The sequence below is a fragment of the Ferranicluibacter rubi genome, assembly GCF_011603255.1.
Taxonomy (GTDB): Bacteria; Pseudomonadota; Alphaproteobacteria; order Rhizobiales; family Rhizobiaceae; genus Ferranicluibacter; species Ferranicluibacter rubi.
The window spans coordinates 115,344-171,840 of record NZ_JAANCM010000003.1; the positions used below are offsets into that span (position 1 = coordinate 115,344).

Sequence of the window (56,497 nt, forward strand, 5' to 3'; positions counted from 1 at the left end):
GCTCGATGCTGGAGGCGGGTCTGCAATGCCTTCGCCGAGATAGTTCAGCGCCGATAGAAAGCCGCTCCGCGAGAAGGGCTTGGCGATGACGCCGTGGGCGCCGGAGAAGTCGTCGGGAATCTTCTTCGGGTTTGCAGTGACGAAGACGATGACAGCGGAAGGCCACCTGTCCTGGATCAGCTTCGACACGTCTAGGCCGTTCGTGCCCCGAGCAAGCTGCATATCGACCAGCGCGAGATCCGGCGCCGGCTCGGTTTCCATGGCCTCGACCTCGTAGAGGGAAGCAGCTTCGCCGACGACGCTGTGCCCGGCTTCTTCAACCATCATTTCCACATCCATGGCCAGCAGAGGTTCGTCCTCCACGATGAGAACCTGCAGGGCCTTGAAGGCTGGGGGGGAGGGGGTCATGATGTCTGCTCCATTTCCGGTATGCGCAACGTCACGCGGGTGCCCGTCGGCAAACGGTCCCACGCGACAGTCGTGCCGCTTTGCGGCGACAGGCGTTTGATCAGGGCGTGACCGAGGCCACTGGACGCGGGGTCCATGATCAGCCCGACCCCGTCGTCTTCGATCGAGAGTGTTGCTTCCTCGCCATCGCGGGTCGCGATGATCGAGACGGATCCCGCACGGTTTTCGCGCAGCCCATGCTTGATGGCGTTGGTCAGGACCTCGTTCAGGATCAGTCCGAGCGCCGATGCATGCTCGGAGCGCACCTCGATCGGCTCGATATCGCATTTCAGCCGGATATTGCTGCGTCCGCTGGCGCCGATCACATCCGAGGCAAGGTTCGCGGCGAAGGCCGCAACGTCGAAGCGCGTCACGTCGTCGGCCTGATAGAGCCGGCGGTGAACCGTCGCGAGCGCGTCGATCCGCTCCATCATCGTTTCGAGCTTTACCCGGATATCGGCATCGTCGATCGCGCGGACTTGCAGCCGCAAGAGGGCACCGATCATGGTGAGGTTGTTCTTGACCCGATGATCGACCTCGTGAAGCAGCAGTGTCTTGGCTTCCAGCGCTTTTTCCAGGTCTGCCGTGCGGCGCTTGACCTCGCTGTCGACGGCGGCCTTCTGTGCGGCAATCGTCTCCTGCGCCATCACGCGATCCGTCACGTCGAGCTGCGACGCGAAGAAGAATTGAACGTCTCCGCTCTCGCCGCGAACCGGGCTGAGGAACAGAGCGTTCCAGAAGGTCGAGCCATCCTTGCGGTAGTTCAGCAGGTCGATGTGAATGCTTTCTTCGGCCCGGATGGCAGCACGGATTTTCGCAATGCTGGCTTCATCCGTGTCAACGCCTTGCAGAAACCTGCAGTTACGGCCGACGATGTCTTCGCGATCGTAGCCGGTAAGGTGCTGGAATGCTTCGTTGCAGAACACGATCGGGTTGTCTGGCTGTGCAGGATCCGTGATGACCATCGCCATGCGAGTGGCACGCACGGCAGCAGCAAAGGGATCACCCCGGCCATGCTCGTAATCGAGAATTTCCGTCAGGTGCCAATCATCTTTCTGGCTCATGCGTACTCCAGGCGCCGAAAAGGATGCAATTACAACGGCCACTCATAATGCCACATAGCGCCGTTTGTTCCGGCCACCTGAGACTCTGCGGAAATCCGAGCGAACGTGACCGACTATGACAGACGATACGCGGCAGGCACCCGGCTGGATGTGGTGGGTCTCGGACGATAGCCTCTCTGCCGCTTCTGCCGTGCGACCTCCAGGAAGAGCATAACGGCCGCCGCCTCGTCCTCGAACAGATGTATCTTCTCGCGCCCCGTCGTCCCGATCCGCCCCCAGCGGCGGACGAGGGAGGTCTTGCCGAACAAGGAGGGCTCGATCGACAGGGCGTAGAACCGGGCCATGTTTTTCGCCGGCTGGGTGCGCTCGATGTAGAGGTAATAAGGGTGCTGGTTCATGGGGCGAGAATCGCCCGTGGCTGAGAAAGCGTCCAACCAAACTTATGAATCGATCAGCGCCGTCCGATTCACGCGGGTGATGCATCCGGAGCCGAAGGTACCTTCATGCGCAGTTCGATCGAGCGCAACAGGTTGGAACGTGCCGTCTTCAGGTGCTGGCGGCAGGCGCGGTCGATGGCCTTGAGGTCGCGGCGCAGCAGCGCCTCGATATAAGCAAGGTGCTCGGTCAACGCGGTGAAGGTGCGCTGTTTCTCGTCTTCCGCATCCCACTGGGCATTGTAGTGGAAGAGCATCGAGATGATGTCGTAGAAATCCTTGATGAACCGGTTATCGGCGGTCTCGTGGACGGTGCGGTGCAGGCGTTCGTCCAGATCCGGAAACAGACCGTAATCCGTGTCGATGCTTGCCAGCAGGGACCGGTGCTCCGCCTCGATCGTCCGCATGCGCCGCCACGATCCGGAATCGTCTGGCAGATCGATGAAGCTGCGCGCGGCACGCAGCTCGAACATTTCGCGGACCTCGTAGATCTCGTTTGCAAAGGCCGGCGTGACGCCCTTGAAGAGCCAGGCACTGTTTGGACGCCGCTCGATAAGGCCGAAATGCTGGAAATGCGGCAGGTGTTCGCGGATGATCGTGGTCGACGTGCCGAACTGTCGCGCAAGTTCCGTAGCCGTCAGCAGATGACCCGGCCCGATATGGCCGTCCAATATCCATTCCAAGAAGCGACGCTCGACGGTGGCGCTGGTCGACAGGGTCTGCGTGTCGGGAAAGGCATCGTCTGGCGCGGGGCGGCGAGACAGCCGGCGGGCGCCGCTTTCGCGACGGAGGATGCCAGCAGCTTCAAGCCCGGTCATGACCGTGCGGATGGTGGTGCGGCTGACGGCCAGCGACTGCGAAAGCTCGTTCTCGGAGGGCATTTCGGCGCCGAGCGGCAGGCTCCCGCAGATTGCGAGGCAGCCGTTGTAACTCCGCTTGTAGACCGCATTTCCCTTCATTCCAAACGCCTCCCCGCCGGTCCCGATGTCGGCAGCCTCCTGTTTATTGCATAAAATAAACAAAATAAAGCATTGCGTGGCAGTTTGTCTTTTGTATATAAAACGCAAGGGAGAACCTGAGGAGGATCTAACGCATGGGCAGATCGAACATCAGCAGAACAGCGTGCAGCGCCATGTTTGCCGTCTGTTACATGCCTTCAGGCTCTGCCACGTCAGAGCTTTGCGTATGAGCACGCGCATCATTCAGTTCGGAACCAGCCGCTTTCTTCAGGCGCATGTCGATCTCTTCGTTCACGAGGCGCGCGAAGCCGGTCAGGCGATCGGTCCGATCACCATCGTCCAGGTCTCGGGCTCCGCAGAACGCGCCGGCCGTGTGGCCGCCTTCGGACATCCGCAAGGCTATCCGATCATCATCCGCGGTATCGAGGCAGGCCGGCAGGTCGAGCGCCGGATCTCCGTCACATCGGTCGACGGCGGCATCTCCGCGCTGGCCGATTGGGCAAAGCTGAAGGCGCTGTTTGCAAACGACGCCGCTTTCATCGTCTCCAACACCGGCGATCGCGGTTACGAATTGTCTGCGGATGATCGCAGCGACACGCTTTTCTCAGGACGCATCCCCACATCGTTCGTGGGCAAGCTTGCGGTTCTGCTTTTCCACCGCTGGCAGGCGCAGGGCGGTCCGCTCACCGTGCTGCCGTGCGAGCTTTTGAACCGCAATGGCGACATTCTGCAGCAAGCCGTTCTATCGCTTGCTGCCGAGGCCGGTGCAGACGAGGCGTTCCTCCACTACGTGGAGACCGAGGTCATCTTCGCCAACACGCTCGTGGACCGCATCGTCTCCGAGCCGATCGAGCCGGTTGGTGCTGTCGCCGAGCCCTACGCGCTCTGGGCGATCGAGGCGAAGCCCGGACTGGCGCTCCCGTTCGACCATCCGTCCGTCGTTCTGACCGACGATCTCGAGCCCTATGAGCGGCTGAAGCTGCATATCCTCAATCTCGGCCACACGGTCCTCGCCGACATCTGGCTGCGCGAAGGTCGCGCACAGGACGAGACGGTTCGGGCGCTGTTGCAGGACGCGGCGATCCGCGAGCAGTTGCTTGCCGTCTACCGGCAGGAGGTCGTTCCGGGCTTTGCCGCGCATGGCATGGCCGACGCCGCGAAAGCCTATGTGGAGGTGACGCTGGAGCGGTTCGACAACCCGTTCCTCGATCACCGCGTCGCAGACATCGCCCAGAACCACGGCGTCAAGATCGAGCGGCGGATCGGCGCCTTCCTCGACTGGGTGGCGGAGACCGGGACGACGCCGGCAGCGCCGGTCCTTCGCGGCCTCATCGCCGGGCAGGCCGTGGCGACGCATGAAACGGAGAGGGCAAAGGCATGACCTATACGTTCGATTTCTCCGCGCTTCTGCCGTACTGGCCGGATTTCCTCTGGGGTGCGGTTCTGACCCTGCAGCTTTCTGCCGTCGCGACGGTCGCCGGCTTCATCGTGGGCACGCTCTGTGCCATCGGGCGGGCCGACGGATCGCCGGTCGTCAAGGCGATCGTGGCGGCCTATGTCGAGGTGATCCGCAACACGCCGCTGCTGGTGCAGGTGTTCATCATCTATTTTGGCATCGCCACACTCGGCATCCGCGTCTCCGCCAATCTCGCGGCCATGATCGCGCTCACCGTGAATGTCGGTGCCTATACCTGCGAGATCGTGCGGGCGGGCCTCCAGTCCATTCACCGCTCGCAGGTCGAAGCGGCGGAGTGTCTCGGGCTTTCGAAACCGCAGATCTACTGGCATGTCATCGTGCGCCCGGCGATCGAGCGGGTCTATCCCTCCCTGACCAGCCAATACGTGCTGCTGATGCTGGCGTCCTCCATCACCTCGCAGATTTCCGCCGAAGAGCTGACCGCCGTCGCCAACCGCATCCAGTCTGGCACCTTCCGCGCGTTCGAGACCTACATCGTCGTCGGCCTCATCTATCTCGTCCTGTCCTTCGTGATGCGCGGTGCCTTCACCGCCTTCGCCCAGGCAGCCTTTACCCGCCGGCGCAAGCTCGGCACGACATTGTGAGGCGGCCCCTGTGATGACGACCCCCACATTCAGCCTGCTCCACGTCGAATTTTTGGCATGGGCCGCTCTCTGGACGCTCGGCCTCTCAGCCATCGCCTTCATCGGCGGCGGTCTCCTCGGCTTCGGCGTCATGCTCGCCCGCATCGGACCGTCGAAACTTCTACGGCGGGCGGCCAGCACTTACATCCAGATCGTGCAGGGCACGCCCCTGCTGATCCTCCTGTTTCTCATCTATTACGGCATCGCCATCTTTGCCGGCCCCGGCTTTCCCGCCATCCTCGCAGCGGGTGCGGGTCTGACCATCTACGCCTCCGGCTTCCTCGCCGAAATCTGGCGCGGCTGTATCGAGGCCGTTCCGAAGACCCAGTGGGAGGCTGCCGAATGTCTGGCGCTGACACGCTGGCAGCGCATGATGCGGGTGATCCTGCCGCAGGCCCTGCGCATTGCGACGCCACCCACGGTCGGCTTTCTCGTGCAGATCGTGAAGAACACGTCGCTCGCGTCGGTCATAGGCTTCATCGAGCTGGCCCAGGCCGGCAAGCTCATCAACAACTCCATCTTCGAACCGTTCACCGTCTTCATGGTGGTGGCAGCGTTCTACTTTGCGATCTGCTTCCCGTTGTCCATGTGGAGCCGGACGCTTGAAAGGAAGCTCAATGTCGCCGGTCGTTAAGCTCAGAAACGTTCACAAGTATTTCGGGGCTCTCAAGGTTCTGGAAGGCGTATCCTTCGAGGTCGAGCGCGGCGGTGTGGCTGCGGTCATCGGCCAGTCCGGCTCGGGCAAGTCCACGGCGCTTCGCTGCATCAATGCGCTGGAGACCATTCAGGACGGCACGATCGAGGTCTGCGGCCATGCCGTCGGCGACCCGAAACTCGACCGCCGTGCGCTTCGCCAAGATGTCGGCATCGTGTTTCAAAGCTACAATCTCTTCCCTCACCTGACGGTGGAGCAGAACATCATGCTGGCGCCGACCTGCGTGAAATCGATCGGCAAGAGCGAAGCGCGCGACCTTGCGCGGGATGTGCTGGCACAGGTCGGATTGTCGGAAAAGGCACAGCAATATCCCGAGCAGCTCTCCGGCGGGCAGCAGCAACGCGTGGCGATCGCACGGTCGCTGGCCATGCAGCCGAAGCTGATGCTGTTCGACGAGGTTACGTCGGCCCTCGACCCGCAGCTGACGGGCGAGGTTCTGAAGGTCATGGAGGATCTGGCACGCGGCGGCATGACCATGATCCTCGTCACTCATGAAATGGCGTTCGCCCGCAAGGTCGCAAGCCAGGTCATCTACATGCACAAGGGCCAGGTCTGGGAGACCGGCCCCGGGTCCATGCTCGACGCCCCGAAGACGCCGGAACTGGCGAACTTCGTGGGCAGCGGCCTCTAAAGCGAACGACTTGCGTCAAAGCAAGAGGCCCGCAAACGCTTACAGTCATTCAACCGGGAGGAACGACCATGAACAGACGTAACCTGCTTTCCACCATCTCCGCGGCGGCCTTCGCCCTCGTCATCGGCCTGCCGGTGCTCGGCGGCTCGAACGCCATGGCCGATACGCTGGCCGACATCCAGCAGCGCGGCAAGATCCGCATCGCGGTCGATCTGGGCTCGCCACCCTTTGGCATGACGGACGCGCAGATGCAGCCCACGGGCTCGGACATCGAGAGCGCACGTCTGGTTGCCGAAGCGCTCGGCGTCGAACTGGAACTGGTGCAGGTCACCGGCCCGAACCGCGTTCCCGCCCTCCTCACCGGCCAGGCCGACATCGTCATGGCCTCGTTCAGCGTCAATGCCGAGCGCAAGAAGGTGATCGATTTCACCGATGCCTATGGCGTTATCCAGATCGTGGTTGCGGCCGGTTCGGCTGGCGCAAATGTGACCAAGCCGGAAGATCTCAACGGCGTACAGGTCGGCACGACGCGCGGCTCGACGAACGATCTCGAAGCGACGGCCAAGCTGCCGGGCGCGCAGCTGACGCGCTACGATGACGATGCGACGCTCGTCACGGCCCTGGTCTCCGGCCAGGTCGACGTCATGGCATCCTCGCTGCAGATCATGTCGGCGGTCAACCAGCGCCGCACGGCCGATCCGCTGACGCTCAAGATCGTGCTGAAGACCAACCCCTACGCGATCGGCCTGCGCAAGGGCGATGACACGCTGAAGGCCAAGCTGAACGAGGTCATCGCCGAAAACCTGAAGAACGGGAAGCTCAGCGAGATCTACAACCGCTACACGGGCGTGCCGCTGCCGGCGACCCTACCCAAGACCTGATCGCGCCGCTGACGGCGATACCGCGGGAGCCGGTCGCTCGGCTTCCGCACCATGACGAGACTGCGAACGATCTGCGAAGGTGATGCTATGAAAGCCCTGATCTGCAACGAGCCCGGCCGTCTTTCGGTCATCGACCGCCCCGTCCCCGTGCCGGCGCCGGGCGAGGTTCTGGTCCGCATCCGCCGCGTCGGCATCTGCGGCACGGATTACCATATCTTTCAGGGCAAGCACCCGTTCCTCGAATATCCCCGGGTCATGGGGCATGAACTGTCGGGCACGGTCGAGAGCGTGCCGCAAGGCAGCAAACTGAAGGCGGGGGAAGCGGTCTATATCGTGCCCTATCTCTCCTGTGGCACCTGCCACGCCTGCCGGAAGGGCGTGTCGAATGCCTGCCAGAGCATCGCCGTGCTCGGCGTGCACCGCGATGGCGGCATGGCGGAATATCTCTGCGTGCCGGAAGGCAACGTCGTGTCGGCCGGTAGCGCCTCGCTTGACGCCGCAGCCACGATCGAATTCCTGGCCATCGGCGCGCATGGCGTGAAGCGCGGCAGCGTGTCTGCTGCAGACCGCGTTCTCGTCGTCGGCTCCGGCCCCATCGGCATGTCGGCGATCATCTTCGCCAAGGCGCGCGGCGCGCATGTCACGGTCATGGATGTCCGCGAGGATCGTCTGGGCTTCACGCTCGACCGGCTGGGCGCCGATGCCATGATCATGGCGGACGCGTCGGCGGAAGCCGAGGCATCGCGGATGACCGGCGGAGACTTCTTCGACGTCGTCATCGACGCGACCGGCAATGCCGGAGCCATGCAGCGCGGCTTCGGTTTCATCGCCCATGCCGGGCGCTACGTGCTGGTCAGCGTCGTGCGTACCGACATCACCTTCTCCGACCCGGAGTTTCACAAGCGCGAGGCGACGCTGTTCGGCAGCCGCAACGCGCAGGCCGACGACTTTGCCGAAGTGGTGCGCCAGATGGCGGCCGGCCGCGTGCCCGTCGATGCGCTCATCACGCATCGCGGCGCGCTTGAGGATGGTCCTGAACTTTTCCCGCAGTGGCTGCGCCCGGAAACTGGTACCATCAAAGCCATTCTGGAGATTTGACCATGGCGACGCCCCGCATTCTGCGCCTCAACGATTCCGACAACGTGGTCATCGCCATCGACCGCGTTTCGAACGGCGACATTCTGCAGAACGGCGTGGCGGCGCGCAGTGCGGTGGGCAAGGGGCACAAGATCGCGCTCGTGCCGATCTCCGAGGGCGAACCGATCCGCAAGTTCGGCCAGATCATCGGCTTCGCATCCGTTCCGATCGCGCCAGGAGACTGGGTGCACGAGCACAATGTCGCGATCCACGACTTTTCCCGCGACTATGCCTTCGCCACGGAAGCGCGCCCGGACGGCGGGCTTCTGGCGGGCGAAGTGCCGGAGACCTTCCAGGGTTTCCGCCGCCCGGACGGGCGTGTCGGCACGCGCAACTATATCGGCATTCTGTCGTCGGTGAACTGTTCCGCCACCGTCGCCGGCTTCATTGCCGAGGCGGTCGAGCGGTCCGGCATTCTCAAGGATTACCCCGATATCGACGGCGTCATTCCCTTCACCCACGGCACCGGCTGCGGCATGGCGTCGAAAGGGGAGGGGTACGATATTCTGGCCCGCACCCAATGGGGTTACGCGACCCATCCCAACCTTGCCGCCGTGGTTCTCGTCGGCCTCGGCTGCGAGGTCTTCCAGATCCCGCGCCTGAAGCAGCAATATGGCATCGTCGAAGGCGATCATTTTCAGAGCCTGACGATCCAGGAAACCGGAGGAACACGCCGCTCGATCGAGGCCGGCGTCGAACGCATTCGCGATCTCCTGCCAATGGCCGCAAAGGCGCGCCGGGAAACGGTTTCCGCTTCCGAAATCACGCTGGCCCTGCAATGTGGCGGTTCCGACGGCTATTCCGGGCTCACGGCCAATCCTGCGCTCGGGGCGGCGGTGGACCAGCTCGTGCGGCAGGGCGGCACGGCCATCCTGTCGGAGACGCCCGAGATTTTCGGCGCCGAACACCTGTTGACCCGCCGGGCCGAGAGCGAAGCAGTCGGGCAGAAGATCGTCGATCTGATCGACTGGTGGACCGACTATGCCGCGCGCGCCGGCGGCGAGCTGAACAACAATCCGTCGCCCGGCAACAAGGCCGGCGGACTGACGACGATCCTCGAAAAATCGCTTGGCGCTGTCGCCAAGGGCGGCACCTCGACCCTGCGCGGGGTCTATGCCTATGCCGAGCGCATCGATCGCAAGGGCTTCGTCTATATGGACACGCCAGGCTACGATCCGGTTGCCGCAACGGGGCAGGTGGCCGGCGGCGCCAATGTGATCGCGTTTACCACAGGGCGTGGCTCGGCCTACGGCTGCAAGCCGACGCCGTCGATCAAGCTCGCCACCAATTCCGATCTCTATCGCCGCATGGAAGAGGATATGGACATCAATTGCGGCGACGTCCTCGAAGGCGTGAGCATCGAGGAGAAGGGCCGCGAGATCTTCCAGACGGTGCTGCGCGTCGCCTCCGGCGAGCGCTCGAAGTCGGAGGAGCTCGGCTATGGTGCGAACGAGTTCGTTCCGTGGCAGATCGGGGCGACGATGTGATGCCGGATGGCTGACATCAAGCCATGCCGCGACGGGTGAGAGGCTATCTCCCGACACCAGCCTGCAACGCGGGCGGCAGCACATGGGCATGATTGCCGTCGTTGCGAAGCTGCTCCGGAATGTCGTCCGCGTGCAGAATGAGGTTTCGGCCCGAGGCCTTGGCGATGTAGAGAGCCTTGTCCGCGGCGGCAAATAGCTGCGCGAAGCCTTGATAGTGGGCAAACTCGGCGACACCAGCGGAGACGGTCACCGCAGTTTGGACGCCACCGAGGTTGATGGGGTTGCGCGAAATACGCACGACGGCCTCGCCGGCAAGCACCATCCGCTCTGCCGCTTCCATGCCGACGATGAGAACCGCAAACTCCTCGCCGCCGATGCGCGCAAGAACATGCGGCGGCTGGAAATTGTCATTGAGGACGGAGGCGACAGAGACGATGGCGCGGTCGCCTGCCTCATGTCCGAAACTGTCGTTCAGTGCCTTGAAACGGTCGATGTCGAAAACGACGAGGGAGGCTTCGCCCTTGTGTTCGGCATAGGCTGCGAGAAAGGCACGGCGATTGAGAAGACCCGATAGCTGATCGGTGCGGCTCAACGCCTCGAAGCGAGCCCGCGAGATCGACAGATCGTGGATCGCAAGACCAATGATATACAGGATGGTGAAGATCAGCGGCGTGCCGAGCAGCGTCGTGATGAGCACGCCGACCGTCGCCGCCGGTACCAGCCGGTAGGGCAGCAGCCCGAACGCGTCCAGCACCAGATGGCCGATCACATTGAGGATATCGCCGACGAAGACGACGCCGAGGGCGGAGCGTAGGGCGACGAAGAAGACATCGCGGCGTGAAGCAAATGCATCCGTTGCGCAGAAAACAAGAATAGTGCGTTTCGCCCAGGCGATCATGAAGTCGGGTCTCCTTCATGCCGCAGTTTAAAGCGCATGATCTAACAGATTGCATACAAATTGGGCCGACCCTAATTTGAGGGTATCCGTCGAGGCTCGTTTCAAACGAAAAGCCGCCCGTATGCTTTACGAAGCCTTACCCTCTTTGCCCTCAGCCATCTCTTGCCATGCCGCTGATCGACGACGACAGAGGTCGAGAAAAGAACGCTTGACTGAGAGTGCACTCGAACCCGTAGCCTTTGAAGCGTCGTTGAAAGAGAAGAGGGCCTATGAAGATCGGTGAGCTTGCAAAACGCTCCGGACTATCGGCGCATACGATCCGCTACTATGAGCGTATCGGTCTGCTGCCCTATGCCGATCGCGATGGGTCGAGCCAACGCGATTATGATGCGGCCATCCTCATCTGGATCGCCTTCCTGCGCCGGCTGAAGGCGACGGGCATGCCGATCCGGGAGATGCTGCTCTACGCCGAACTTCGCAGCCGCGGTCCCGCAACGGAACCGGAGCGGCGTGTCCTTCTGGAGCAGCACCGGAATCGTGTCGGCGAACATATCGCCGATCTCCAGGCCAATCTTCTCGTCCTCGATGCCAAGATCTCCGGATATGCCGGGGCAGAAAAAGGGACAGACCATCATGACACAGGAACACCAAATGACGGGCGAAAGCCGACTGGAAAGAGGCAGGCGGGCACTCGCTGAAATCGACGGGCAGGCCGGGGAAAATGTCGTTGCCGCACTGGCGGATATCGCCCCGGATTTTGCGACATACCTCCTCGAATTCCCGTTCGGCGACATCTACAGCCGGCCGGGCCTTGACTTACGTGCCCGGGAGATCGCGACCATTGCGGCTTTGACAGCCATGGGCACCGCGGCGCCACAGCTGAAGGTTCATATCGAGGCGGGGCTGAATGTCGGGCTATCACGGGAGGAGATCACGGAAATCATGATGCAGATGGCGGTCTATGCGGGGTTTCCGTCGGCACTCAACGGTCTGTCTGCAGCAAAGGAGGTCTTTGGAAAACGCGATGTTCTCCCGCTGACGATGTAGACGATCAACGTTTCCCGCGATGATCCGGCGATGCTGGCGCTTCCACCGCCGTTGAGCTGGCTTGTTGCGGGCACGCGCGTCGCGATCTCAAAGGAGCTGTGGGTAGACAGCTCTTGCTCATTTTATAACCCCGTAAGCCGCTTGACACATTTTTAGGCCCCTCATAGAAATTGAACCAATCGGTAAAAATGGGGAACGCAAATGACGAAGCAATTCTTGATGTCGCGCCGTGCCGTTCTGGCATCGGGAATGGTTTTGGGCGCAAGCGCGTTTGCGCCCTCCCTTCGCGCCGCAACGCCGGTGATGGTGGCCGGCATTCACGGGTCTCCGGTCGAAAATGCTTGGAACTCGGTGCTGCACAAGGCGCTGCAGGACGCCGCAAAGGAAGGCGTTATTGAATACGTCTTCTCGGAAGGCGTCTCCGGCACGGACTATCCCCGCGCCATGCGGGAATATGCGGAGCAGGGGGCGAAGCTGATCATCGGCGAGACGTTCCCGGTCGAGAAGCAGGCGCGCGAGGTTGCGGCAGATTATCCCGACACGGCCTTCGTGATGGGCTCCAGCGGTAAGGAAGCTGGCAACAATTTCGGTGTCTTCGGCACATGGAACTTCGACGGCGCCTACCTCGCGGGCATGCTTGCCGGCAAGATGACCAAGTCGAACGTCGTTGGCTCGGTCGGCGCGATGCCGATCCCCGAGGTCAACATGCTGATCAACGCGTTTGCGGCCGGCGTGAAGGCTGTAAACCCCGATGCGAAGCATCTCGTCACCTTCATCGGCACGTTCTTCGACCCGCCGAAGGCGCGCGAAGCCGGTCTCGCACAGATCGATGCCGGCGCGGATATTCTCTTCGGCGAGCGCATCGGCACGGCCGACGCCGCCAAGGAGCGTGGCATCAAGTCCGTGGGATCGCTGGTCGATTACACGCCGCGTTATCCCGATACGGTCTTTGCGAACGCGCTGTGGAACTTCCGGCCGATCCTCGACGCCGCTCTGGCCGATATCGCCGCGGGCAAGCCGACCGGCCGCGACTACACCGCCTATGGCCTGATGAAAGAAGGCGGCAGCGATATCGTCTTCGTGAAGGGCGTCGCCCCGGCAGACGCCGAAGCCGCGATGGAAGCCAAGCGCGCCGAGATCAAGGCGGGCACGTTCGACGTTCCGAGAGTGGCGGACGAGCCGAAGTAGCCTGCGCGTGACCACGGATGCGACGGCTCTGGCGGAGGCGATCGCCAGCGGCCGCCTCACCAGCACACAGGCCATGCAGGCGTCGTTCGCTGCTGCCGAGACCGTTGCAGGCCTCGGCGCCATCACCTATCGCGACGAGGCGAGGGGCCTTGCCGCAGCGGCGGCGATCGACGCCCTCCCGCCAGGCTCGCCAGAGCGTGCCGCTATGCGGTTCGCCGGTGTGCCGACGCTTGCCAAGGACCTTGGCGGGCCGTTTGCGGGCTTTCCGGTCGCGGCAGGTTCCAACCTGCTGGCGCGCGGCAGCACGCATGCCGACAGCCCGGACTCCGATCTTGCCGAACGCTTCCGCGCGTCCGGCCTCTGCCTCTTCGGGCTGACCACCAGCCCGGAATTCGGACTGTCGCTCGCAAGCGAGCCGGCCATCGGTCCGATCTGCCGCAATCCGCTCGACCCAGGCCGGACGGCCGGCGGGTCCTCCGGTGGGGCCGCGGCCGCGGTTGCCGCCGGCATCGTCGCCATCGCCCATGCAACGGATGCGGGCGGTTCCATTCGCGTGCCCGCCGCCTGCTGCGGCCTCGTCGGCCTCAAGCCCAGCCGTGGGGCGATGCCGGCCGGCCCGAGCTTCGGCAACCACCTTGGCGGCATCGCGTCGGAACTTGCCGTCTGCCGCTCGGTCCGCGACACATCTGCGATTTTTTCAGCCCTGAGCGGGAATGCGCGCGGGCCGTTCCCACCTGTGAAAAACGCACAACGGACCTCCGCTCCGCTTCGCATCGGCATCCTGACCGACACCGGCGCGCTTTACCCGACAGACGCCGACCGGATGGCCATCGTCGAGGCAGCAGGACAGGCGCTTGAGGCTGATGGGCACCGGCTGGTACCAGTGCCGTTCACGGCAATCGAAGAAGCCTGCGCTTCAAGTCGCCGCGCCTTCGTCGATATCGTTTGCGCGAACCTCGCCGGCTCCGTCACTACATTCGGTCTCGATGCCGCGCGCGCGGAAACGCTGACGCAGGCAGTCATCGCGCGGGGCCTGTCGCTACCGGCCGTCGATCTCTGGAGAAGCCTGAACGCCATGGTTCTCGTCAGCCGCGATCTATGGCGTCTCTTCGATGGTATCGACGCTCTGCTCTGCCCGATCCTCTCAGGACCGCCACTCCCCATCGGTTCCTTCCCGAGCGATCACGCGGATCTCGACCTGCACTTCGGGCGCATGGCGGCATTCGCGCCGCTGGCCTCGCTGGCCAATGCCTCGGGATGTCCGGCCCTCACGCTTCCCTTCGGCACCGACACTCATGGCTTGCCGCTGCCGGTCCAGATCATGGCGCCGATGGGCGGCGAAGCACTGCTCCTACAGCTCGCGCACCGTCTGGAGCAGGAGCAGCGCTATACGCATCCGTTCCCCATCGCCGGATTGGCGTCATGACGAAACCAGTGCTGGAGATCGTCGGCGTCAGCAAGCGTTTCGGCACCAACCTTGCCAATGACGGCATCTCGCTTTCGCTTGCGAAGGGCGAGATCGTCGCGCTTCTCGGTGAGAACGGCGCCGGCAAGACAACGCTGATGAGCATTCTCTTCGGCCATTACGTGCCCGACAGCGGCAAGGTGCTGATCAACGGAACCGCATTGCCGCCGGGCAAGCCGCGCGCCGCCATTCGCGCCGGCATCGGCATGGTGCACCAGCACTTCTCGCTCGCCCCCAACCTCACGGCCCTTGAAAACGTGACGACGGGAACGGAAAGCCTCTGGTCGCTGTGCTCCCGCCGCGCCGAGGCGCGTGCCAAGCTGCTCGACATCGCACAGCGCTTCGGGCTGAGCGTCGATCCCGACGCCCGGCTCGGGGATCTGTCGGTAGGCGAGCAGCAGCGCGTGGAAATATTGAAAGCGCTCTACAACGACGCTCGCATTCTGGTGCTGGACGAGCCGACCGCGGTGCTGACGCAGGCCGAGGCCGAGACGCTGTTCGCGACGCTGAAGGTCATGGCGCGCCAGGGGCTTTCGCTCATCTTCATATCGCACAAGCTGGACGAGGTGATGGCGACCGCCGACCGCATCATCGTTCTGCGCGGCGGCCGGCATGTGGCGGACCGCAAGGCCTCGGAAACCACAAAAGCGGAGCTTGCCGAGCTCATGGTCGGGCGCAGCGTGTCGCGGCCCGTGCGTGTAGCAGCCACACCGGGCGAAACGGTTCTGGAAGCCGCCGCCGTCTCCGTGCGCCATCAAGGCGTGGATACGCTGAAGGCGGTGGATTTCCGCCTGCGGGCCGGCGAAGTGCTCGGCATCATCGGCGTGTCCGGAAACGGGCAGGGGGTGCTGGCGCAGCTTTTGTCCGGAACCATATCCCGCACCTCCGGCGACCTCCTCCTGTTCGGCAAGCCCGTCGATCATCTCTCCGTTGCGGATGTCGTGGCCGCCGGCATCGGGCGCATTCCGGAGGATCGCAACAAGGAGGGCGCGATCGGCGAGATGGCGATCTGGGAAAACGCCATTCTCGAACGGCTTCCGAACTATGCGAAGTACGGCCTCGTGGACCGTGCGGGCGGCATGCGGTTTGCCAGCGACATCATCGCGCAGTTCGACGTGCGCGGGGGAACGCCCGCCACGCGCACCCGGCTGCTGTCCGGCGGCAACATGCAGAAGCTCATTCTCGGCCGCAACCTCATCAACCGGCCGCGCATCCTGCTCGCCGCCCAGCCCGCGCGCGGTCTCGATGAAGGCGCCGTCGCTGCCGTTCACGAGCGCATCTTGGAAGCCCGCAAGGCCGGCACCGCCGTGCTGCTGATCTCCGAGGATCTGGACGAGGTGATGGCACTGGCCGACCGTATCCAGGCCATCGTTGGTGGCCGGCTGTCGCCGCCGATCCGCAACGAGGATGCCGACCGGCAAAGGCTCGGCCTGATGATGGCGGGCGAGTGGCACACAGAGCACACCGAGGTGACCCATGCGGTTTGAGCGGCGCGAACACAGGCCTCTCGCTCTGGTCATCGCCACGCCGATCCTGGCGATCGTGGTGGCGCTCGCCATATCCGGCGTGCTGATCGCCATTGCCGGCGCCCCGGTTCTGGAGGCCTATTGGCGCATCCTGAAGGGCGCGTTCGGCTCGCGCCTGTCCGTCACGGAAACGCTGACACGCGCCACGCCGCTGATGCTGACCGGCCTTGCCGCCGCCGTCGCCTTTCGGGCGCGGCTGTGGAACATCGGCGCCGAAGGCCAGCTCTATCTCGGCGCCATCGTCGTGGCCGCCACAAGCTCGCATCTCCTCGGCGGTCTTCCGCCCATCGTACAGATCCCCGCGCTGCTCGTTCTCGGCGCAATTGCCGGCATGGTTCTCCTGCTGGTGCCGCTCTGGCTGCGGCTTCGCTTCTCGGTCGATGAAGTGGTGACGACGCTGCTGCTCAACTTCGTCGCCGTCCTCTTCGTCTCCATGTTGATCGATACGGTCCTGAAAGACCCTGCAGCCTTCGGCTGGCCGCAATCGCAATCGGTGGCGGATGGCGCGATGTTGCCGAAGCTGCTGTCGCGCTCCCGCCTTCATCTCGGTCTCGCCATCGCGGTGGTCCTCGCTTTTCTCCTCCATTTCGTGCAATCGCGCACGGTCTTCGGCCTCAAGTCGCGCGCGGCCGGCCTCAATCCGCAGGCGGCCGTTTTCGCCGGCGTGCCGCTCGGCCGCACACTTGTTGGCGTCGCCTGCATATCGGGCGGCCTTGCAGGACTTGCCGGCGCGGTGGAGGTCATGGGCGTCAAGGGCTATGTGACGACGGATCTTTCGCCCGGCTACGGCTATTCCGGCATCGTCGTCGCCATGCTTGCCAACCTGCATCCGCTCGGCGTCGTGCTCGCCGCCTTGTTTACCGCGACCATGTTCGTCGGTGCCGACGGCATGAGCCGCAGCATGGGCATTCCAAGCTATATCGCGGATCTCACGGTGGCGCTGTCGCTGCTGACCATGCTGGTCGCCTTGTTCTTCACCCAGTACAGGATCCGCCGATGACCGCGGTGTTCGACATTCTCGCCTCCGCCGGGCTTTGGGCCGCCGTGCTGCGCATCGCCACGCCGCTGATCCTCGGCACGCTGGGAGCGCTTCTCTGCGAAAAGGCAGGCGTCCTCAATCTCGGCATCGAGGGCATCATGACCTTCGGCGCGATGATCGGCTGGCTTTCGGTCTATAACGGTGCCGACCTGTGGACGGGTCTGCTGATTGCGGCCGTCGCCGGTGCGGTCTTCGGCGCTCTGCATGCGCTTCTCACCGTCACGCTCGGCCTGTCGCAGCATGTGTCCGGTCTCGGCGTCACTCTGTTCGCCTCCAGTCTCAGCTATTTCCTGTTCCGCCTGCTCGTGCCGGTCGCCGGCACACCGCCGACCATCGAGCCGTTCCAGCCGATCGCGATCCCGGGTCTGAGCGATCTGCCCTTCGTCGGCCCGGCGCTCTTCGTACAGACGCCACCGACCTATCTCGCTATCCTCATCGCCCTCGTCATGGCCTACATGCTGTTTCGCACGCCTCTTGGCCTCGCTATCCGCATGACCGGCGAAAACCCGCATGCGGCGGAAGCACAAGGCATCAACCCGATGGCGATCCGCTACGGCGCCGTCATGGCCGGCAGCGCCCTGATGGGCATGGCCGGCGCCTTCCTGACGCTTTCGGCCTTCAACAGCTTTTTCCCGACGATGGTGCAGGGACGCGGCTGGATCTGCATCGCGCTCGTGGTCTTCTCTTCCTGGCGTCCGGGCTGCGCACTGCTCGGCGCGCTCCTCTTCGCCTTCTTCGACAGCTTCCAGCTCCGCCTCCAGACCACGCTTGGCGGCACCGTCCCGTACCAGCTCTTCCTGATGACTCCCTACATCCTCTCCATCGCCGCCCTCGCCATCATGGCCCGCCGCGCCCGCGTGCCGCAGGCGCTAATGCAGCCGTACAGGCGGGGTGAGCGGTGAAGAGGTGTGGCTGAGGTCGGAAAGCGTACATCGTGATGCATAATAGTTCCATAACGTTGATTATGTGATCGTGTTTTGTTTTGTAGCCGCAAAGTTAAAGTGTCCTGTTTCTGCAAAGTTGGAATGTCACACTCCCCCGAATCTGGAGGACGTCTGGGAGTCAAGTTGTGGCACGACCGCAAGCGCGGATGGCGATCATCCAGCGGTTGGTAGCTCGGGGGTTTCCTATCTCGACACGCCGGACGTTCACGTCAGCCGTCCGTGATGCCGCAGGACAAGGCCGACGGCGCCCATGCAGTTGTCGTTATCGAGAAAGCGGCCCGTTACGAAGGCAGGATTGGCGCCTTCGCCGTCGCCGGGCTTGACCAGCGTATGCCGGGCGTAGGCCGAGCGGATCGGCGCGAGAAGCATTTCGCCCGCCGCCGCCATTCCGCCGCTGATGACGAAAAGGCCGGGATTGAGAATGGTTCCGACAGTCGCAAGTCCGCGTCCTGCGGCCTCACCGGCATCTTCCAGCAGGCGCTGGAATCCGACGTCGCCGGCCTGCGCCGTCTTCACAAATTCCGCCATGCCGATGCTGCGTGAAAGGCGTCTTTCCGCGATGCCGAGAACGGCCGTTCCGCTGCAGGAAAGCTCCATGCAGCCGCGATTGCCGCAGGTGCAGAGATCGCCACGCGGATCGAGGACCATATGGCCGAATTCCCCCGCCGTGCCGGCAGCTCCCGTCAGCACCTTGCCGTTGGCGACGATCGCGCCGCCGATGCCGAGGTCGAGCTTGAACAGCACGAAATTCTCGAAACCCGCGGCAGCACCCCACATCATTTCGGCCAAGGCCGCGCAGTTGCTCTCATTGTCCGCAAAGATCGGCTTCTGCAGGACGGGCTCGAACGTCGCGCGCAGATCGACCCCCTGCCAGCCCGGAAGCTGCGAGCCCCGCATGATCCGCCCGCTGGCAGCGATCGGAGCGGAGACGGCAAAACCTACGCCGAGGAGCCCGGAATATGGGAGACTGTGCTCCTTGTAGATGTTGTCGATCGCCTGCTTGGCCATACGCGTCGCTCGTTCCGGTTTGTAATCCCGCTCGAGCGGAATGGCGACATCCGCAACGATATTGTGGGCGACGTCGGCCAGCACCACCCGCAATTCGTTGCGCCCCAGCAGGACGCCGAGACAGGTTCCGGCCTCCGGATTGAGCGAATGCGCAAGCGCCGGCCGTCCGATGCCGGGGCTGCGCGTTTCCACCTCAACGACAAGGCTCGATCGCTTGAGGTCCGCGAGGATCGTCGAGACGGTCGATCGGGCAAGGCCCGTCGTGCGGGCAATCTGCGCGGCGCTGACGGCGCCGTGCCCGCTCAGGGCGCGGACGACCCGCGCCACCGGCGTATCGACCTGACGCTCGTCGAGAAGGCCCCGCAGTCCGCCGCTGATCATATTGGCCATATAGCGTCTTTCCCCCTGCCCGTGCGGGCCTGCCTCGATGGTCGATATGCCCGTCGGCTGGCCGCCTCGTCCATCTGAAAGCACTCATATTCTGTCGGAGCAAGGCCGCTTGGACAGAAAATGACCTGCGCACATATGCTCGACCACACATCTTCTATGACATAAGTGCGGCGATCACAATTCCGTTTTCGCATGACTTTTGTCATGGCTGACAGAATTCAGGTTGACAAATCGAGGCTCTGCCAGTCTAAAAGACGGCGAGGATGAGGAAACACCAAGGGAGGACACCATGAGAATGATCACGAACGCGTTGCGGACGGGCACCATGCTCGCGACGTTGGCGATGTGCAGCGGCGTGGCTCTGGCCGAAGACGTTACGCTCTGGACGCTGAATTTCAGCTCGGAGGCGTCGAACGCCGCCATGCAGAAGATCGCCTCCGATTTCGAGGCTGCCAATCCCGGCGTGAACGTCGAGATCGTCACGCGCGGCGTCGATGACCACAAGACGGCCCTTCGGGTGGCTGCAGGGTCGGACCGTGGGCCCGACATCTTCTTCAGCTGGGCGGGCCTCGGACTCGGCGGCGAATATATCAAGGCCGGCCTCAGCCTGCCGCTCGACAAATACTACGCGCAGTACAAGTGGGACGACGAGCTCGTTCCGGCAGCCGCTTCCTTCTCCAAGATCTACGAGGGTGGTCGCCACGGCGTGCCCTTCACGTTCAAGGGCGAGGCGCTCTACTACAACAAGGCGCTCTTCACGCAGGCCGGCATTACCGAAGCACCGAAAAACTATGACGAGCTGGTCGCGGACGCCGAGAAGCTGAAAGCCGCCGGCATTCCGGCCATCACCTTCGGCGGCACGGTGAACTGGCACCTGATGCGCCTGATGGACGTCATCCTGGAGTCAAAGTGCGGCATCGAAAAGCATGATGCCCTGATGAACATGAAGACGAGCTGGAAGACCGAGCCCTGCGCCGCGGCCTCCTTCGCCGAGCTCGACACGTGGAGCAAGAACTACATTCTCAGCCCGTTCATGGGCATCGACAATGCCCAGTCGTTCAATCTCTTCGTCGGCGGCCGCGCGGCGATGATGCTGGAGGGTGACTGGCTCGTGCAGCAGCTTGCGGAAGCTGGAAACCTCGACGACTACGACGTCTTCCCCTTCCCCACCGGCACCAACCGGCTCTACGGCTTTGCCGAGTACCACTACATCAGCAGCAAGAGCAAAAATCCGGATACGGCTGCCAAGTTCCTCGACTATTTCATGTCGACGCCGGTGCAGCAGGCGAGCCTCGGGCAGTTCAGCACGACCTCGATCAACAAGAACGTCGCCTACAAGGATCTGCGTCCTCTCGACAAGAAGTGGGTCGATATCTTCAATACCTATACGCAGGTCTACATGAATGGCGACCAGGCGTTCCCGCTCGACGTGACGACGGAGTATTTCCGCGTCATCAATGAGGTGGCGAGCGGCAACATGGCGGCGGCAGACGCCGGCGGCCAGCTTCAAACCTTCATCGACAACCGGCGCTAGGCGTCATTTTGAGCCGGTCCCGCAAGAGGGGCCGGCCTTCCTCCCTTCTGTCACATCGCCTGCGTTCCGTACGGCTGCCTGCGCACCGCATGGCCCGCCTTCGTAGTGCGTGGAGTGTCTTATGACGTCCAGATACATTTTCTCAGACCAGCGCACGCAGGCCGCGATGCTGATTGCCCCGGCGATCGTCATCTACGCGGTGTTTGCCATCTATCCCATGATCGACGTCGTAACCTTGAGCTTCCAGCGATGGAACGGGCTCGATGCGACCAAGGAATTCGTCGGCTTCAGCAATTACGTCGACATCTTCACGAAGGATCCGGTGTTCTGGGGTGCGTTCCGCAACACGGTCATCTGGACGATCCTGTCGACCATCTTCCCTCCGCTCGTCGGGCTTCTGCTGGCGCTCGGTGTCAACCAGCCGATCTTTGGGCGCAATGGGCTGCGGGCGATCTTCTATCTCCCCGTCATCATCGCCCCCATCGCGGTCGCCACCATGTGGCGCTGGATGTACGATCCCTTTTTCGGATTGTTCGGCCAGGTCCTGACGTCCATGGGCCTCCAGAGCTGGATCCAGGATTGGCTGGGAAATCGCAACATTGCGCTTTATTCCGCCTTCGTCGCCTATCTCTGGCAGACGGTCGGCTTTTCCATGGTGCTGTTTCTCGCCGGCTTGCAGGGCGTCAGCAAGACGCTGATCGAGGCCGCGCGCATCGATGGCGCTGGCCGCTGGAAAGTGTTTCGTCACGTCACCTTCCCGGCGCTGAAGCCCACCATCACCATCGTTCTGGTGCTCGCCATCATTTCCTCGCTCAAGGCGTTCGACATCATCTACGGCCTGACGGGCGGCGGGCCGGCGCAATCGACGCAGATGCTGGCGCTCTGGGCCTTTACCCAGTCCATGCAGATCTTCGACTTCGGTCGCGGCAGCGCCATCTCGGTCGTCCTCCTGCTCATCACCCTCTCCGTGGTCATCCCCTACCTGCGCTGGACACGGAAATCCGAGGAGAACGAGGAATGACGATGATGTCCGCCTCCATCCACGCCAACACCCTGGAAAAGCCACAGCGGGACTGGGTTCTCGTTGCGCTCTGGGCCACGCTCGCCTTGGTCGCGCTGATCTGGGTTGCGCCCTTCGTCTTCATCGTCTTCACCTCGCTGAAGTCCAATGCGGCCGTCATGAGTTCCAGCGCGTTCGCGCCTCCGGTCGATCCGAAGTTTGCCAATTATTCCGGTGCCTGGGATCGTGGCCGCTTCAACACGACCTTCTTCAACAGCGTCATCATTACCGCCATCAAGGTGCCGCTCGGTCTCTTCATCTCGGCCATGGCCGCCTATGCTTTGGCGAAGATCGAGTTCGCGGGGCGCAAGATGTTGCTGCTCGCCATTCTGTTCGGAACGATGATCCCGTTTCAGGTCATGCTGGCGCCGCTCTTCACGCTGGTGAACGGCCTGCACCTGATCGACACCTATCCCGGCGTCATCCTGCCTTACCTCGCCTTCGGCATTCCCTATCAGGTCTTCATCCTCCAGAGCTTCTTCCGCGGCATTCCGAAGGAACTCAGCGAAGCCGCCCGCATCGATGGCGCCTCGCATTTCGTGATCTTCCGGCGGATCTTCCTGCCGGTGTCGCTGCCTGTGCTCGCCGCTCTCCTGATCCTCGACTTCGTGTCCACCTGGAACGAGTTCGCCATGGCGCTCGTCCTCCTGCAGGATCGGGACATGTGGACCCTCCCCCTTGGCCTGTCCGCCTTCCAAGGGCAATTCTCACGAGATTACGGCCAGCTCAATGCCGCCATCGTCATGACGGTGCTGCCCGCCGCCATCGTCTACCTCATCTTCCAGCGCTACTTCGTGTCGGGGCTTACCTCCGGCGCGGTCAAGGGCTGAAACAGACATCAAGGACGCAGATATGACCGATACCACCATCGCCAAATGGGACCTGTTCGAAGCCAGCCTGAACGGTCCCTCCTCCGGCAACCCCTTCGTCGAGGTCGATCTCGAGGCCCACTTCAGCCAGAAGAGCCGCACCGTTCGCGTGCCGGGCTTCTATGATGGCGACGGCGTCTACAAGATCCGTTTCATGCCCGACAATGAAGGGGAATGGTCCTATGTGACGCGCTCCTCCGCGCCCGAACTCGACGGAACGTCCGGCACCTTCACCGTCGGCCCGGCAAGACCCGATGTGCATGGGCCGGTCCAGGTGGCCAACAGGTTCCACTTCGCGCATGCCGATGGCACGCCGTATCTTTCCTTCGGCACCACCTGCTACGCCTGGACGCACCAGCCGCTGGACCTTCAGGCCAAGACGCTGGAAACGCTGAAGCAGGCGCGTTTCAACAAGATGCGCATGGGGGTCTTCCCGAAAGACTATCCGTTCAACATCAACGAGCCGCTGCATGACGTCTACGAACGGGATGCGGAAGGGGAACTCGATTTCGACCGGCCGAACCCCGAAAGCTTCCGTCATTTCGAAAACCAGGTGAAGGCGCTCGGCGATCTCGGCATCGAGGCGGATATCATCATCTTCCATCCCTATGATCGCTGGGGCTATTGCGACATGAGCGCCGAGCAGGACTATCGCTACGTTGCCTATCTCACGGCCCGTCTTGCAGCCTATCGCAATATCTGGTGGTCGCTGGCCAACGAGTACGACTTCCTCCTCGATACCAAGCCGATGGGCCAGTGGGATCGCTACTTCCAGATCATCGAGGAGAACGACCCCTACCGCCACCTGAAATCCATCCACAACGGCGATGTGAACGCCAATTACGACCACCGCCGCGCATGGGTCAGCCATGTCTGCATCCAGAACTGGGATGTGAAGCGCACGCAGGAATGGCGGGAGGCCTATGGAAAGCCCGTCGTCAACGACGAGCCGGAGTACGAGGGCAATATCATGCTCTCCTGGGGCAACATCTCGGCCCGCGAGCTGGTGCACCGGTACTGGATCACCATGCTGCGCGGCGGCTATGCCGGGCATGGTGAAACCTTCATGCACCCCGAGGATATTCTCTGGTGGGCAAAGGGCGGCGTGCTGCATGGGGACGCCTGGCAGCGCATCGGCTTCCTGCGCGATCTTCTCGAAGAGGATGTGAGCGTCGGGCTGACCCCGATCGCGCGCGAGGCGAACTGGCCATGGAGCCGCGTGTCCGGCGCGACCGACGGCGATGTCACCTATATCTATCTCGGCGAGCACCAGCCCGTCATCTGGGCACCGGGCCTGCCGCAGGAGATGGGCGATTACGAGGTCGATGTCATCGATACGTGGGCGATGACGGTGACGCCTGCGACCATCGTCGATGCACCCGCCAACCATCCGACCCGGCACGGCGCTTCGCTCCGCCCGCGCCGACCGGATGCGGCCTTTGCCGTGGAACTGCCGGGCAAGCCGAACCTCGCCATCCGCATCCGGCCGAAGCCATAGAAAGGGAACCGCCATGTCGACCGTCCAGATCCGCGACGTCCGCAAATCCTACGGCGCCCATCCCGTGCTTCACGGTGTCGATATCGACATCGCGGACGGGGAGTTCGTCATCCTCGTCGGTCCGTCCGGCTGCGGAAAATCGACGCTGCTGCGCATGGTCGCGGGCCTCGAGTCCATTACCGGCGGCACGATCAGCATCGACGAGCGCGTGGTGAACGGGCTGGAGCCGAAGGACCGGGATATCGCGATGGTTTTCCAGAACTATGCGCTCTACCCGCAGATGACCGTGGCGCAGAACATGGGTTTTGCCCTAGAGCTGGCCGGCGCCCGCAAGGAGGAGATCAAGCGCAAGGTGGACCATGCCGCCGGCATTCTCGGGCTGGAGCCGCTTTTGCAGCGCAAGCCGGCCCAACTTTCGGGCGGTCAGCGCCAGCGCGTCGCCATGGGCCGCGCCATCGTGCGCGATCCCAAGGTCTTCCTGTTCGACGAGCCGCTGTCCAATCTCGACGCCAAGCTGCGCGTCAAGATGCGCGCCGAGATCAAGGCCCTGCATCAGCGCTTGAAGACGACGATCGTCTACGTCACCCATGACCAGATCGAAGCCATGACCATGGCCGACAAGATCGTCGTCATGCAGGGCGGCCATATCGAGCAGATCGGCACGCCGCTGGAACTCTACGACCACCCGAAAAACGTCTTCGTCGCCGGCTTCCTCGGATCGCCCGCCATGAACTTCCTCGACGGCGTCATCATCGGTGAGGACGGAAGCTTTCTGGAACTGGGTGGTGCCGGCCGCGTACCGCTTGCCAACGGCTATCGAAATGCGGACGGAAAATCTGTCATCGTCGGCGTCCGTCCGGAGGACATCGGCATCGCAGAGGCCAACGGCATTCCGGCAGAGGTGATCGTCGTAGAGCCGACCGGGTCCGAAACGCATCTGGCGGTGCGGCTGGGCGGACAGGAGATTATCGTCGTCCTGCGATCACGCGTGTCGCTGGCTCCGGGCGAGCAGGTACACCTTTCGTTTGAGGGCGCGAGATTCCATGTCTTCGACAAGGAGACGCAAGAGCGCCTGCAGCGATAGCGACAGACGTCCGATACCCTGACCGACGATCCGCAGACCGTTCCGTAAGCATCCCACTTCGCATCTGTCTTCGCGACCATCGACATCCCACCTTTGAGATGAGGTCTTGAAAGCGCCCTTCTAGCCTCCTGAAAAGGTTGCTTCCGCCTTACATGGATTGTACCCCTGCAAGCGCAGAAAAAACCTGTGACGGACCGACAGCAGGGGGCGACATGGTATCGACAGACCGCGCGAATACCGGCTGGGGCCGGGCGCTCGAGAGGCTTTCGGCATCGTCCACCGGCCAGGAAGAGGGTGAAGACCTGAAGCAGGCGGTGGTGCGGATCATCGTCTCCGGTATCGCCTTCGTCACCGTCGTGCCGGGCACGCTTGTGGGCTACTGGCGGGATCTGCCGCCGGGTATCCTGTTGCTCTTCGTGATCTATCTGCCGTTCTCCTGTGCGGTCTGGTGGTGGATGAAGACGCATCCGGGCGACCAGCCCTGGCGGCGGACGATCGCCATCGTCTGCGACATACCGGCGCTGACCTATACGTTGGCCAATGGCGGCGCGGGCATGTTGCCGCTCTTTGCACTTCTCCTTTGGGTCACCGTCGGCAACGGGTTGCGGTTCGGACCGCGCATCCTGATCGCCTCGACGGTGATGGCGCTGGCCTCGATTGCCGTTGCCGCCGTGTTCAACGATTACATGCGGCAGAACCCCTATATCGTGGTGACCCTGATCGCGACGGCCGTTCTGGTGCCGGCTTATATTTTCGTGCTCATGAAGCGCGTCCACCGGGCCTACATTGCGGCGCGGGAAGCCAACCTTTCGAAATCCCGTTTTCTGGCGCAGGCCAGCCACGATCTTCGCCAGCCCGTCCACGCCATCAGCCTCTTTACCGCCTGCCTCCGCGATGCCGATCTGCGGCAGAGCGAGCTGGGCATGGTCGACAACATCGACCGCTCGCTGCAGAGTATCTCACGCCTCTTCAAGTCGCTCCTCGACGTCTCGACGCTCGACAGCGGCAAGGTCGTGCCACGCTACGAGGCCGTCGCGATCGCCGACATCCTCGATGACGTGCTGCAGCAGAACACGGACATGGCGCAAGCGAACGACTGCAAGCTCGGCGTCAGCAACTGTAAGAGCGTCGTCATCACGGATCGCGCGCTTCTGACGACCATGCTGCAGAACATCGTCAGCAACGCGATCAAATATGCACCGGGCCGCGCTATCATGATCGGCTGCCGACGTGAAAAGGGCATGCTCTCGGTGCAGGTCTACGATCAGGGACCCGGCATTTCGCCGGAGCATCAGCAACGGGTTTTCGAGGAGTTCTATCAGGTGCGCGCGCGGGGCGACCGCGATATCGAGGGCGTCGGTCTCGGCCTGTCGATCGTCAAGCGGCTGGCCCAGCTTATGGACATGAAAGTCAGGCTGCGCTCGACGCCGGGGCGCGGAACCAGCGTGACGCTGGCCGGGTTGGCAATCTCTTCCCGCGATGCCCCGGTTCCGCGCCGTGCGGTCCGCACCGCGCAAGCGGCACCTGGCATAGACGGCCTGCGCATTCTGCTCGTAGAGGATGACGGTGCCGTGCTGTGCGCGACCGCAAGCCTCCTGCGGAAATGGGGCTGCGCGGTGCAGGCGGAAACCGGCGTTCCCACCGAAGTTGCACCCTGCGATCTCGTCATCGCCGATTTCGACCTCGGCGAAGGCACGACCGGAAGCGACTGCATCAAGGCCGTTCGCCGGATGCTCGGGCGGCTGGTCCCGGCCGTGGTCATGAGCGGCCACGACCCCGGCCGCGTTCGCGACGAACTCGGCGATGATGACATCCCCATCCTGTCGAAGCCGGTGCGCCCCGCCGAACTACGCTCCGTCATCATGGCCGCAGCCATGGAAGCCGAGGGAAGGACGACCGGGGAAGCCGCGCTCTCGTAGCGGGAAGTGCTCTCGTCTGTTGTTTTTGCCGCATTGTCCAACGCCGAAGCAATTCTGCTTCGGCTGGAAATGCTCCATGGCTAGCGCGTCACCAGCAACCCTTCGGCAGCACCTTTGGCAACGGCCGCGGCCCGCGAGGCGACACCGAGCGAGCGGAACAGGGCCGACACGTGGATCCGCACGGTGAACGGGGATATGCCGAGCTCGATGCCGATTTCCTTGTTGCTCTTGCCCTCGGCAATCAGCATGAGAACGGCCGATTGGCGATCGGTCAGTGTCACCGGCTTCACCTCCGCCTTGCCGCCGGCGCTATCCGGCAGCAGCAGCACCACATCGCCATTCCGCACGGCCTCGATCGCCTCGATCATGGCCTCCGGCGACACCGCCTTGTTGATGAAGCCGTTGATGCCGCAGGCCATGGCCGCATCCACCGTTGCCAACTCGTCGGTCATGGAGATGATGACGATGGACGATTGCCGGAACTCCTGACGAAGGGCCGGAAGCGTCTCCATGATGCTGTGCCGGGAGAAGAATAGGTCGAGCAGGAACATGGAGGGCGGCTTGGCGTCGCGCCTTGCAGTGGCGAGCGCCTCTTCCAGCGTATCGCTCGCGACCACCGTCGCCAGCGGTAGCCTTCGCCCGATGAGGGCGCTCAATCCGTCACGAAACACAGGATGGTCATCGACCACGATGATGGTTTCTGTCGTCAAAACGGGGTCTCCCGGGTCTTGCGACCGAACACTTACCAGCCCGCGCCTTCGAAAGACATCTCCGTCTTCGCGGCCGATATATGCGGGAGGCTCTGTCCGTATCGTGTTGAAACAACGAGATAGGTTCTTCCGCACCTCCTGTGACGACTGTGTCAATCAGGCTTGGACAGCGCGATGGTGCGCTGGAGAGCGGCGTCGAACCCTTTGAGCGAAATGGAAAAGGGAACCTCGGCCTCGGGATCGCTGGCCTGCGCCTTGACGATCAGCTTCGTGCCGGAACGCAGGGACTGCGTGATGCCATCGGTGAACAGGAGAGACACGACACAGCCGACCGGCAGGCAGGTGCGAAACGGCGCCGGTTTTCCGGGCGGCAGATCATCGACGGCGAAGGTCGCGCCCTTCTGCAAGGCGAGGCCGAAGGGTAGGATGAGATTGCCTCTGAGACGGCCATCCTCGGCGGGGCGAAGCTCCACCAGCAGAACGCGCTGGCCGTTTCCATTGGCCTGCGTCTGGGAGAGCGAGCATTCCCGGCCACGGACCCGGTCCCCCGTTTGGCGAGCGCCCTTGGCCGTGTCGCCGGCGTTATCCCCAGAAGCAGCTTGCGTCGCGCAACGCACGGTCCAGTCGTCATAGCTTTCCGACAATGCAGAAGGCTTCGTTGCCGTCTGGGCGGAAACGTCCATCACGGCGGCGCATGCGAGCGCCGCCGTGATGGACAGGAGAAACAGCCGGCGCATCAGAAGCGCACGCGCAGCTTCGCGTCGACGCCGTTGGCGATGCCGTCGTCGCCGAACTCGCCGTTGTAGGAAACGCCGAGCGTGGTCGTCGGTGACAGGGTCATGTCCAGTCCGACCTGCACGATAAAGGCATCCTGCGAAACCGGCGCACCCTTCACGGCGTAGCTGTCGCTGCCGGCAAAGGCGAGGCGCGAGGCGGGATCGATATCCCCGAAGGCATGCCGCCAGCCGAGCGTACCGCTCGCAACCGTGGGAAGGCCGCCGAGCGTGACGTCCGACGAGGCGCGCAGCCCCAGCGTCGTGAACGTCGTGTTGGTCGTGTCCCCCTCACCCCGCAGCGCGGCGGAGCCGCCCTTTTCGCGGAAGCCGTCGGTATCCAGATTGACGTGCGCCACATTCACGAAGGGCTCGAAGGCAGCGAATTGCGTCTGGATCTCATAGCCGAGTTCGCCGTAGACCTGGAACGAGCCGGCATCGTAGTCGGCCTTCAGATCCTGCGAAACGCCGGGGAAATCCACCGACCGCTTCGTGGAGATCTGGTGGTTGGTGTAGGAGAGGCCCGAACGCAGCGACAGCGCGCCCAACTGCGTGCCACCGTAGAGACCGATGGTGTAGTTGTCGCTGTCGGCCGAGGACGACCGGCTGTCGACGTCGATGCCGGTGCGGCTGTAGCCGAGGAAGGCGCCGAGCCGCGAGACCGGACCGACCAGCGTGTCGATACCCGTCACCAGGCCGCCGGTCGAGACATCCGCTTCCGCCACGCCATTGCCGGCGTCGATATTGCTCCAGGAGCCGAACGCCTGGCCCCAGACGGACCACGCGGGATCGACAACCTTAGGCGTGACGGCCGACATGGGATCGTCGGTCCAGCGACCATTGTCCCAGTAGTTGTTGACGGGCACGGGCTTGGCCGCAACGTCGCCCGAGGCGGCGCGCAGACGGTCGTTGGTCGCATCGCGCGTCTGGCGGTCGCCGGTGATCAGGCCGGATTTGACCGACGCGTGCGCCTCGCCCGACAACCTGTCGAAGGCGCCCCGGGCCTCGTCGGCACTCAGCAACAACAGGCTGTTGTAGAGCGCGAGCGACCCCCCGCTCTGCTCGAGCGTGTTGAGCGACCGCGCGACAGCAACTTGGTTGCGCGTATCGGCAACGCTGTCGAACAGGCCGGTTTCCGGAGGTTCAGGATTCGTGGGCGGCTCCGGGTTTGTCGGAGGCTCGGGATTGGTCGGCGGCTCCGGCGTTGGCGGCTCGGGATTCGTGGGTGGCTCCGGATTCGTCGGAGGCTGGGGATTCGTCGGCGGTTCCGGCGTTGGCGGGTTCGGGTTTGTCGGCGGCTCCGGGTTCGTAGGCGGTGTCGTCGGCGGTTCGGGGTTGGTGGGCGGTGTCGTTGGCGGCTCCGGGTTGGTCGGAGGCGTCGTCGGCGGTTCCGGGTTCGTCGGCGGCGTGGTGGGCGGCTCGGGGTTGGGTTGCCCGTTGCCCGGATCCTTGACGGAAATCCTGAGATCCACATCCTTGGCGGTCTGGTCGAGAGCGACGTCGAGGAAGGCGGATTTCGATACGGCCTGGGCGAAGGTGCCGGTGATGCCGCCCTGCGCCGTCAGGATCTTGTAGGTCTGGCCCGTCTGATAGCTGGTCGCCGCATCCAGCGCGGTCACCTGAACCGAGCTGTCCTTGCCGATCGTCGCGCGCCCAAGGGCATCGACCGTGATCTTGTTGCCAGCGGCGTCGGTGCCGGCATATTGTTTGACGGTTTCCACCGATATGCGGTCGCTCGCGCCGTTGCCGGCGACATCGACATCGTAGATCGCGCCATCGGCGAGATCGAGATCCCCGCGCACGGTGAACGTTCCCAGCGGATTGCCCGTGTCGCCGGGCGAGATCGTCGCCCCGCGATCAACAAAGGTGGTGCCGATGGTGCCGAAGCCGGCCAGCTTTCCATAGGCGCCGGTCACGTTGCGCTGGCCATTCAGCGTATCGCCCCAGACGTCGATGGTGCTCGTATAGATCTCGCTGCCGAGGAAATTGGTGATGACCTGACCCGTCTGGCCGCCGATGACCAGCGTGCCGTTCTTCACGTCGAAATTCGTGCGATCCGGGGTAACGGTGTCGTCATCGGCAATGGCCGTGCCGAGGTCGCCCTTGAGCACCAGCCGGCTGTTTCCGTCCACGATGACGCCGCCGGCATAGCTGTCGAGCGAGGCAAAGCCCGTGAGGTCGCCGGAGAGGATCGTCTCGCCGGAAAGACTGACGATCGACCCGTCGCCGACGATCTTGTTGGCAAAGTCATAGCCTGTATTGGTGTGGTTGAAGACCAGGCGGCCGGAGCCCGAGGTGCCGAAGTTCACGACGGTTCCCGTGCTGACCGTGCCGGCAGCTTGCGTATCGAGCGCACGCGGAAGGCCTTGCAGCGCACTCGTATCGATCTGCCCGCCGACGACGAGATAGCCGTCCGTGCCGATATTGATCCCATTGGCGACATTCAGGGTACCGCCATTGGCGACCACAATATGGCTGTCGGCGACGACGCTCATCGTGTTCGTCGCGGTAAAGGACGATCCCGCGCCGGTAACGGTCAGGTTGCCGCTGTCGTCGAGAACAGCGCGCGACGTGCTCATCTGGCCGCCGTCGGCAATCGTCAGATTGCCGGTGAGATCCAGCCGGCCCGTATTGATCCAGCTCGAGCCCGTCCCCGTGACGATTGCGCCGCTCTCCGCCGTGCTCGTCATAAACTGGCCGATCGAGGCGCTGTTGGACAGAATCGCACCGCCCTGCTCGACCTTGATGAGGCTCGGCGTTCCGAGCAGACCCTGCATGCCGAGGTAGTCGGCCGAGACGACCGATCCAGCGCCGGTTACCAGCAGCTTGCCATGCGCGCCCTGGCCGTCGCCGATATAGATGTTCTTCGCATCCGCCTTGCCGCCGCCTTCGACGATCAGCGTGCCGTCGCCGCCGGTGAGGCACAGGACGGAGTAACCGTTGCAACCGCCGCCGACGGTCAGGCTGTTGCCGAGCACATAGGGCGTTCGCACCACGTTCAGGGCGGAGCCGGGCCCGGAGACGGTGACGGTCGCCTGCGATCCGCCGACCCCGGCGATGATACCGCGATTGGCGATCAGCACATCCGCACCATTGTTGATGGTCAGCGTGGTGCCCTTGTTTTCAAGCCCGATGATCATGTCATCGGCAAAACTCTGGTCCGTGCTCCAGACGACATTGCCGCTGTCCTGGATATAATCCTTGTCATCCAGCGCGAGCACCGGGCCGGCCAGAAGCGAGGCAGAGACCGGCAGCAGCAGCAGGGAGCGGCGGGTGACGGTCAATGCCGTCGAACTGCGTAAGCCACGATTCCGGTTTCGCAATTGCTCTTGTCGTCCCATGCTTTCCATCTCCACTGCTCAAGCTGACCTCCCAAAAATCGGGTAAAATTCGGTAAGGTCGAGATAGCGGATAAAACACAGTCCAACGGGCACCGCCATTAGCACGCATGTGCTAGTCGTATCAGGCGAAGTCCGGCTTTTTTACTCGTTTATCGTTTAATGGGCACCGCGGACATCCCCGCCGCGAACCTCCTGCCGCCGAGGGGGTCAGTCCAGCGAGGGCATATAGGCGGGCAGCTGCTCCTCGAAATATTTGCAGAACGAGGCGATCCGCGGGGGTAGCGTCTGGTAGGGCGGATAGAACAGGGTCAGCCAGAGATCCGGCGGGGCCCAGCCCTTGAAGACGTGCACGAGACGTCCGGTGCGGATGTGTTCGGCGATATTGAAGCCGGGGAGCATGGCCACCCCTGCGCCGTCGGCCGCCATGTCGGCAAGGACCTCGCCACTATTGGCGCTGAAGTCGCGACCCGCCGATATCGTCATGCTGGAACCGCCATCCGAGAGAACCCAGCTCTCCCGCCGGCTATCGCCGCTATAGGCAAGGCAATCGTCCGGTGTCAACTCGTTCGGATGTGTCATCTCGACGAAACGGCTGCCGGGTGCGGCAACCAGAATGCGCGGCACGACCCGGATCTTCCGCCAGATGGTGAACTTGTCCGAGGGCTGTGCGGAAATGCGGATCGCGAGATCATAGTCGTCGTTGACGATGTTCACCAATCCATCCGACAGCGAGATCTCGAAGCTCATCTTCGGAAACTTTGTCTTGAAGCCGGAGAGGATCGGCGGCAGCACGGCCTTGCCGAACCAGGTCGGCGCGCTGATCCGCAGGCGCCCCTGATCAGCCTTGTGCGCGTTCATGACGTCGCGCCGCGCGTCCTCCAGCGTCTTCATTGCCGGCTGGATCTGCGCGGCGAACACCGCGCCATCCGTCGTCAGCGAGACCTGACGCGTGGTGCGCACGAAGAGTTGCACACCCAGTTCCGCCTCCAGCGCCGCAATGGCTCGCGTGACGGCGGCGGGCGTCATGTCGAGTTCGCGCGCCACCTGCGCGAAGTTCCGTTTTTCGGCAGCCAGCAGAAATGTGCGCAGAGCCTTATAGTCGTTCATGACATTGTTTCACCTGTGGCAATTTGTTGACGAGGAATATTGCGTATCGACCGTAGGATCAATGGTGGGTCTCGCACGCCGGCTCCAAAAGCATTCCCGCAATCAATCTCCCGGGCATTGTTGCCGTTCTGATAATTCATTCGCAATATTTATTGCAATTTTGTAGATCGGACTTTTGCCGTAGGGTTGATGTCAGCAGCAGAGACGAAAGCTGCTTGTCACCGATAAGCCCGCAGAAGCGGCCGGAAACCAAGAGGAAAAGACCATGTCCAAGTTCGACGTCCTGACCCCAGCCAACAGCCAGCTCATCTTCATCGACCAGCAGCCCCAGATGGCTTTCGGCGTTCAGTCGATCGATCGCCAGACCCTGAAGAACAATGTGGTCGGCCTCGCCAAGGCCGGCAAGATCTTCGACATTCCCACGACCATCACGACGGTGGAGACCGAGAGCTTCTCCGGCAACACCTTCCCGGAACTTCTGGCCGTGCATCCGGAGAACGATATCCTCGAGCGCACCTCGATGAATTCCTGGGACGACCAGAACGTTCGGGATGCGCTGGCGAAGAACGCCGCGAACGGCCGCAGGAAGATCGTCGTCTCCGGCCTCTGGACCGAAGTCTGCAACACGACCTTCGCCCTGTCCGCGCTGCGTGACGTGCCGGACTACGAAATCTACATGGTTGCCGATGCCTCCGGCGGCACGTCGCTCGAAGCGCACAATCGCGCCATGGACCGCATGATTCAGGCCGGCGTCATTCCTGTTACCTGGCAGCAGGTCTTGCTCGAATGGCAGCGGGACTGGGCCCGCAAGGAAACCTATGATGCCGTCACCACACTGGTGAAGGAGCATTCCGGCGCCTACGGCATGGGCATCGATTACGCCTACACCATGGTTCATGGCGCTGACGAGCGCGTCAAACATGGCAAGCGCATCGGCCCCAACCCCGCCAAGTAGAACCCAGCCAGGACCGCTCCGGTCGTCCTGTCGGAGCGGTCGTCCTGCAATCGTGGAGCATATCCCATGAAAGTCTATCTCCTGTCCCTCGGTGCCGGGCTGCTTGTCGGCATCGTCTATAGCCTGCTCAACGTCCGCTCGCCGGCACCGCCCGTCATCGCGCTTGTCGGCCTTCTCGGCATTCTCGTCGGCGAGCAGGTCGTTCCCCTCGCAAAGTCGCTCTGGACGCGCGAGCCGGCGGCCGTTTCCTGGCTTCATCAGATCAAGCCGCACGTGTTCGGTCACCTGCCGAAGGGCGGCGGACATGTCGAGGTCGCCCGCGCCCTGAAATCGTCTGTCGAGGAGCGCAGTTGATGGCCACGCGTCGAAACGTCCTTGCGGGAGCATCGAGCTTGGCGTTGTCCAACCTCTTCCCACCGGCGAAAGCCGCCGATCCCAACCAGACCGGAGCGAACACCATGCATCCAGACCGCATTCTCCATAACGGCCGCGTCACCACGCTCGACCGCGCCAACCCCAATGCGACGGCCATTGCCATCAAGGACGGGCTGTTTCTGGAGGTCGGTTCCGACAGCGAGATCATGGCGCTGGCCGGGCCCGAGACCAAGATCGTCGACCTCAAGGGCAAGCGCGTACTTCCCGGGCTGATCGACAACCATACCCACGTCATCCGTGGCGGCCTGAACTACAATATGGAGCTGCGATGGGACGGCGTACGCTCGCTTGCCGATGCCATGGACATGCTCAAGCGTCAGGTGGCGATCACGCCGGCGCCGCAATGGGTGCGCGTGGTCGGTGGCTTCAGCGAGCATCAGTTCGCCGAAAAGCGCCTGCCGACGATCGAGGAGATCAACGCGATCGCCCCGGATACGCCGGTCTTCCTGCTCCACCTCTATGATCGCGCGCTGCTGAACGGCGCCGCCCTGCGCGCGGTCGGCTATACAAGGGAAACGCCGAACCCACCCGGCGGCGAGATCACCCGGGATGCCAACGGCAATCCGACGGGCTTGCTGCTGGCGAAGCCGAATGCGGGCATCCTCTATTCGACGCTTGCCAAGGGGCCGAAGCTGCCGCTCGACTATCAGGTCAATTCGACCCGGCACTTCATGCGCGAGCTCAACCGGCTGGGTGTGACGGGCGTCATCGATGCGGGCGGTGGCTTCCAGAACTACCCCGACGACTATGCCGTCATCCAGAAACTGTCGGATGAAGGTCAGATGACGGTGCGGCTCGCCTACAACCTCTTTACCCAGAAGCCGAAGGAGGAGAAACAGGACTTTCTCGACTGGACGGCGAGCGTCAAATACAAGCAGGGCAACGATTATTTCCGTCACAATGGTGCCGGCGAAATGCTGGTTTTCTCTGCCGCCGATTTCGAGGACTTTCGCCAGCCGCGCCCGGAAATGGCACCGGAGATGGAAGGCGAGCTTGAGGAGGTCGTCCGGGTTCTGGCCGAGAACCGTTGGCCCTGGCGCATGCACGCCACCTATGACGAAACCATCTCCCGCTCGCTCGATGTGTTCGAGAAGGTCAACAAGGATATTCCGCTTGAAGGCCTCAACTGGTTCTTCGACCATGCAGAAACGATCTCGGACCGCTCCATCGACCGGATCGCCGCGCTCGGCGGTGGTATCGCCACCCAGCACCGCATGGCCTATCAGGGCGAATATTTCGTCGAGCGCTATGGCCATGGCGTCGCCGAAGCCACGCCGCCCATCAGGAAGATGCTCGACAAGGGCGTCAACGTGTCCGCCGGTACGGATGCGACCCGTGTCGCCTCCTACAACCCGTGGGTTTCTCTCTCCTGGATGGTCACGGGCAAGACGGTCGGCGGCATGCAGCTCTATCCGCGCGCCAATTGCCTCGACCGCGAGACGGCGCTGCGCATGTGGACCGAAAAGGTCACCTGGTTCTCCAACGAGGAAGGCAAGAAGGGCCGCATCGAGAAGGGTCAGTTCGCCGATCTCGTCGTGCCGGACAAGGACTTCTTCACGTGTGCGGAAGACGAGATCTCGTTCCTGACCTCTGAACTGACCATGGTCGGCGGCAGGATCGTCTATGGAGCGGGCGACTTCAAGGCGCTGGACGAGAACGACGTGCCCCCGGCTATGCCGGACTGGTCGCCGGTGCGCACGTTCGGTGGTTATGCGGCTTGGGGCGAACCGGAGGGTGCCGGTGCCCGCTCGTTGCGCCGAACCGCCATCAGCACCTGCGGCTGCGCCAGCGATTGTGGCGTCCATGGGCACGACCATGCCGGTGCGTGGACGTCGAAACTGCCGATCTCCGACCTCAAGGGCTTCTTCGGCGCCCTCGGCTGCTCCTGCTGGGCCGTGTAACCGTCAAGAAGGACGGGCGGCACATGTCGCCCGTCGCACGGACGGAGTGGTTTCGGGATGGTCGTTTGCTACGCCGCCTTCGCCAAGGGCCTGGCACGATCCACCCGCGCCCGCTCGTCGGGCGAATTCATGACGTTCCACAGGTCGCTGCGCCGCTGCGTGTTCAGCCAGAAATCCGGGCTGTTGCCGAACACGCGCGCCAGAATGAGCGCGGTCGCCGCCGTCACGTTGCGCCGGTCGTTGCAGAGTTCGTTCACATGCTTGCGCTGGACGCCCATCGCCTCGGCCAGCACCGCCTGCGTCAGGCCGAGTGGCTGCATGAACTCTTCCGTCAGGATTTCGCCGACCGTTGCCGGCTTGCGTGTGGTCATCAACATGGCATCACCTCACCGATAGCTGTGGTCGTCGAGATAAACATCCGACGCTTCGCCGCGACCGCCGTCCAATCGGAAGGCCAGCTGCCATTGAATGTACAACGAATTTTTGCCGTGCCAAGCGCTTCCACCGAATTATTTCATTAATCGATATAATATCGTGACTATTCGTTCAATTGTTTGTCGATGTGTAAACTAGCATCATCGCTCCATCGAATGCAGCCGATCATCGGCCAACCTCAAGGAGCAGACATGACCCTCTCATCGACAGCCACGATACGCGGCAGTGCCTCGCGTCTGATCGGATCCCCGGTTACGCGGACCCTCTCGCTTCTCGCGCTTTGTGCAGCCTACATTCAAGGGCCGCTGACCAAGATCCTCGACTTCGACGGCGCGCTTGCCGAGATGAACCATTTTGGTCTGCAGCCCGCGACTTTCTTCGCCATTGCCGTTATCGTCTTTGAACTGACGGCCTCAGCGATGGTCGTCTCAGGCTTCCTGCGCTGGGCCGGCGCACTCTCGCTTGCCGCCTTCACACTTCTCGCCACGTTCATCGCCTTACGTTTCTGGGACATGGCGCCGGGCATGGATCGCATGATGGCGACCAATGCCTTCTTCGAACATCTCGGCCTCGCAGGGGCTTTCGTCCTCGTGGCAGCAGTGGACCTCAACAAGGGAGCCCGCACATGACAGCCGCAAAATCGACCGGGGGCAGCTTCGCGCCTCTCGCACAGCCCGTTTTCGCCGTCCTCTGGATCGCCACGGTTCTCGGCAATACCGGCAGCTTCATGCGCGACGTCGCCAGTTCCTGGCTGATGACGGACATCTCCGCCTCGCCTGCCGCCGTCGCCATGGTGCAGGCGGCGGGCACTCTGCCCATCTTTCTGCTCGCCATTCCCGCCGGCGTGCTCACCGATATTCTCGACCGGCGCAAGTTCCTGATCGCGGTCCAGCTCCTGCTAGCATCCGTCAGTATCTCGCTGATGATCCTCTCGCAGATGGGCATGCTTTCCGTCAGCGCGCTGATCGGCCTGACCTTTCTCGGCGGCATCGGTGCCGCCCTGATGGGGCCGACATGGCAGGCGATCGTGCCCGAGCTGGTCAAGCGCGAAGATGTGAAGAGTGCCGTGGCGCTCAACTCGCTCGGCATCAACATTGCCCGCTCTATCGGCCCGGCGGCCGGCGGCCTTCTCCTCGCGGCCTTCGGCGCCGGCATCACTTACGGCGCCGACGTCGCCAGCTATATCTTCGTCATCGCCGCGCTCGTCTGGTGGCCCCGCGCCAGGAAGGCGGACGATGCGCTGCAGGAGAACTTCTTCGGCGCTTTCCGAGCCGGGCTTCGCTACACCCGGTCGAGCCGGCCGCTCCATGTCGTGCTGATCCGCGCCGCAGTCTTCTTCGCCTTCGCCAGTGCCGTCTGGGCGTTGCTGCCGCTGGTCGCGCGCCAGCTTCTCGGCGGGGATGCGAGCTTCTACGGCATCCTGCTCGGCGCCGTCGGCGCCGGTGCCATCGGTGGCGCACTGGTCATGCCGAAGCTGCGCGAGCGTCTTAGCGCCGACGGCCTCCTCCTGACATCGGCCCTCACCACAGCGGCTGTCATGGGTATCCTGTCGCTCGCCCCGCCGAAGGCGATTGCGATCGTCGCCCTGCTCTTCCTCGGCGCCGCCTGGATCACGGCCCTGACCACGCTGAACGGTGCCGCACAGGCTGTGCTTCCCAACTGGGTCCGCGGCCGCGGCCTTGCCGTCTACCTCACGGTGTTCAACGGCGCGATGACGGCCGGCAGCCTCGGCTGGGGTGCCGTCGGCGAAGCCGTTGGTATCCGCTCGACATTGGTGATCGGCGCTGCCGGCCTTCTCGTTGCCGGTTTCCTGATGCACCGGGTGAAGCTGCCGGCCGGCGATGCCGACATGGTGCCGTCCAACCATTGGCCGGAACCCCTCGTTGCCGAACCCGTCGCCCATGATCGCGGTCCCGTCCTGATCCTCATCGAGTACACGGTCGAGAAGCAGAACCACCGTGCCTTCCTCCACGCCATCGACGGACTGTCCCACGAGCGTCGCCGGGATGGTGCCTACGGCTGGGGCGTGACCGAGGACTCGTCCGATCCGGAGAAGATCGTGGAATGGTTCATGGTCGAATCCTGGGCGGAACATCTGCGGCAGCACAAGCGGGTTTCCAACGCCGACGCCGATCTGCAGGGCAAGGTTCTGGCCTATCACCGTGGCCCGGAAAAGCCGGTCGTCCGTCACTTCCTGACGATCAACCGTCCGGGCGCTGCGTGAGGAGACAAGGAGGCGGAGCGATCCGCCTCCCGATCATTGCGAAAAGCGCAACGAACTCGACAGTATTGCAGCAATTGTTTGAACCTACGCTTTCCGACAAAATCGCTTCATCAGACAGGCAGCAGCACCAACCGAGGAACCGATATGACGGACAACGATCTTCCCCTGACACGTAGAACTGCGCTGCTCTCCGGAGCCGTCGCCGTCGCATCCCTCGCACTGCCGGCCTCGCTTTCGCTTGCAGCCGATGCCGCACACGCCCCACCAACCCAACCCAAAGCACAGGAAACCAAGAGCATGAACACCATCACCACCAAGGACGGCGTCGAGATCTTCTTCAAGGACTGGGGACGCAAGGACGCGCAGCCGATCGTTTTTCACCATGGCTGGCCGCTGTCCTCCGACGACTGGGATGCCCAGATGCTGTTCTTCCTCTCCAAAGGCTACCGCGTCGTCGCCCATGACCGGCGCGGTCACGGCCGCTCGGCGCAGGTCGCCGATGGTCACGACATGGATCATTACGCCGCCGATGCCTTCGCGGTCTTCGAACATCTCGACCTCAAGAATGCTGTTCATATCGGTCACTCCACAGGCGGCGGCGAAGTTGCACGCTACGTCGCCAAGCACGGCCAGCCGGCCGGCCGCGTCGCCAAGGCCGTCCTCGTTTCCGCCGTTCCGCCGCTGATGCTGAAGACCGAAGGCAACCCGGACGGCCTGCCGATGGAGGTGTTCGACGGCTTCCGTTCGGCGCTTGCCGCCAACCGCGCACAGTTCTTCCGCGATGTCCCGGCCGGCCCGTTCTACGGCTTCAACCGCGATGGCGCGACGGTGCAGGAAGGCGTGATCCAGAATTGGTGGCGTCAGGGCATGATGGGTGGCGCAAAGGCCCATTATGACGGCATCAAGGCCTTCTCCGAAACCGACCAGACCGAAGACCTGAAGGCCATCACGGTCCCGACGCTGGTGCTGCATGGCGAGGACGACCAGATCGTCCCGATCGGCGCCTCGGCCCACAAGTCCGTGAAGCTCCTGAAGAACGGCACGCTCAAGACCTATCCCGGCTTCGCGCACGGCATGCTGACCGTCAATGCCGACGTGCTCAACGCCGACCTGCTGGCCTTCGTGCAAGCCTGACCATGCCAAGGCGACGGGTGCACGCCTTGCATCCGTTGCTGCCTTCCCTCTTCGCCCGGCGGGGACGATCATCCTCCTCCGGGGCGCCCGAACGAAACGGTAACGATATGACCCGCAACGCCACAGCTCTTCAGCTCACCCCCGAGCTGGTCGCAAAAACGCTGCGGGTCGTCGAGGATCAGGGGCCTGAACCGAACCGCACGCCGATCTCGCCGGCTGAGCTGGACGACCTCGTCCACCGCATCGAGGCGGAAGCGGACGGTGACATCTGGGTGTTTGCCTACGGCTCCCTGATGTGGAACCCGGGCTTTGCGGCCTCGGCGAGCGAGCCCGCCATCGCCTATGGATGGCACCGCGCGTTTTCCCTGCGGATCGAACGCCTGCGGGCGACCTCGGCAGCACCGGGGCTGATGCTCGCGCTGAGGCCGGGCGGAAGCTGTGCCGGCCGCATCCTGAAGCTGCCGGCCGAAACGCGGCGGCAAGAGCTGCGCACGCTTCTCGCCCGCGAGATCCGCTATGCCGAAGTGACCGGCATGGTGCGCTGGATACCGGTCAGGACGCCGGCGGGCACCCGCAAGGTTCTCACATTCTGGGCCAGCACCAGGCATTGTCCCCTGACCGAAAGCATTCCCCTTGAAGAAGCCGCCGTGCTGATCGCCCAGGCCTGCGGCCCCGCCGGATCCTGCGCCGAGTACCTTCACCGGACGGTCTCGGATCTTTGCGAACGCAACATTCTCGACCGCAACCTCTGGCGCCTGCAGGAGATGGTTGCCGCAAGGCTGAACGCTCTTCCTGCGTGACGCGGAGGCCTGCGAAGGACGTGCCCTTCACGTCTGCGCGAGAACAGGCGAAATTCTCTGTCGAAACGGTGCAGATCTCGGCCATCTTCTTGCGCGAACGCCCGAATATTTTTACAAATCCGTCGCTTACGATGCGAGCCAAACATGGCCGCATCGAGGGTCGAGGGCCCTGCCCTCTCTTCCCTGCGCCACCCATCGCGGCGCCGGACGAAGGAATGGCCCGACGCAGCATCACCAGCGGGTTGGGAGGCCCGCGTCCCCCCGCGTCCCAAGGAGACGGACATGACATTGAAGACCATTACGGCGGCGCTGGCGGCAACGCTCGCCTTTTCGCCACTCGCCGCGACGCTTGCCCATGCCGACATCACCATCGGTCTCGTCGCACCGCTGACCGGCCCGGTCGCGGCCATCGGCGCGCAGATCAAGAACGGCGCCGAAACGGCCGTCGAGGAGCTGAACAAGAAGGGCGGCGTCAACGGCGAGAAGCTCGTTCTGAAGATCGCCGACGATGCCGGCGAGCCGAAACAGGGCGTCTCCGCTGCCAACCAGCTGATCGCCGAAGACATTCGCTTCGTCGTCGGCCCGGTCACGTCGGGCGTATCGATCCCGGCCTCCGTCGCCTTCGCCGAGAACGGCACGCTGATGGTCACCCCCACCGCGACATCGCCGGAACTGACTGCGCGCGGCCTGACCACCGTCTTTCGCACCTGCGGTCGCGATGACCAGCAGGCGGACGTTGCCGCAAAGTATGTCGTCGAGAAGTTCAAGGACAAGAAGATCGCGATCCTCAACGACAAGGGTCAGTACGGCAAGGGCCTTGCCGATGCCTTCAAGACCTCGCTGAACGCCGCCGGCATTACGGAAATCTTCAACGACGCGCTAACGGCCGGCGACAAGGATTTCAGCGCCCTCGTGACGCGCATGAAGTCGGAAGGCGTCGAGGTTCTCTACTTCGGCGGTTACCACCCGGAAGCGGGCCTCCTGGTGCGCCAGATGAAGGATGCCGGCATGACCGTGCAGCTGGTCGCCGGCGATGGCCTTTCGAACAGCGAGTTCATCGCCACCGGCGGCGATGACGCCAACGGCACCATCTATACCAATGCCGCCGACGCGCTGAAGAGCGCCGACAGCAAGGCCGCAGCCGCCGCGCTGACCGCCAAGAACATCCCGGTCGAAGCCTTCACGCTGAACGCCTATGCCGCCGTCGAAGTCATCGCCGCTGGCATCACCAAAGCGGGCAGCAAGGACGATGCCGAAGTTGTCGCCCAGGCTCTGAAGGACGGCGCGCCCATCAAGACCGCCATCGGCGATCTGACCTACGGCCAAACCGGAGACCTGACCTCGCAGAGCTTCTCCGTCTACAAGTGGGAAGGCGGCAAGACCGTCGCGGCCGAATAATCCGGCCAATCCTAAAACGGCAGCGGGCGCCTTCATGGCGCCCGTTTGCGTGATGTCATGCTCGAATCGATTTCGGTAGAAGAGATAATGCCGTAAGGAACGGGCAAATCGGCATTTGGAGGCCATGAAGTGAGCAATGACTGGAACAAGGGTGTCTCGCTCGCGCTGGAAGGACCCGGCACGTTCACCACCATTACCAACAATCAGCAGGCATCCTGGGCGCTGATCGAAGACTGGCCTCTCGAGGACGGCGAGGCGCTGGACGCGGCGCTCCTGACGCTGGAGGCTGCGATGAAAGGCAAGAAATCGGCAGAAGCCGCCCGGCTGTCCTTCATCGCCGCCGCCCATGAGGCCGGCATCGAGATCAAGGAATAAAACGACGCCTTACCGCGTGATCTTGGCAAAGCCCTTCGCGAGGATCAGGCCCGTCGGTCGGCCGGTCGGGGAGCCACCCGCCTGTTCCAGGGTCAGCTCGTAGAGCTGGCTGTCGTGCGGCTTGGGAAGGGCAGGTCCATCCAGTCGCACCGAGCGGGCGTCGTCGATCAGACCGAGCGAGACCGGGCCGCGTTCGGGCGACGGCAGGGTCCAGACCTCGATCGTCTTGCCCTCGGGAACCGTAAAGTCCGCCAGCAGCCGGACGGCTGCCTTTTCGTTGCCGAAATCCTCCACGATTGCCTGGATGTCGCCGGCCTCGTTGACGAGTACTGCCACGACGAGCGGCTCGACGGTGCGCATGAGATTGAATGAGAGCGCAACGGCGAGGATGACGGCAGCGACCATGGCCGCAAGCGCCGTCGCCCGCCAGCTGCCCGGCCGGTTGTCGTTTGCCGTCAGTCTTGATACGTCGGCAGGCGCAGCACCCTGCACAGGCAGCGCGGCATCGATGCGGCTCCAGAGATCGTCATCGATAACGGTTGGCTCCGCCGTGTCGTCCAGCGGCAGAAAACGCTCCCGGCTGGCGGCGATCGCGGCCTTGAGGTCGGGATCGCGCTCCATATCGGCCTCGACCTGCCGCGCCTCCATCGCATCCAGCAAGCCCAGCACATATTCGTCGGCGATGCCGCCGATATCGGTCCGGTCTTCGCTCATGTCATGCACTCCCGCAATGCGGAGAGACCGCGCCGGATCCAGGACTTCGTCGTGCCGAGTGGGATACTCAGCCGGCCGGCGATCTCGCCATGGGAATATCCGCCGATATAGGCCATGAGAATGCCGCGCCTTTTGGTGTCGTCGAGAGCGCCCAGGCAATCGTGAAGCCGGGAGGTTCGATCGAGCCGATGCCAGGCCGCCATGACGTGATCCACCTGATCACGCTCGCGCAGGACATCGACATCTTCGACCGTATATTCCCGCTTGCCGTCACGCAGCAGGTTGAGGGCGCGGTTTCGCACGATGGCGTAGATCCAGCCACGGGCCGAGCCGCGATCCGGCTGATACTGATGGGCCTGCGTCCAGATGCGGATGAAGCTTTCCTGAACCACCTCTTCCGCCAGATCACGCCGCCGCACGATACGCTCGGCAATCGTCACCAGACGGCCGGCCTCCCGATCGAAGATGCCGCGCAATGCTGTGCGATCACCCTTCGCGCAGGCGGCAAGTGCCGTCGTCAGATCGTCCGGCGCTGCGCCCATCGACATTTAAGACCTTTCATATCGCACCGCTCCGTCGGCGCGACCTTACATACTCTACCCGCCGGTCGGCAGAAATGGATGCGGGCTAAAAATATTTTTCAACCTGCTGCATCCAAACGGGTCAGCTCCCGTGTCTTCAAGACAGAAAGCATCGCCGTCCACGCGCAGATGCCTTCCGAAAATGGATCAACACACGGGAGATTTCCATGAAGACCGTTCGTTTCGCCTTGATCACCTCCACCGTTCTCGTTGCCAGCGCCGGCAGCCTTCTCGCCGCGCCGGTCCTCGGCCTCACCGGCGACAAGACCCTCGTCATGTTCGACACGGAGAAACCCGCCGTCACGAAGAGCATGGATGTCACCGGCGTCGATAAGCTCGTCGGCATCGACTTTCGCCCCGGAAACAAGACCGTCATCGGCGTCACGCCGGAAAACGAGATCGTCTCGATCAACCTCGAGACGGGTGCCGCGACGTCTGTCGCCAAGATGGACAAGATGCTGACGGTGACGGCCGCCCCTGTCGTGGTCGATTTCAACCCGATGGCCGATCGGCTACGCTTCATGACCGGCACGACCAACCACCGCGTCCACCCGGATACCGGCGCCGTCACGGTCGATGGCACGCTCGCCTTCGAAGATGGCGACATGCACAAGGGTGAGACGCCGGACATCGTCGCTGCAGCCTATACCAATTCGATCGGCAAGCCGGAGAAGACGGCGATGTACAATATCGATGCAACGATCGGCGGCCTGATCCAGCAGACGAAGCCAAATGACGGCACCTTGAAAGCCATCGGCAAGCTCGGCCTGAAGGACAAGCCGGCAACCTATGCCTTCGATATCCAGGGCATGAAGAACGGTGGCAACGCCGCCTATCTCGCCGCCGGCAAGACGCTCTACACGGTGAACCTGGAGACCGGTGCTGCCACCGAAGTCGGTGCGATCACAGGCCTCGACAACGACCTGCGCGATATCGCGATCCTGCCGGCGATGTAACCGTCGCCAGAACTGTGCGGCCGTGCTGATGCGCGGCCGCACATCTGTGCCCTCGTCCGCATCTTCGTCGTTTACAGGCTCCGGATGCGGGGACTAGCAGATTGGTTGCCCCGCACCGCGACGGACGCGCGTTCCACGAGCTGTGTCGGAAGGACCAGATGTCGCGGCGCGCATCGCTCACCGCTCAGCCTTTCGATCAGCATTTTCGCTGCGGCCTCTCCCATTTCGTAGACGGGCTGGCGGACGACGGTGACCGGTGGCGTCGTCACCGCCGTCCACGCGGCATCGTGGAAGGTGACGAGCGATAGCGCCTCCGGCATTTCGATGCCATGCTCGCGCGCCACCTTGAAGATCTCCAGTGCGATGAGGCTGTCCGACGCGATGATGGCGCTGGGGGCCGTGGCCTCGCGCAGCAGGTCGATCGTCAACCGGCGCGTTGCGTCAGGCGTGTTGGCACCCAGCCGCACCCATCGCGGCATCTCGGCGATACCGGCCTGCGCGCCGACCTCAAGGAACCCCTCGATGCGTTCACGCACGGATGCCGTCAGGATGTCGCGCGTGTCGCGATAGAGATGCGTCGGCGTATCGCAGGCCGTGACATAGGCGATCTCGCGGTGGCCGCGCTCGACCAGCAGACGTGTGACGGCTTCCGCCGCCTGCCGGTCGTCCGCCGTGACGCTGTCGACCGCCAGTGCCGCGATGGCGCGGTCCAGCAGGACCAGCGGCCGGCCCGCATGGCCGATGTCTTCGAGATGACCGATCGCGCTCTCCTGTGCCGGCGACACGATCAGGCCATCGACCCGCTTTGCCACCAGAGTCTCGATCGCCGCGCGCTCGGCCGCGACATCCTCACCCGAATTGGCAAGGACGACATTGAAGCCGCTCGCGCGGGCCGCATCCGAAATGCCCCGCACGGCCGACCCGAAGAACGGGTTCTCGATATCGCCGACGACGACGCCAATCGTTCCCGACCGGCCGGTGGTCATGCTGCGGGCCAGTTCGTTGGGGCGATAATCCAACTCTTGCGCGGCCAGCATCACCGCATCCCGCGCCTTGTCGCTCACGGTTCCATAGCCGCCGAGCACGCGCGCGGCCGTGGCTTTCGACACGCCCGACAGACGCGCTACGTCGGCCACTGTCGCAGCGGTGTTTTTCGGCTGAGGTTCTTTCATTCACCCAGCTTTACAAGAGATATTGACGGCGGGTCAACGCGTATATATCAATCGTAAATGCATCAAGAGACCGGTCTCATTTAAAAAGAAACCGGTCTCACGCTTCATCATAACGAGATCGGCTCATGACATCACGGTCACGCCGGAGGGAGATCCTCTGTCTGGCGAAGCCTCTTGATGTCCTGCAAAGCCGATCCGCCCTACCCACCAGAGACGGAGAACCATCATGACGATTTCAGCTTTGTCCAAACTCTCGCTCAGCCCCGTTCTGCGAACGGCAGCCCTTGCCGTCACACTCGCTCTCTCGGGCGGCCTGTCTACAGCCGCGCTCGCAGCCGAGAACCCTTATGGCCTGATCGACCCGCAAACCATCAGCGTCGGCACGATGGGGGATGCAAAGCCCTACACCTTCACCACGGTCGAGGGTGGCTTCACGGGCTTCGACATCGAGCTGTTCCTCGACGTCGCCAAGCGCATGGGGTTCACGAAGGAACAGGTCATCTTCACGGGCCAGGAATTCTCAGCCCTGATGCCGTCCGTTGCGAACGGTCGCTTCGACGTTGCGGTTGCCGCCATCGGCACGACCGACAAGCGCAAGCAGACGGTCGATTTCTCCGACGGCTATCTCGCCGGCTACCTCTCCGTCGTCACGCCAGAGGCTGCGATCACGGATGCAGCTTCGCTCAAAGGCAAGCGCCTCGGCGTCGTGCAGGGAACGTTGCAGGAGATCTACGCAGAAAAGACGTTCACCAGCACCGATCTCGTTAAGTTCCCAGACAACAATTCCGCGATATCGGGCCTGAACAACGGTACCGTCGACGCGCACTTCCTCGACTACGAGGCCGCCAAGGACTACACGACGCGCTATCCCGCGCTGAAGGTCGCCATCAATATTCCCAGCTTCGACGCGCCGGCCGGCTTCGTCATCCGCAAGGGCAACGACGCTCTGCGGACGGCATTCAACACGGCGCTCCACGCGGCGATGCAGGACGGCACCTGGAAAACGCTCTACGAAAAGTGGTTCCCCGGCTCGCCGATGCCGGATGCCTATCTCCCCAAGAAGTGACGCCTGGACCCGGTCGCATGTCGCGGCCGGGTATTCATCTGCCGCCGCCCGGCATTGTGTGTGCCGGCGGCGGCTGGAGACACTTTGAAGGAAGACTGCATGAACTGGTTCGACAATATCAGCCGGAGCTTTTTCGACTGGAACGCGATGGCCGAAGTTCTGCCGACGATGATCACGGTCGGGCTGAAGAACACCCTCATCCTCGCGGCCGCATCCACGGTCTTCGGGGTCATCATCGGCATGATTCTCGCCATCATGGGCATATCGCGGTCTGCCTGGCTGCGCATTCCCGCCCGGCTCTACACCGATATCTTCCGTGGTCTTCCCGCCATCGTCACCATCCTGTTGATCGGCCAGGGTTTTGCGCGGATCGGGCGGGACCTGTTCGGCCCCTCCCCCTATCCGCTCGGGATTCTGGCTCTCAGCCTCATTGCCGGGGCCTATATCGGCGAGATCTTCCGCTCGGGCATCCAGAGCGTCGATCGCGGGCAGATGGAAGCGTCGCGGGCGCTCAGCATGAGCTACGGCCAGGGCATGCGCATCATCGTCGTACCGCAGGGCGTGCGCCGGGTGCTGCCGGCTCTGGTCAACCAGTTCATCGGCAATGTGAAGGATTCGAGCCTCGTCTACTTCCTCGGCCTTCTCGCTTCCGAGCGCGAAATCTTTCGCGTGGGGCAGGATCAGGCCGTCGTCACCGGCAACCTCTCGCCGCTGCTGCTGGCCGGCGTCTTCTACCTCGTCATTACCGTGCCGCTGACGCATGTAGTCAACACCATCGACACGCGTCTGCGGATCGGCAAGCAGAAAACGACCACGGTCACGAGCGGACTGGAGGAAGTCTCAGAACTCGACCGTGCGCAACAGACCAAGGACACCAGCGCCGCCTTCAAGGGTGGCAGCATCGAGGTGCGCGACCTGACCATGGCCTATGGCGAACTCGACGTGCTGAAGGGCGTCGATCTCACCGTCAAGCCGGGCAGCGTGACCTGCATCATCGGCCCGTCGGGCTCCGGCAAATCGACGCTGCTGCGCTGCCTCAACCGCCTCGTCGAGCCGAAAGGCGGAACGCTGCTTCTGGATGGCGACAGCATTCTCGCGATGAAGCCCGAGAAGCTGCGCCGGCGCGTCGGCATGGTGTTCCAGCATTTCAATCTCTTTCCCGATCACACCGCCCTCGACAACGTCATGCTGTCTCTCACCAAGATCAAGCATATGCCGCGCGGTGAAGCCGAACGCATCGCCAAGGCCCGGCTTGCCGATGTCGGCCTTGCCAGCCGCCAGCATCACCGGCCCGGCGGGCTGTCCGGCGGCCAGCAGCAGCGCGTCGCCATCGCCCGGGCGCTTGCCATGGAGCCTGAAGTCATCCTGTTCGACGAAGTCACGAGCGCGCTGGATCCGGAACTGGTCAAGGGCGTCCTGAACCTGATGGCGGATCTCGGGGGACGCGGCATGACCATGGTCGTCGTCACCCACGAAATGGGCTTTGCCCGACGGGTGGCCGATCAGGTCGTGTTCATGGACGAGGGCCGCGTGGTGGAAGCCGGCACGCCGGCACAGATCTTCGACGACCCGCAAAGCCCGCGCCTGCGGCGCTTCCTCGCCGAAGTGCTGTGACGCGAACACCGTGATACGGACGCCTTTTTCGGCTCCGCCGTCTCCGTCAACCGGGAACCCGTTTCCATTCCATCAGCAAGCAGTGAAAGACACTCCCATGTCCGACAAAACCATATCGTCCGCCGTCATCATCGGCGCCGGCATCTTCGGCGTTTCCACAGCCGTGCAGCTTCTGCGGCGCGGCGTTTCCGTGACCCTCGTGAATGACGGCCCGGTCGCCAACGGCGCGTCCGGCCGCTCGCTGTCCTGGCTGAATTCCGCCCGGATGCGCTCCAATCCCTATCATCTGCTGCGCATGGCCGGCATCGACCGGTACAGAACATTGGCGAGCCGGATCGGCCCGGTGGACTGGCTCCGCTTCGATGGCGGCCTCACCTGGGATGCGGACGACGCCACCAACGAGATCGCGGCGGCCTATGCCCATGAAGTATCGCTGGCCTATGACGCTCAGCATCTGACGCCCGGCGATGTGGACAAGTGGACGCCCGGCGTCGATGCCACAGCCATCACGGGGAATTCGGCAATCTTCAATCCCGGCGAAGGCTGGGTGGATCTGCCCTCGTTGATCGACCTTCTCCTTGCCGACGTCACCGCCCTCGGCGGCACGCTCGTCACCACCGAAGGCAGCGCCAGCGTCATCGTCGAAAACGACCGCGCCGCCGGCGTGCAGACGACGGCAGGCGTGCGGCACATGGCGGATGCCGTGCTGATCGCCACCGGCCCTGCGGTACCGGCCATGGCTGCCGAACTGGGCGCGACGATCCTCGATGGCACGCCGGTCGCTCTTCTTCTGACGACCAAGCCGATCGACCATCCGCTGAAAGCCGTGCTCAACACGCCGCGCGTCGCCGTGCGCCCCACCCCGGACGGTGCCTTCGTCATCGATGCCGACTGGGCTGCAGACGAGGTCGTCACCCATGCCGACGGCGCCTACGAGGTGAAGGACACGACCGTATCTGGCCTGTTGGCCGAGGCGTCAAAAGTGCTCTCCGGTCATCCCAAGCTGGAACTCGCGTCCTACGCCGCCGGGCGCAAGCCCATTCCGGCCGATGGCGATCCGGTGCTGGGCGCGTTGCCGACCGTGCCAGGCTGCCATGTCGCCTTCAGCCATAGCGGCGCAACGCTCGGCCTCATCGTCGGCGAACTCACCGCCTATGAAATGGCAACCGGCCAACGCCACCCGCTGCTCGAAACATTCCGCCCGGAGCGCTTCAGCGCCTGATGCCACGGATCGAAGGGGCGGCCCCGAAGGCGCCGCCCCTTCGATATGGCACAACGCCCTCTCCCGACCCCTGTGGAATTGCAGACGCACTATCGACAGGAGCCGGCTCGCCTATCCCGATCGCACCTAGAAGACCTTGCCCTCCTTCAGATGCGTCGTCGTTTCGTTCAGAAGATAGTCACCGACCACACGCGACTTGTGCAGCAGGGGATTGTGATTGAGGACAGTCCGGATATTGCGCCAATGGCGGTCGAAATTGTTGTCGCGCGACGTGGCGGAGCCGCCACCGAGCTCGAACATCCGTTCGGCGCTGCGCGGCCCGAGCTGGCCGAGGATGAGTTGGGTCTGCGCCGTTGCGAGTGCGCTGGAGATGAGCGCCTGTTCGATCTCCGCCTCGTTACGCCGGGCAAAGGCGGCGACGGTCCGGTCCAGTGCCGCCGCGGCCGCCGCGACAGCTTGATCGATCGCGAAGGCGTTCGCGGCGATCTCTCCGATCACCTGCTGCACGAAGGGATCCTGCCTTGCGGTTTCGGCTGCGCTATGGGCCGTGGAACGTGCCTGCCGCCGGACATAGGCAATCCCGTCCGAAAGCACGTTGCGCACGGCACCCGCCGCACTGGCGGCGAGATGCAGCTGCCGTTGCGTGGAACAGTGCCGCCCGACGAGATCGTCGAGGCTTCGCCGTGTGAACTCGTGCGGAAACACCTCGACATTGTCGAGAATAATGCCGCCACTGGCCGTCAGGCGCTGGCCCATGCCGTCCCAGTCATCCAGGATCGTGATGCCTTCGCGCTCGACGGGCAGCAGCACCCCGACAGGCTGGCCCTGTTCGTCCAGAGCGCTGAAAGAGGCGAAATCGGCAAAGGCCGTGCCGGTCGCGTACCACTTCCGGCCGTTCAAGCGGAACGTGTCGCCTTGTCGCACGATGGTCGTCGTAACTTGCCCCGGCCGTGCCGTCCCCTGTTCCGTATGCGCGCCGCCGAAGAGCTTTCCCGCAAGGATCAGCTCCACCGCGCCGGCATCGCGCCGGTCGGGCGCGCTCAGGATCGTGTTCTCGACATAATTGAAATGCGAACGCAAGGCATGCGCGACGTTGGAATCCGCCGCGCCGATGGAAGCGATCATCTCGATAAAGTCCACTGCGGAGCCTCCGGGTCCGCCCAGCGCCACGGGAATGCGCAACGTGCCGAGGCCCAGTTCGCGGAACAGGCGAAAAGCTTCGAAAGGCAGTTCGCGGTCGCGGTCCCGCCGTGCAGCATCCTTTGCGATCTCGGCCGTGAAGGTGGGGATGCGCGCGAGGAGATCCTCGCGTGTCGGGCGTCTGGTCGTCTGCAATGTGGCGATGCTCAAGCAAAGGCCTCCCGGAATGGGCGTCTGCGCGAGTGACCGGATCTTCTCCGGTCGCTCGGTTTCATTGATTTCGTTTGTCTTTTCGGGATAACCGGTTTCCCCCTATCCCTCACAAACTCTCGTGGCTCGGTCAGCTCTCGAAGGAGATCTCGGCGCCGTTGCTCCAGAGGTCCTCGACGCCGATCTTCAGGTTCTTGATCCGCTTGTCATAGACCGTGATCACGGAAGGCGTGACGATGTCGAGCGTCGGCAGGTCCTGCACCACCAGCGTCTGGAATTCCTTGAAAAGCTGCAGCCGCTTCTTCTCGTCGATTTCGACCGCCGCAGCCTCCAGCAGACGATCGACGTCCGGGTTGGAATATCTCGAACCATTGGTGAAGGGCACGCCCGGTTTGAAGTTCTTCGACCAGTAGAGCCGCTGGATGCCAACCGTGGGATCATAGAGATTGCTCATGCCCTCGATGGCGATGTCGAAATCGCGATCGGTGAAGATCCGCTTCACGAACGTGGCGAAATCCTGACTGCGAAGCTCGACCTTGATGCCGACCTTGGAGAGCGCCTGAGCGAAATACTCCGCCGTCTGCTTGGGAGGACCGGACGGCTGCGTGGGATCGATGAAGAGCTTGAAGCGGAAACCGTCGGCACCCCGCTTGTAGCCGGCTTCGTCCAGAAGCTTTTCCGCCTTCTCCGGACTGAAGTCGTATTTCGGCAGATCCGGCGTATAGAATTTGACCAGGTCGGGGCTGACCGGGCCGTCGAGCCGCGTTGCATAGCCGAGATAGACGGTGTTGACGATGAAGTCCTTGTCGATCGCATGGGCGATCGCGTGACGCACCTTGATGTCGGCGAGGTACTTGTTTTCGAGATTGAACTCGGCGCGCGCAATGCTCGGCGAATAGGGCGCGGGCGCGGTATCGACCACAAGGTTCGGATTGGCCTTGAGGCGTTCGATATCTGTCAGCGGCAGGTTGGCGGTGGAGATCTGCACTTCCCCGGTTTCGATCGCCGCCACCGCCGCAGCGGGGTCGATGATGAAGCGGAAGATGATCTGGTCGAGATAGGGCTTGGGCGCTCCCCAGTAATTCTCGTTGCGTTCGAAGAGTGCATGGCTGCCACGCACCCACTCCACGAACTTGTAGGGCCCGGTGCCGACGGGCGCGACATTGTGCGGGTTCTCGGCGATCTTCGTGCCTTCATAAAGATGCTTCGGCACGATCGGCGCTTCGAAGCTGGCAAAGGCGCTGAGAAGATAGGGCGCAGGCTTGGACAGAAGCAGCTCGACCTCATGGCTGCCCAGCACGTTGGCCTTCTGCACGGAGGCGAAGGTCGCCCGACCGCGCGGGTGGTTTTCCTTCAGCGCCAGGATGGAGAAGGCGACGTCCTCGGCCGTGAAGTCCCGGCCATCATGCCATTTGACGCCCTTCCTGAGCTTGAACCAGTAGCGAAGGCCATCCTTGCTGACCGTCCATTCGGTTGCCAGGAGCGGCTGCGGGGCAAAATTGCGGTCATAGGTCAGCAAACTCTCGGTCGCCTTGCCACTGACGTAATAGGCGGCGCCTGCGGAGTGGGCGATGAGCACGAGAACGGGCGGTTCCGTTCCAATGTTGATCGAAACGGTGCCGCCGCGCGTCGGCTCGGTCTCAGCCCACACGCCTTGCGGAATGGCGGTAGTGGCCGCCAGCGCGACGGTGGAAAGCAGGAGGGCGCGGCGGGTCGGCGTCGGACCCCAGGTCGTCTTGATCGTCATGATATTCCCCAAAGCAGCCATCCGGCAGGGCGGACGGCCCGAATTCGTCAGACACCCGCCTCCGGGCGATGCGTCACACACTATATTGTCTATAAATTTTATCGAGATAATAGATTTCTGTCCGCGTGAGATTGATTGGAAAAACTCAAGCGTTTTCCGCTTCTCCGCAGAAATGCCGGTTCCCTCGCGCGGACGCGAACAAACGTGAGGCGAGACAGCAGGAGAGACGAAAAAGCCCCGGAGTCGATGTCCGGGGCTTCGGTGCGGGACGCGGCCGCTCTATGTTCGACAAGAAACGAATTCAGGCGACGCGCTGGGGACGAGCGAGCGGAACGACTGCGCCGGAGGGAGCAGAGGTGCGGGGAACGCGCCCTTCGACCGGATGCCCCGGATCCGTGAAGCCGGGCGTGGAGGGGTGCCCGGTTGCGACCAGCCGATCGACGAGCGCCTCGTCCTCCGCATCCAGCGTCACATCGAGCGCGCGGAGATAGGCATCCCAATGCGCTTCTGTGCGCGGGCCGGCGATGGCGGACGTAACGAGCTTGTTGTTCAGCACCCAGGCCAGGGCAAAATCGGCAGGTGAAATGCCCTTCGCCTGCGCATGGGCGGCGATCTGCTTGGCGATCGCGATCGATTCCTCGCGGAACTCGACGTCGTGCATGCGCTTGTCGCCGCGACCGGCCCGGGTATCTGCAGCCGGGGCTTCTCCAACGTTGTATTTGCCGGTGAGCACGCCGCGTGCGAGCGGGCTGTAGGAGACGACACCGAGACCGTATGCGGCCGCGGCCGGAAGCTGCTCGGCTTCGGCCGTGCGATTGACGATATTGTAGAGCGGCTGGCTGGCGACCGGCCGGTCGATGCCCAGCTGGTCGGCGAGATGCGCGACCTCCGCGATGCGCCAGCCGCGGAAATTGGACACGCCGAAATAGCGCAGCTTGCCGGCCTTGATGAGGTCGGCGATCGCCCGGACCGGCTCTTCCAGCGGGGCGTCGAATACGGCCCGGTGGAAGTAGAGAATGTCGATATAGTCGGTGCCGAGGTTGCGCAGCGAGTTCTCGACCGTCTGATAGATCCATTTGCGCGAGTAGCCCCCGCGGTTCGGGCCGCCGTTGCGGGCGTTCACGAACTTGGTGGCAACGACCCAGCTGTCGCGGTTCTTGGCGATGCCGCGGCCGACGACCTTTTCCGACTGGCCGTCGTGGTAGACATCGGCCGTATCGATAAAATTGATGCCCTGTTCATGCGCCTTGTCGATGATGCGGAAGGCGACGTCATCCGGCGTCTGGTTGCCGAACATCATGGCCCCCAGCGTCAGTGGAGAGACCTTGAGGGCACTGCGCCCGAGATAGCGGTGGTCGACCATCGTGAAAAACTCCTTTGATTCAGTGGATGTGGCTCGCAAGGTGGCAGGCGACCTGATGGCCGGGTGCAACGGTGCGGAATTCGGGTTCGTGCGTGCGACAGAGGTCGGTGGCAAGCGGACAGCGGGTGTGAAACCGGCAGCCTGTGGGAATGTCGCTGGGGCTCGGCAGGTCGCCGCCCAGCGGTGCCGCCTGACGCGGACGTGCGGGATCGGGAACCGCATCCATCAGCGCCCGCGTATAGGGATGCCGCGGATCCGACCAGAGCGTCGCATTGTCGGCGCTCTCCACGATCCGGCCGAGATACATCACGAGCACCCGGTCCGCAAAATAGCGCACGACGGAAAGGTCATGGCTGATGAAGAGATAGGACAGGCCGAATTCCTTCTTCATCTCCACGAGCAGATTAAGGATCTGCGCCTGGATGGAGAGATCGAGCGCCGAGACGGGTTCGTCGCAGACGACCAGCTCCGGACTGAGGAGCAGCGCCCGGGCGATGCCGATGCGCTGCCGCTGTCCGCCGGAGAATTCGTGCGGATAGCGGTTGATCGAATCCGCCGGCAGCCCGACCTTGGCGACGATCCCCGAAATGACCTGCTGCCGTCTGGCGCGGTCGCCCGCCTTGTGCACGATCAGCGGCGCCTCGAGGATCTCGCCGATTGTCTGGCGCGGATTGAGGGAGGCATAGGGGTCCTGAAAGATCATCTGGATCGACTTGCGCACGCTGCGCAGGCTTTTCTGATCGCGTGTGGTGATATCCTCGCCCTTGAACGCGATACGGCCCGCCGTCGGCTCGACCAGCCGCAGCACCGTCTTGCCGAGCGTGGACTTGCCGCAGCCGCTTTCGCCGACGAGACCCACGGTTTCGCCACGCTCCACCACGAGATCGACGCCATCCACGGCTCGCAGCAGGCCGTCGCGGCTCTTGTAATGAGTTTTGAGGTCAGAAACGGAGAGAAGCGGCATGGGGCACGGCCTTGCTGGATGTCGTGAAGGGGCAGGCGACCAGCCGATCTTCCGCCGGAACGATCAACGGGGGCACGTGATGGCCGCAGCTGGCCCGCGCCTGGTTGCATCGCGGCCGGAAGGGACAGCCCGCCTCGCCGACGGCCGAGACGATGGAGCCGGGGATTTCGGTCAGCGGGCCGTCGCGATAGTGGAAATCGCGCTTGAGCCGGGGCGAGGCCGAAAGCAGGCCGCGTGTGTAGGGATGCAGCGGATCGTCGAAGAGGTCGCCCGGCAACGCCTGCTCGACCTTTCGCCCGGCATACATGACGACGACATTGTCGGCCCATTGCGCGACGACGCCGAGATCATGCGTGATGAGGATCACGGCCATCCGCAGCTCGCGCCGAAGCGTGTCCAGCAGGTCGAGCACCTGCGCTTGAATGGTGACGTCGAGCGCCGTGGTCGGCTCGTCGGCGATCAGCAGCTTCGGTTTGCAGGCAACCGCGATGGCGATCATCACGCGCTGACGCATGCCGCCAGACAGCTGGTGCGGATAATCGTCGATCCGCTTGTCCGGCGCGGGGATGCGGACCAGCTCCAGAAGTTCGATCGCGCGCCTGCGCGCCGCCCTGCCCGACAGCTTTTCATGGACCATCAGCACCTCGGCGATCTGCCGGCCGATGGTCATGACCGGATTGAGGCTCGTCATCGGCTCCTGAAAGATCATCGCGATCTCGCGCCCGCGCAGATGCCGCATCTCGCGCGCGGCAAGCCCGGTCAGCTCGCGCCCACCGAAGGAAATGCGGCTCTCCGCCGCGATCTCGGCCGCGCTCGGCAGAAGCTGCATCAACGCC

52 protein-coding genes (2 of these 52 only partly in view) are annotated in these 56,497 nt (G+C 63.4%); 33 read left to right on the forward strand and 19 right to left on the reverse strand.

Annotation, left to right across the window (positions count from 1 at the left end; all coding sequences use genetic code 11):
• From G8E10_RS07145 to G8E10_RS07160, 4 genes are all read right to left on the reverse strand, one after another.
• A protein-coding gene (locus G8E10_RS07145) for a response regulator (RefSeq protein ID WP_110802446.1) crosses the window boundary here: on the reverse strand, window positions 1-408 show its 5' portion. It extends 72 nt beyond the left edge of the window; only the first 408 of its 480 coding nucleotides appear in the window; the start codon lies at window positions 406-408; the stop codon falls past the left edge of the window.
• Window positions 405-1,511 (reverse strand): PAS domain-containing protein, encoded by a 1,107-nt coding sequence (locus G8E10_RS07150; protein ID WP_110802444.1) that lies wholly within the window; start codon window positions 1,509-1,511, stop codon window positions 405-407. Before G8E10_RS07150 ends, G8E10_RS07145 begins: the two co-directional genes overlap by 4 nt.
• Window positions 1,512-1,624: 113 nt before the next feature.
• Complete coding sequence (locus G8E10_RS07155; protein ID WP_110802442.1) at window positions 1,625-1,909, reverse strand: WGR domain-containing protein; 285 nt, start codon at window positions 1,907-1,909, stop codon at window positions 1,625-1,627.
• Between the two features lie 68 nt (window positions 1,910-1,977).
• Window positions 1,978-2,904, reverse strand: coding sequence for a GntR family transcriptional regulator (locus G8E10_RS07160; protein ID WP_110802441.1), 927 nt, complete (start codon window positions 2,902-2,904; stop codon window positions 1,978-1,980).
• A gap of 226 nt (window positions 2,905-3,130) precedes the next feature.
• Between G8E10_RS07160 and G8E10_RS07165 the strand changes: the two genes are divergently transcribed.
• From G8E10_RS07165 to G8E10_RS07195, 7 genes are all read left to right on the forward strand, one after another.
• Complete coding sequence (locus G8E10_RS07165) at window positions 3,131-4,285, forward strand: mannitol dehydrogenase family protein (RefSeq protein ID WP_110802439.1); 1,155 nt, start codon at window positions 3,131-3,133, stop codon at window positions 4,283-4,285.
• Window positions 4,282-4,965, forward strand: coding sequence for an amino acid ABC transporter permease (locus G8E10_RS07170; protein WP_110728927.1), 684 nt, complete (start codon window positions 4,282-4,284; stop codon window positions 4,963-4,965). The genes G8E10_RS07165 and G8E10_RS07170 overlap by 4 nt, the downstream gene beginning before the upstream one ends.
• 13 nt (window positions 4,966-4,978) lie before the next feature.
• Window positions 4,979-5,638: an amino acid ABC transporter permease gene (locus G8E10_RS07175; RefSeq protein WP_110802437.1), complete on the forward strand. Its 660-nt coding sequence runs from the start codon at window positions 4,979-4,981 to the stop codon at window positions 5,636-5,638.
• On the forward strand, window positions 5,622-6,350 hold the full coding sequence (locus G8E10_RS07180) for an amino acid ABC transporter ATP-binding protein (protein ID WP_110802435.1): 729 nt from the start codon (window positions 5,622-5,624) through the stop codon (window positions 6,348-6,350). Before G8E10_RS07175 ends, G8E10_RS07180 begins: the two co-directional genes overlap by 17 nt.
• A 68-nt stretch (window positions 6,351-6,418) precedes the next feature.
• Window positions 6,419-7,231: a transporter substrate-binding domain-containing protein gene (locus G8E10_RS07185; RefSeq protein WP_110802434.1), complete on the forward strand. Its 813-nt coding sequence runs from the start codon at window positions 6,419-6,421 to the stop codon at window positions 7,229-7,231.
• 87 nt (window positions 7,232-7,318) lie between these two features.
• On the forward strand, window positions 7,319-8,329 hold the full coding sequence (locus G8E10_RS07190; RefSeq protein WP_167128120.1) for a zinc-binding alcohol dehydrogenase family protein: 1,011 nt from the start codon (window positions 7,319-7,321) through the stop codon (window positions 8,327-8,329).
• A 2-nt stretch (window positions 8,330-8,331) separates the two neighbouring features.
• Complete coding sequence (locus G8E10_RS07195; protein WP_110802430.1) at window positions 8,332-9,855, forward strand: UxaA family hydrolase; 1,524 nt, start codon at window positions 8,332-8,334, stop codon at window positions 9,853-9,855.
• 43 nt (window positions 9,856-9,898) lie between these two features.
• On the opposite strand, the gene G8E10_RS07200 is transcribed toward G8E10_RS07195, so the two are convergent.
• The gene (locus G8E10_RS07200) at window positions 9,899-10,753 is read right to left on the reverse strand and encodes a GGDEF domain-containing protein (RefSeq protein ID WP_167128126.1); all 855 of its coding nucleotides are present in this window, start codon (window positions 10,751-10,753) and stop codon (window positions 9,899-9,901) included.
• 269 nt (window positions 10,754-11,022) lie between these two features.
• Between G8E10_RS07200 and G8E10_RS07205 the strand changes: the two genes are divergently transcribed.
• The 7 genes from G8E10_RS07205 to G8E10_RS07235 all read left to right on the forward strand — a co-directional run bounded on the left by G8E10_RS07205 (window position 11,023) and on the right by G8E10_RS07235 (window position 17,920).
• Entirely contained in the window at window positions 11,023-11,451 is a 429-nt protein-coding gene (locus tag G8E10_RS07205; protein WP_110802426.1) for a MerR family transcriptional regulator, read from the forward strand.
• Window positions 11,405-11,800 (forward strand): carboxymuconolactone decarboxylase family protein, encoded by a 396-nt coding sequence (locus G8E10_RS07210; RefSeq protein ID WP_245420193.1) that lies wholly within the window; start codon window positions 11,405-11,407, stop codon window positions 11,798-11,800. The genes G8E10_RS07205 and G8E10_RS07210 overlap by 47 nt, the downstream gene beginning before the upstream one ends.
• A 201-nt stretch (window positions 11,801-12,001) precedes the next feature.
• Window positions 12,002-12,988, forward strand: a complete 987-nt coding sequence (locus tag G8E10_RS07215) for a BMP family protein (protein WP_110802422.1) — start codon at window positions 12,002-12,004, stop codon at window positions 12,986-12,988.
• A 7-nt stretch (window positions 12,989-12,995) separates the two neighbouring features.
• Entirely contained in the window at window positions 12,996-14,414 is a 1,419-nt protein-coding gene (locus tag G8E10_RS07220) for an amidase (protein WP_110802421.1), read from the forward strand.
• Entirely contained in the window at window positions 14,411-15,940 is a 1,530-nt protein-coding gene (locus G8E10_RS07225; protein ID WP_110802419.1) for an ABC transporter ATP-binding protein, read from the forward strand. The genes G8E10_RS07220 and G8E10_RS07225 overlap by 4 nt, the downstream gene beginning before the upstream one ends.
• On the forward strand, window positions 15,930-16,979 hold the full coding sequence (locus tag G8E10_RS07230; RefSeq protein WP_110802417.1) for an ABC transporter permease: 1,050 nt from the start codon (window positions 15,930-15,932) through the stop codon (window positions 16,977-16,979). Before G8E10_RS07225 ends, G8E10_RS07230 begins: the two co-directional genes overlap by 11 nt.
• Complete coding sequence (locus G8E10_RS07235; RefSeq protein ID WP_110802415.1) at window positions 16,976-17,920, forward strand: ABC transporter permease; 945 nt, start codon at window positions 16,976-16,978, stop codon at window positions 17,918-17,920. The genes G8E10_RS07230 and G8E10_RS07235 overlap by 4 nt, the downstream gene beginning before the upstream one ends.
• 246 nt (window positions 17,921-18,166) lie before the next feature.
• Here the strand turns inward: G8E10_RS07235 and G8E10_RS07240 are convergent, their stop codons facing one another.
• On the reverse strand, window positions 18,167-19,360 hold the full coding sequence (locus G8E10_RS07240) for an ROK family transcriptional regulator (RefSeq protein ID WP_110808196.1): 1,194 nt from the start codon (window positions 19,358-19,360) through the stop codon (window positions 18,167-18,169).
• 325 nt (window positions 19,361-19,685) lie between these two features.
• On the opposite strand from G8E10_RS07240, the gene G8E10_RS07245 reads away from it, so the two are divergent.
• The 6 genes from G8E10_RS07245 to G8E10_RS07270 all read left to right on the forward strand — a co-directional run bounded on the left by G8E10_RS07245 (window position 19,686) and on the right by G8E10_RS07270 (window position 27,324).
• On the forward strand, window positions 19,686-20,894 hold the full coding sequence (locus G8E10_RS07245; RefSeq protein ID WP_425530829.1) for an ABC transporter substrate-binding protein: 1,209 nt from the start codon (window positions 19,686-19,688) through the stop codon (window positions 20,892-20,894).
• Window positions 20,895-21,015: 121 nt separating this feature from the next.
• A complete protein-coding gene (locus tag G8E10_RS07250) occupies window positions 21,016-21,915 on the forward strand; it encodes a carbohydrate ABC transporter permease (protein WP_110802409.1) in 900 nt (299 codons plus the stop codon).
• On the forward strand, window positions 21,912-22,784 hold the full coding sequence (locus tag G8E10_RS07255) for a carbohydrate ABC transporter permease (RefSeq protein WP_110802407.1): 873 nt from the start codon (window positions 21,912-21,914) through the stop codon (window positions 22,782-22,784). The genes G8E10_RS07250 and G8E10_RS07255 overlap by 4 nt, the downstream gene beginning before the upstream one ends.
• A 22-nt stretch (window positions 22,785-22,806) precedes the next feature.
• Window positions 22,807-24,321 carry a DUF5060 domain-containing protein gene (locus G8E10_RS07260; RefSeq protein WP_167128129.1) on the forward strand — a complete coding sequence of 505 codons (1,515 nt, stop codon included), beginning with the start codon at window positions 22,807-22,809 and terminating at the stop codon, window positions 24,319-24,321.
• Window positions 24,322-24,334: 13 nt separating this feature from the next.
• Entirely contained in the window at window positions 24,335-25,405 is a 1,071-nt protein-coding gene (locus G8E10_RS07265; RefSeq protein ID WP_110802404.1) for an ABC transporter ATP-binding protein, read from the forward strand.
• Between the two features lie 212 nt (window positions 25,406-25,617).
• Window positions 25,618-27,324 carry an ATP-binding response regulator gene (locus tag G8E10_RS07270; RefSeq protein ID WP_110802402.1) on the forward strand — a complete coding sequence of 569 codons (1,707 nt, stop codon included), beginning with the start codon at window positions 25,618-25,620 and terminating at the stop codon, window positions 27,322-27,324.
• An 80-nt stretch (window positions 27,325-27,404) separates the two neighbouring features.
• Here the strand turns inward: G8E10_RS07270 and G8E10_RS07275 are convergent, their stop codons facing one another.
• The 4 genes from G8E10_RS07275 to G8E10_RS07290 all read right to left on the reverse strand — a co-directional run bounded on the left by G8E10_RS07275 (window position 27,405) and on the right by G8E10_RS07290 (window position 33,255).
• Window positions 27,405-28,034 carry a LuxR C-terminal-related transcriptional regulator gene (locus G8E10_RS07275; protein ID WP_110802400.1) on the reverse strand — a complete coding sequence of 210 codons (630 nt, stop codon included), beginning with the start codon at window positions 28,032-28,034 and terminating at the stop codon, window positions 27,405-27,407.
• A gap of 152 nt (window positions 28,035-28,186) precedes the next feature.
• Window positions 28,187-28,771 (reverse strand): invasion associated locus B family protein, encoded by a 585-nt coding sequence (locus G8E10_RS07280; protein WP_110802397.1) that lies wholly within the window; start codon window positions 28,769-28,771, stop codon window positions 28,187-28,189.
• Window positions 28,771-32,148: an autotransporter outer membrane beta-barrel domain-containing protein gene (locus G8E10_RS07285; RefSeq protein WP_167128132.1), complete on the reverse strand. Its 3,378-nt coding sequence runs from the start codon at window positions 32,146-32,148 to the stop codon at window positions 28,771-28,773. The genes G8E10_RS07280 and G8E10_RS07285 overlap by 1 nt, the downstream gene beginning before the upstream one ends.
• A gap of 207 nt (window positions 32,149-32,355) precedes the next feature.
• A complete protein-coding gene (locus G8E10_RS07290) occupies window positions 32,356-33,255 on the reverse strand; it encodes a LysR family transcriptional regulator (RefSeq protein WP_110808198.1) in 900 nt (299 codons plus the stop codon).
• A 265-nt stretch (window positions 33,256-33,520) separates the two neighbouring features.
• Here G8E10_RS07290 and G8E10_RS07295 point away from each other — a divergent pair, with 265 nt between their 5' ends.
• The 3 genes from G8E10_RS07295 (at window position 33,521) to G8E10_RS07305 (ending at window position 36,546) form a co-directional block, all read left to right on the forward strand.
• The gene (locus G8E10_RS07295; RefSeq protein WP_110802392.1) at window positions 33,521-34,210 is read left to right on the forward strand and encodes a hydrolase; all 690 of its coding nucleotides are present in this window, start codon (window positions 33,521-33,523) and stop codon (window positions 34,208-34,210) included.
• A gap of 66 nt (window positions 34,211-34,276) precedes the next feature.
• Window positions 34,277-34,564, forward strand: coding sequence for a XapX domain-containing protein (locus G8E10_RS07300; RefSeq protein WP_110802390.1), 288 nt, complete (start codon window positions 34,277-34,279; stop codon window positions 34,562-34,564).
• Window positions 34,564-36,546 carry an amidohydrolase gene (locus tag G8E10_RS07305; protein ID WP_110802388.1) on the forward strand — a complete coding sequence of 661 codons (1,983 nt, stop codon included), beginning with the start codon at window positions 34,564-34,566 and terminating at the stop codon, window positions 36,544-36,546. The genes G8E10_RS07300 and G8E10_RS07305 overlap by 1 nt, the downstream gene beginning before the upstream one ends.
• A gap of 68 nt (window positions 36,547-36,614) precedes the next feature.
• On the opposite strand, the gene G8E10_RS07310 is transcribed toward G8E10_RS07305, so the two are convergent.
• Complete coding sequence (locus tag G8E10_RS07310) at window positions 36,615-36,923, reverse strand: HigA family addiction module antitoxin (RefSeq protein WP_110808199.1); 309 nt, start codon at window positions 36,921-36,923, stop codon at window positions 36,615-36,617.
• Between the two features lie 249 nt (window positions 36,924-37,172).
• Here G8E10_RS07310 and G8E10_RS07320 point away from each other — a divergent pair, with 249 nt between their 5' ends.
• From G8E10_RS07320 to G8E10_RS07345, 6 genes are all read left to right on the forward strand, one after another.
• Window positions 37,173-37,610: a DoxX family protein gene (locus G8E10_RS07320; RefSeq protein WP_110802384.1), complete on the forward strand. Its 438-nt coding sequence runs from the start codon at window positions 37,173-37,175 to the stop codon at window positions 37,608-37,610.
• Window positions 37,607-39,205, forward strand: coding sequence for an MFS transporter (locus tag G8E10_RS07325; protein WP_110802382.1), 1,599 nt, complete (start codon window positions 37,607-37,609; stop codon window positions 39,203-39,205). The genes G8E10_RS07320 and G8E10_RS07325 overlap by 4 nt, the downstream gene beginning before the upstream one ends.
• Window positions 39,206-39,502: 297 nt before the next feature.
• On the forward strand, window positions 39,503-40,339 hold the full coding sequence (locus tag G8E10_RS07330; protein ID WP_110802554.1) for an alpha/beta fold hydrolase: 837 nt from the start codon (window positions 39,503-39,505) through the stop codon (window positions 40,337-40,339).
• A gap of 107 nt (window positions 40,340-40,446) precedes the next feature.
• On the forward strand, window positions 40,447-41,139 hold the full coding sequence (locus tag G8E10_RS07335; RefSeq protein ID WP_110802381.1) for a gamma-glutamylcyclotransferase: 693 nt from the start codon (window positions 40,447-40,449) through the stop codon (window positions 41,137-41,139).
• Between the two features lie 282 nt (window positions 41,140-41,421).
• Complete coding sequence (locus G8E10_RS07340; RefSeq protein ID WP_167128140.1) at window positions 41,422-42,537, forward strand: branched-chain amino acid ABC transporter substrate-binding protein; 1,116 nt, start codon at window positions 41,422-41,424, stop codon at window positions 42,535-42,537.
• Window positions 42,538-42,666: 129 nt separating this feature from the next.
• The gene (locus G8E10_RS07345) at window positions 42,667-42,912 is read left to right on the forward strand and encodes a DUF982 domain-containing protein (RefSeq protein WP_110729023.1); all 246 of its coding nucleotides are present in this window, start codon (window positions 42,667-42,669) and stop codon (window positions 42,910-42,912) included.
• A 9-nt stretch (window positions 42,913-42,921) separates the two neighbouring features.
• Here the strand turns inward: G8E10_RS07345 and G8E10_RS07350 are convergent, their stop codons facing one another.
• Together G8E10_RS07350 and G8E10_RS07355 are read right to left on the reverse strand one after the other, a co-directional pair.
• Complete coding sequence (locus tag G8E10_RS07350; RefSeq protein WP_110802377.1) at window positions 42,922-43,626, reverse strand: anti-sigma factor; 705 nt, start codon at window positions 43,624-43,626, stop codon at window positions 42,922-42,924.
• Window positions 43,623-44,174 (reverse strand): sigma-70 family RNA polymerase sigma factor, encoded by a 552-nt coding sequence (locus G8E10_RS07355; protein ID WP_425530828.1) that lies wholly within the window; start codon window positions 44,172-44,174, stop codon window positions 43,623-43,625. The genes G8E10_RS07350 and G8E10_RS07355 overlap by 4 nt, the downstream gene beginning before the upstream one ends.
• A 200-nt stretch (window positions 44,175-44,374) precedes the next feature.
• Between G8E10_RS07355 and G8E10_RS07360 the strand changes: the two genes are divergently transcribed.
• Entirely contained in the window at window positions 44,375-45,163 is a 789-nt protein-coding gene (locus G8E10_RS07360) for a DUF4394 domain-containing protein (protein ID WP_110802375.1), read from the forward strand.
• A gap of 71 nt (window positions 45,164-45,234) precedes the next feature.
• Here the strand turns inward: G8E10_RS07360 and G8E10_RS07365 are convergent, their stop codons facing one another.
• Entirely contained in the window at window positions 45,235-46,335 is a 1,101-nt protein-coding gene (locus tag G8E10_RS07365; RefSeq protein WP_110802374.1) for a LacI family DNA-binding transcriptional regulator, read from the reverse strand.
• Between the two features lie 226 nt (window positions 46,336-46,561).
• On the opposite strand from G8E10_RS07365, the gene G8E10_RS07370 reads away from it, so the two are divergent.
• From G8E10_RS07370 to G8E10_RS07380, 3 genes are all read left to right on the forward strand, one after another.
• On the forward strand, window positions 46,562-47,401 hold the full coding sequence (locus G8E10_RS07370) for an ABC transporter substrate-binding protein (RefSeq protein WP_110802372.1): 840 nt from the start codon (window positions 46,562-46,564) through the stop codon (window positions 47,399-47,401).
• A 99-nt stretch (window positions 47,402-47,500) separates the two neighbouring features.
• Window positions 47,501-49,015, forward strand: a complete 1,515-nt coding sequence (locus G8E10_RS07375; protein ID WP_110729028.1) for an amino acid ABC transporter permease/ATP-binding protein — start codon at window positions 47,501-47,503, stop codon at window positions 49,013-49,015.
• Between the two features lie 97 nt (window positions 49,016-49,112).
• On the forward strand, window positions 49,113-50,237 hold the full coding sequence (locus G8E10_RS07380) for an NAD(P)/FAD-dependent oxidoreductase (protein WP_110802370.1): 1,125 nt from the start codon (window positions 49,113-49,115) through the stop codon (window positions 50,235-50,237).
• Between the two features lie 126 nt (window positions 50,238-50,363).
• On the opposite strand, the gene G8E10_RS07385 is transcribed toward G8E10_RS07380, so the two are convergent.
• The 5 genes from G8E10_RS07385 to G8E10_RS07405 all read right to left on the reverse strand — a co-directional run.
• A complete protein-coding gene (locus G8E10_RS07385; RefSeq protein WP_110802368.1) occupies window positions 50,364-51,587 on the reverse strand; it encodes an acyl-CoA dehydrogenase family protein in 1,224 nt (407 codons plus the stop codon).
• Window positions 51,588-51,717: 130 nt separating this feature from the next.
• Entirely contained in the window at window positions 51,718-53,334 is a 1,617-nt protein-coding gene (locus G8E10_RS07390) for an ABC transporter substrate-binding protein (protein ID WP_110802550.1), read from the reverse strand.
• Between the two features lie 301 nt (window positions 53,335-53,635).
• Window positions 53,636-54,697, reverse strand: a complete 1,062-nt coding sequence (locus tag G8E10_RS07395; protein WP_110802366.1) for an aldo/keto reductase — start codon at window positions 54,695-54,697, stop codon at window positions 53,636-53,638.
• 19 nt (window positions 54,698-54,716) lie between these two features.
• Window positions 54,717-55,661 carry an ABC transporter ATP-binding protein gene (locus tag G8E10_RS07400; RefSeq protein ID WP_110802364.1) on the reverse strand — a complete coding sequence of 315 codons (945 nt, stop codon included), beginning with the start codon at window positions 55,659-55,661 and terminating at the stop codon, window positions 54,717-54,719.
• Window positions 55,639-56,497, reverse strand: partial view of an ABC transporter ATP-binding protein gene (locus G8E10_RS07405; protein WP_110802362.1) — the 3' portion only. The gene runs 143 nt beyond the window's last position; only the last 859 of its 1,002 coding nucleotides appear in the window; its start codon lies off the right edge, out of view — the gene reads right to left on this strand; the stop codon is at window positions 55,639-55,641. Before G8E10_RS07405 ends, G8E10_RS07400 begins: the two co-directional genes overlap by 23 nt.

What these genes read in the sequence shown, in the direction of transcription:
- G8E10_RS07250 (WP_110802409.1), top strand. Translation starts at nt 21,016, where the DNA reads ATGACGTCCAGATACATTTTCTCAGACCAGCGCACGCAGGCCGCGATG.
- G8E10_RS07320 (WP_110802384.1), top strand. Translation starts at nt 37,173, where the DNA reads ATGACCCTCTCATCGACAGCCACGATACGCGGCAGTGCCTCGCGTCTG.
- G8E10_RS07190 (WP_167128120.1), top strand. Translation starts at nt 7,319, where the DNA reads ATGAAAGCCCTGATCTGCAACGAGCCCGGCCGTCTTTCGGTCATCGAC.
- G8E10_RS07180 (WP_110802435.1), top strand. Translation starts at nt 5,622, where the DNA reads ATGTCGCCGGTCGTTAAGCTCAGAAACGTTCACAAGTATTTCGGGGCT.
- G8E10_RS07260 (WP_167128129.1), top strand. Translation starts at nt 22,807, where the DNA reads ATGACCGATACCACCATCGCCAAATGGGACCTGTTCGAAGCCAGCCTG.
- G8E10_RS07370 (WP_110802372.1), top strand. Translation starts at nt 46,562, where the DNA reads ATGACGATTTCAGCTTTGTCCAAACTCTCGCTCAGCCCCGTTCTGCGA.
- G8E10_RS07245 (WP_425530829.1), top strand. Translation starts at nt 19,686, where the DNA reads ATGCTCGCGACGTTGGCGATGTGCAGCGGCGTGGCTCTGGCCGAAGAC.
- G8E10_RS07380 (WP_110802370.1), top strand. Translation starts at nt 49,113, where the DNA reads ATGTCCGACAAAACCATATCGTCCGCCGTCATCATCGGCGCCGGCATC.
- G8E10_RS07365 (WP_110802374.1), bottom strand. Translation starts at nt 46,335, where the DNA reads ATGAAAGAACCTCAGCCGAAAAACACCGCTGCGACAGTGGCCGACGTA.
- G8E10_RS07270 (WP_110802402.1), top strand. Translation starts at nt 25,618, where the DNA reads ATGGTATCGACAGACCGCGCGAATACCGGCTGGGGCCGGGCGCTCGAG.
- G8E10_RS07225 (WP_110802419.1), top strand. Translation starts at nt 14,411, where the DNA reads ATGACGAAACCAGTGCTGGAGATCGTCGGCGTCAGCAAGCGTTTCGGC.
- G8E10_RS07235 (WP_110802415.1), top strand. Translation starts at nt 16,976, where the DNA reads ATGACCGCGGTGTTCGACATTCTCGCCTCCGCCGGGCTTTGGGCCGCC.
- G8E10_RS07265 (WP_110802404.1), top strand. Translation starts at nt 24,335, where the DNA reads ATGTCGACCGTCCAGATCCGCGACGTCCGCAAATCCTACGGCGCCCAT.
- G8E10_RS07330 (WP_110802554.1), top strand. Translation starts at nt 39,503, where the DNA reads ATGAACACCATCACCACCAAGGACGGCGTCGAGATCTTCTTCAAGGAC.
- G8E10_RS07280 (WP_110802397.1), bottom strand. Translation starts at nt 28,771, where the DNA reads ATGCGCCGGCTGTTTCTCCTGTCCATCACGGCGGCGCTCGCATGCGCC.
- G8E10_RS07240 (WP_110808196.1), bottom strand. Translation starts at nt 19,360, where the DNA reads ATGGCCAATATGATCAGCGGCGGACTGCGGGGCCTTCTCGACGAGCGT.
- G8E10_RS07215 (WP_110802422.1), top strand. Translation starts at nt 12,002, where the DNA reads ATGACGAAGCAATTCTTGATGTCGCGCCGTGCCGTTCTGGCATCGGGA.
- G8E10_RS07155 (WP_110802442.1), bottom strand. Translation starts at nt 1,909, where the DNA reads ATGAACCAGCACCCTTATTACCTCTACATCGAGCGCACCCAGCCGGCG.
- G8E10_RS07400 (WP_110802364.1), bottom strand. Translation starts at nt 55,661, where the DNA reads ATGCCGCTTCTCTCCGTTTCTGACCTCAAAACTCATTACAAGAGCCGC.
- G8E10_RS07175 (WP_110802437.1), top strand. Translation starts at nt 4,979, where the DNA reads ATGACGACCCCCACATTCAGCCTGCTCCACGTCGAATTTTTGGCATGG.
- G8E10_RS07195 (WP_110802430.1), top strand. Translation starts at nt 8,332, where the DNA reads ATGGCGACGCCCCGCATTCTGCGCCTCAACGATTCCGACAACGTGGTC.
- G8E10_RS07325 (WP_110802382.1), top strand. Translation starts at nt 37,607, where the DNA reads ATGACAGCCGCAAAATCGACCGGGGGCAGCTTCGCGCCTCTCGCACAG.
- G8E10_RS07160 (WP_110802441.1), bottom strand. Translation starts at nt 2,904, where the DNA reads ATGAAGGGAAATGCGGTCTACAAGCGGAGTTACAACGGCTGCCTCGCA.
- G8E10_RS07335 (WP_110802381.1), top strand. Translation starts at nt 40,447, where the DNA reads ATGACCCGCAACGCCACAGCTCTTCAGCTCACCCCCGAGCTGGTCGCA.
- G8E10_RS07300 (WP_110802390.1), top strand. Translation starts at nt 34,277, where the DNA reads ATGAAAGTCTATCTCCTGTCCCTCGGTGCCGGGCTGCTTGTCGGCATC.
- G8E10_RS07395 (WP_110802366.1), bottom strand. Translation starts at nt 54,697, where the DNA reads ATGGTCGACCACCGCTATCTCGGGCGCAGTGCCCTCAAGGTCTCTCCA.
- G8E10_RS07150 (WP_110802444.1), bottom strand. Translation starts at nt 1,511, where the DNA reads ATGAGCCAGAAAGATGATTGGCACCTGACGGAAATTCTCGATTACGAG.
- G8E10_RS07290 (WP_110808198.1), bottom strand. Translation starts at nt 33,255, where the DNA reads ATGAACGACTATAAGGCTCTGCGCACATTTCTGCTGGCTGCCGAAAAA.
- G8E10_RS07230 (WP_110802417.1), top strand. Translation starts at nt 15,930, where the DNA reads ATGCGGTTTGAGCGGCGCGAACACAGGCCTCTCGCTCTGGTCATCGCC.
- G8E10_RS07185 (WP_110802434.1), top strand. Translation starts at nt 6,419, where the DNA reads ATGAACAGACGTAACCTGCTTTCCACCATCTCCGCGGCGGCCTTCGCC.
- G8E10_RS07305 (WP_110802388.1), top strand. Translation starts at nt 34,564, where the DNA reads ATGGCCACGCGTCGAAACGTCCTTGCGGGAGCATCGAGCTTGGCGTTG.
- G8E10_RS07350 (WP_110802377.1), bottom strand. Translation starts at nt 43,626, where the DNA reads ATGAGCGAAGACCGGACCGATATCGGCGGCATCGCCGACGAATATGTG.
- G8E10_RS07390 (WP_110802550.1), bottom strand. Translation starts at nt 53,334, where the DNA reads ATGACGATCAAGACGACCTGGGGTCCGACGCCGACCCGCCGCGCCCTC.
- G8E10_RS07360 (WP_110802375.1), top strand. Translation starts at nt 44,375, where the DNA reads ATGAAGACCGTTCGTTTCGCCTTGATCACCTCCACCGTTCTCGTTGCC.
- G8E10_RS07200 (WP_167128126.1), bottom strand. Translation starts at nt 10,753, where the DNA reads ATGATCGCCTGGGCGAAACGCACTATTCTTGTTTTCTGCGCAACGGAT.
- G8E10_RS07355 (WP_425530828.1), bottom strand. Translation starts at nt 44,174, where the DNA reads ATGTCGATGGGCGCAGCGCCGGACGATCTGACGACGGCACTTGCCGCC.
- G8E10_RS07170 (WP_110728927.1), top strand. Translation starts at nt 4,282, where the DNA reads ATGACCTATACGTTCGATTTCTCCGCGCTTCTGCCGTACTGGCCGGAT.
- G8E10_RS07210 (WP_245420193.1), top strand. Translation starts at nt 11,405, where the DNA reads ATGACGGGCGAAAGCCGACTGGAAAGAGGCAGGCGGGCACTCGCTGAA.
- G8E10_RS07165 (WP_110802439.1), top strand. Translation starts at nt 3,131, where the DNA reads ATGAGCACGCGCATCATTCAGTTCGGAACCAGCCGCTTTCTTCAGGCG.
- G8E10_RS07255 (WP_110802407.1), top strand. Translation starts at nt 21,912, where the DNA reads ATGACGATGATGTCCGCCTCCATCCACGCCAACACCCTGGAAAAGCCA.
- G8E10_RS07285 (WP_167128132.1), bottom strand. Translation starts at nt 32,148, where the DNA reads ATGGGACGACAAGAGCAATTGCGAAACCGGAATCGTGGCTTACGCAGT.
- G8E10_RS07310 (WP_110808199.1), bottom strand. Translation starts at nt 36,923, where the DNA reads ATGTTGATGACCACACGCAAGCCGGCAACGGTCGGCGAAATCCTGACG.
- G8E10_RS07205 (WP_110802426.1), top strand. Translation starts at nt 11,023, where the DNA reads ATGAAGATCGGTGAGCTTGCAAAACGCTCCGGACTATCGGCGCATACG.
- G8E10_RS07375 (WP_110729028.1), top strand. Translation starts at nt 47,501, where the DNA reads ATGAACTGGTTCGACAATATCAGCCGGAGCTTTTTCGACTGGAACGCG.
- G8E10_RS07340 (WP_167128140.1), top strand. Translation starts at nt 41,422, where the DNA reads ATGACATTGAAGACCATTACGGCGGCGCTGGCGGCAACGCTCGCCTTT.
- G8E10_RS07295 (WP_110802392.1), top strand. Translation starts at nt 33,521, where the DNA reads ATGTCCAAGTTCGACGTCCTGACCCCAGCCAACAGCCAGCTCATCTTC.